Source organism: Caryophanon tenue (assembly GCF_001700315.1).
Lineage (GTDB): Bacteria > Bacillota > Bacilli > Bacillales_A > Planococcaceae > Caryophanon > Caryophanon tenue.
Map to the genome: position 1 here is coordinate 1 of NZ_MASJ01000018.1, position 49,098 is coordinate 49,098.

32 protein-coding genes, 4 pseudogenes, 5 riboswitches and 1 other annotated feature are annotated in these 49,098 nt (G+C 40.0%); of the genes and pseudogenes, 18 read left to right on the forward strand and 18 right to left on the reverse strand.

Annotation, left to right across the window (positions count from 1 at the left end):
- Positions 1–193: 193 nt before the first annotated feature.
- Together A6M13_RS09550 and A6M13_RS09555 are read right to left on the reverse strand one after the other, a co-directional pair.
- Complete coding sequence (locus tag A6M13_RS09550) at positions 194–751, reverse strand: GNAT family N-acetyltransferase (RefSeq protein WP_066545356.1); 558 nt, start codon at positions 749–751, stop codon at positions 194–196.
- Positions 752–952: 201 nt separating this feature from the next.
- The gene (locus A6M13_RS09555) at positions 953–2,758 is read right to left on the reverse strand and encodes a M3 family oligoendopeptidase (RefSeq protein WP_066545358.1); all 1,806 of its coding nucleotides are present in this window, start codon (positions 2,756–2,758) and stop codon (positions 953–955) included.
- A gap of 331 nt (positions 2,759–3,089) precedes the next feature.
- Here A6M13_RS09555 and A6M13_RS09560 point away from each other — a divergent pair, with 331 nt between their 5' ends.
- From A6M13_RS09560 to A6M13_RS09575, 4 genes are all read left to right on the forward strand, one after another.
- A complete protein-coding gene (locus A6M13_RS09560) occupies positions 3,090–3,959 on the forward strand; it encodes a GNAT family N-acetyltransferase (protein WP_066545360.1) in 870 nt (289 codons plus the stop codon).
- 57 nt (positions 3,960–4,016) lie between these two features.
- Positions 4,017–4,517 (forward strand): hypothetical protein, encoded by a 501-nt coding sequence (locus A6M13_RS09565; protein ID WP_066545363.1) that lies wholly within the window; start codon positions 4,017–4,019, stop codon positions 4,515–4,517.
- 982 nt (positions 4,518–5,499) lie between these two features.
- Complete coding sequence (locus tag A6M13_RS09570) at positions 5,500–5,952, forward strand: hypothetical protein (RefSeq protein WP_066545365.1); 453 nt, start codon at positions 5,500–5,502, stop codon at positions 5,950–5,952.
- Positions 5,953–6,086: 134 nt separating this feature from the next.
- Positions 6,087–6,554, forward strand: coding sequence for a GNAT family N-acetyltransferase (locus tag A6M13_RS09575; RefSeq protein ID WP_083998303.1), 468 nt, complete (start codon positions 6,087–6,089; stop codon positions 6,552–6,554).
- Positions 6,555–7,016: 462 nt separating this feature from the next.
- Here A6M13_RS09575 and A6M13_RS16015 read toward each other — a convergent pair.
- From A6M13_RS16015 to A6M13_RS09615, 9 genes and pseudogenes are all read right to left on the reverse strand, one after another.
- Positions 7,017–7,139: pseudogene (locus A6M13_RS16015) on the reverse strand (JAB domain-containing protein); the annotation flags it as partial.
- A gap of 141 nt (positions 7,140–7,280) precedes the next feature.
- On the reverse strand, positions 7,281–8,084 hold the full coding sequence (gene lnu(G) / locus A6M13_RS09580; protein WP_002333496.1) for a lincosamide nucleotidyltransferase Lnu(G): 804 nt from the start codon (positions 8,082–8,084) through the stop codon (positions 7,281–7,283).
- Positions 8,085–8,401: 317 nt separating this feature from the next.
- Positions 8,402–8,779, reverse strand: a complete 378-nt coding sequence (locus A6M13_RS09585; RefSeq protein ID WP_002333497.1) for a DUF6262 family protein — start codon at positions 8,777–8,779, stop codon at positions 8,402–8,404.
- Positions 8,780–10,678 carry a tyrosine-type recombinase/integrase gene (locus tag A6M13_RS09590; protein ID WP_066545370.1) on the reverse strand — a complete coding sequence of 633 codons (1,899 nt, stop codon included), beginning with the start codon at positions 10,676–10,678 and terminating at the stop codon, positions 8,780–8,782.
- Positions 10,675–11,762: pseudogene (locus A6M13_RS16130) on the reverse strand (tyrosine-type recombinase/integrase). Before A6M13_RS16130 ends, A6M13_RS09590 begins: the two are co-directional and overlap by 4 nt.
- A 118-nt stretch (positions 11,763–11,880) precedes the next feature.
- Entirely contained in the window at positions 11,881–12,339 is a 459-nt protein-coding gene (locus A6M13_RS09600) for a JAB domain-containing protein (RefSeq protein ID WP_245669283.1), read from the reverse strand.
- 233 nt (positions 12,340–12,572) lie between these two features.
- Complete coding sequence (locus A6M13_RS09605) at positions 12,573–13,364, reverse strand: SDR family NAD(P)-dependent oxidoreductase (protein ID WP_066545372.1); 792 nt, start codon at positions 13,362–13,364, stop codon at positions 12,573–12,575.
- A gap of 113 nt (positions 13,365–13,477) precedes the next feature.
- Positions 13,478–14,050 carry a TetR/AcrR family transcriptional regulator gene (locus A6M13_RS09610; RefSeq protein WP_066545374.1) on the reverse strand — a complete coding sequence of 191 codons (573 nt, stop codon included), beginning with the start codon at positions 14,048–14,050 and terminating at the stop codon, positions 13,478–13,480.
- A 209-nt stretch (positions 14,051–14,259) separates the two neighbouring features.
- Complete coding sequence (locus A6M13_RS09615) at positions 14,260–14,943, reverse strand: hypothetical protein (RefSeq protein ID WP_066545380.1); 684 nt, start codon at positions 14,941–14,943, stop codon at positions 14,260–14,262.
- A 484-nt stretch (positions 14,944–15,427) separates the two neighbouring features.
- Positions 15,428–15,608: riboswitch (cobalamin riboswitch) on the forward strand.
- A 154-nt stretch (positions 15,609–15,762) separates the two neighbouring features.
- Between A6M13_RS09615 and A6M13_RS09620 the strand changes: the two genes are divergently transcribed.
- From A6M13_RS09620 to A6M13_RS09655, 8 genes are all read left to right on the forward strand, one after another.
- Positions 15,763–17,808 carry a DUF4430 domain-containing protein gene (locus tag A6M13_RS09620; RefSeq protein WP_066545382.1) on the forward strand — a complete coding sequence of 682 codons (2,046 nt, stop codon included), beginning with the start codon at positions 15,763–15,765 and terminating at the stop codon, positions 17,806–17,808.
- 2 nt (positions 17,809–17,810) lie between these two features.
- A complete protein-coding gene (locus A6M13_RS09625) occupies positions 17,811–19,577 on the forward strand; it encodes a prenyltransferase/squalene oxidase repeat-containing protein (RefSeq protein WP_066545384.1) in 1,767 nt (588 codons plus the stop codon).
- Positions 19,574–20,116 (forward strand): DUF4430 domain-containing protein, encoded by a 543-nt coding sequence (locus tag A6M13_RS09630; protein WP_066545386.1) that lies wholly within the window; start codon positions 19,574–19,576, stop codon positions 20,114–20,116. Before A6M13_RS09625 ends, A6M13_RS09630 begins: the two co-directional genes overlap by 4 nt.
- Complete coding sequence (locus A6M13_RS09635; protein WP_066545388.1) at positions 20,113–20,970, forward strand: energy-coupling factor transporter transmembrane component T family protein; 858 nt, start codon at positions 20,113–20,115, stop codon at positions 20,968–20,970. The genes A6M13_RS09630 and A6M13_RS09635 overlap by 4 nt, the downstream gene beginning before the upstream one ends.
- Positions 20,943–22,520: an ABC transporter ATP-binding protein gene (locus A6M13_RS09640; RefSeq protein WP_066545389.1), complete on the forward strand. Its 1,578-nt coding sequence runs from the start codon at positions 20,943–20,945 to the stop codon at positions 22,518–22,520. The genes A6M13_RS09635 and A6M13_RS09640 overlap by 28 nt, the downstream gene beginning before the upstream one ends.
- A 263-nt stretch (positions 22,521–22,783) precedes the next feature.
- Complete coding sequence (locus A6M13_RS09645; protein WP_066545391.1) at positions 22,784–23,695, forward strand: AAA family ATPase; 912 nt, start codon at positions 22,784–22,786, stop codon at positions 23,693–23,695.
- Positions 23,696–23,704: 9 nt separating this feature from the next.
- Positions 23,705–24,595, forward strand: coding sequence for a DUF58 domain-containing protein (locus tag A6M13_RS09650; protein WP_066545393.1), 891 nt, complete (start codon positions 23,705–23,707; stop codon positions 24,593–24,595).
- Positions 24,595–26,553, forward strand: coding sequence for a transglutaminase-like domain-containing protein (locus A6M13_RS09655; RefSeq protein WP_066545394.1), 1,959 nt, complete (start codon positions 24,595–24,597; stop codon positions 26,551–26,553). Before A6M13_RS09650 ends, A6M13_RS09655 begins: the two co-directional genes overlap by 1 nt.
- 34 nt (positions 26,554–26,587) lie before the next feature.
- Here the strand turns inward: A6M13_RS09655 and A6M13_RS09660 are convergent, their stop codons facing one another.
- On the reverse strand, positions 26,588–29,713 hold the full coding sequence (locus A6M13_RS09660; protein WP_066545395.1) for an S-layer homology domain-containing protein: 3,126 nt from the start codon (positions 29,711–29,713) through the stop codon (positions 26,588–26,590).
- A 151-nt stretch (positions 29,714–29,864) separates the two neighbouring features.
- On the reverse strand, positions 29,865–33,050 hold the full coding sequence (locus A6M13_RS09665) for an S-layer homology domain-containing protein (RefSeq protein WP_066545396.1): 3,186 nt from the start codon (positions 33,048–33,050) through the stop codon (positions 29,865–29,867).
- A 225-nt stretch (positions 33,051–33,275) separates the two neighbouring features.
- A riboswitch (cobalamin riboswitch) is annotated at positions 33,276–33,454 on the reverse strand.
- Positions 33,455–33,553: 99 nt separating this feature from the next.
- Positions 33,554–33,744: riboswitch (cobalamin riboswitch) on the forward strand.
- Between the two features lie 238 nt (positions 33,745–33,982).
- Here A6M13_RS09665 and A6M13_RS09670 point away from each other — a divergent pair.
- The 3 genes from A6M13_RS09670 (at position 33,983) to A6M13_RS09680 (ending at position 41,769) form a co-directional block, all read left to right on the forward strand.
- Entirely contained in the window at positions 33,983–34,507 is a 525-nt protein-coding gene (locus A6M13_RS09670; protein WP_141680941.1) for a hypothetical protein, read from the forward strand.
- Between the two features lie 116 nt (positions 34,508–34,623).
- Positions 34,624–34,811, forward strand: a riboswitch (cobalamin riboswitch).
- Between the two features lie 164 nt (positions 34,812–34,975).
- Positions 34,976–39,967 (forward strand): S-layer homology domain-containing protein, encoded by a 4,992-nt coding sequence (locus A6M13_RS09675; RefSeq protein WP_066545399.1) that lies wholly within the window; start codon positions 34,976–34,978, stop codon positions 39,965–39,967.
- A 161-nt stretch (positions 39,968–40,128) separates the two neighbouring features.
- Complete coding sequence (locus tag A6M13_RS09680) at positions 40,129–41,769, forward strand: DUF4430 domain-containing protein (protein ID WP_066545401.1); 1,641 nt, start codon at positions 40,129–40,131, stop codon at positions 41,767–41,769.
- Between the two features lie 367 nt (positions 41,770–42,136).
- On the opposite strand, the gene A6M13_RS09685 is transcribed toward A6M13_RS09680, so the two are convergent.
- The 3 genes and pseudogenes from A6M13_RS09685 to A6M13_RS09695 form a co-directional block, all read right to left on the reverse strand.
- Positions 42,137–44,377 carry an Ig-like domain-containing domain gene (locus tag A6M13_RS09685; RefSeq protein ID WP_066545402.1) on the reverse strand — a complete coding sequence of 747 codons (2,241 nt, stop codon included), beginning with the start codon at positions 44,375–44,377 and terminating at the stop codon, positions 42,137–42,139.
- 163 nt (positions 44,378–44,540) lie between these two features.
- Positions 44,541–44,717, reverse strand: a riboswitch (cobalamin riboswitch).
- 312 nt (positions 44,718–45,029) lie between these two features.
- Positions 45,030–45,680, reverse strand: coding sequence for an HAD hydrolase-like protein (locus A6M13_RS09690; RefSeq protein WP_066545404.1), 651 nt, complete (start codon positions 45,678–45,680; stop codon positions 45,030–45,032).
- Between the two features lie 199 nt (positions 45,681–45,879).
- Positions 45,880–46,279 (reverse strand): annotated as a pseudogene (locus tag A6M13_RS09695) (GNAT family N-acetyltransferase).
- A gap of 318 nt (positions 46,280–46,597) precedes the next feature.
- On the opposite strand from A6M13_RS09695, the gene A6M13_RS09700 reads away from it, so the two are divergent.
- Together A6M13_RS09700 and A6M13_RS09705 are read left to right on the forward strand one after the other, a co-directional pair.
- The gene (locus A6M13_RS09700) at positions 46,598–46,930 is read left to right on the forward strand and encodes an ArsR/SmtB family transcription factor (protein ID WP_066545406.1); all 333 of its coding nucleotides are present in this window, start codon (positions 46,598–46,600) and stop codon (positions 46,928–46,930) included.
- 4 nt (positions 46,931–46,934) lie between these two features.
- On the forward strand, positions 46,935–47,177 hold the full coding sequence (locus tag A6M13_RS09705; RefSeq protein WP_066545408.1) for a hypothetical protein: 243 nt from the start codon (positions 46,935–46,937) through the stop codon (positions 47,175–47,177).
- A 108-nt stretch (positions 47,178–47,285) separates the two neighbouring features.
- Here A6M13_RS09705 and A6M13_RS09710 read toward each other — a convergent pair whose 3' ends face one another.
- Both A6M13_RS09710 and A6M13_RS09715 read right to left on the reverse strand, forming a co-directional pair.
- Complete coding sequence (locus A6M13_RS09710) at positions 47,286–47,519, reverse strand: hypothetical protein (protein ID WP_066545410.1); 234 nt, start codon at positions 47,517–47,519, stop codon at positions 47,286–47,288.
- A 155-nt stretch (positions 47,520–47,674) separates the two neighbouring features.
- Positions 47,675–48,202 carry a GNAT family N-acetyltransferase gene (locus tag A6M13_RS09715; protein ID WP_066545413.1) on the reverse strand — a complete coding sequence of 176 codons (528 nt, stop codon included), beginning with the start codon at positions 48,200–48,202 and terminating at the stop codon, positions 47,675–47,677.
- A 36-nt stretch (positions 48,203–48,238) separates the two neighbouring features.
- Positions 48,239–48,448: a binding site (T-box leader), on the reverse strand.
- 425 nt (positions 48,449–48,873) lie between these two features.
- On the opposite strand from A6M13_RS09715, the pseudogene A6M13_RS16030 reads away from it, so the two are divergent.
- Positions 48,874–49,002 (forward strand): annotated as a pseudogene (locus tag A6M13_RS16030) (Tn3 family transposase); the annotation flags it as partial.
- Positions 49,003–49,098 lie beyond the last annotated feature (96 nt).

Here is a 49,098-nt window from a genome sequence, read left to right on the forward strand (position 1 = left end):
GAAACAGGGACAATCGTTAATTTATTTGTAGGCATAACAATGGCACCTACTTAAAATTGATACCTTTATGGTACCGAAGGTGCCTTCCTGAATATATGCGTTATTTGATTACGGGCTTACGAAAAGGCAGAAACGCTGTTAAATCAACGTTTCTGCCTTTTATGTTCATTCTCAAAATTTGAATTTGGGAACGTTATTTGCATAAGCAATCCTTATCTTGAACATAATCTTCTGCTAAAATAGCTAGGTAATCCATATCTTCATATACATCACCTTTTAAAAATTCTTGTTTGTGTCGTCCTTCCCACACCATTCCAGATTTCTCCATCACTTTTCTTGAGGCTATATTTCTCACCATACAGCGACTATAAATTCTATTTAATTGATGTTCGTGGAAGCCATAATCAATGATTTTTTTACAGGCTTCGGTAGCATAACCTTTGCCCCATTCGGATACGTCAATAAAGTAACCTACTTCAGCATTTTTGTGATTTTTAGAAATCGTAACTAGCCCGCAATTTCCGATATAACGATCACTCTCTTTTAAAAATACAGCAAATTCATAAGCCGTTCCTTGCTCAAAACTTTTTTGTAAATAGGAAATCCAACTATCGACAACTTCACGAGGGTATGGATGCGGAATCATCACCATCGTATTTGCAATTTCTTTATGCTTTACGACTTGATAAATTTCGTCTGCAAATTCAAATTCATAAGGCTTTAAAAGTAATCTTTTTGTTTCTAAAATCATGTTTATTCCTACTTAACATTAAAAAATCCCTAATCGAATAACTCACCATTGATAAGGGAAGTGATGTGACCATCATACAAAATAATTTGCAGACATACTCTTACGTATATTTTTGATCCATATACTACTAACTCTCGATATTAGTAACTTGTATAATCAAAAATCACCCGAAGCGGTGTTGAACGTTCTTTGTATCCAATTTCATCTTTCACTTTCTAAAGCAGTTAATTCAAGAAAATACTTAACATCTCTTACACAAAGTTTCATTCCTTTTTCCCAAAAGGCTTCTTGTGAAATATCTTCATTAAAATGTTTTAAGAGCAGTTCCTCAGTACTCATCTTTCCAGAATCGCGAAGTAACTGTATATACGTATTTTCGAAGTCAGCACCCATTTCTTTTGCTTTTTCAACTAAGCTCAATGCTAATAAATATCCAAATACATAAGGGAAATTATAAAATGGCGCATTTGTAATATAAAAATGCGGTGTCCAAAGCCACGTATACGCAGATACATTATCCATTGATTCTTCATATCCAAATGCAATTGCCTCTAGCATAAGGTCGTTTAAGCGTTCAGTTGAAACAATCCCGTTTTTTCGCTCTTCGTAAAAATTTTGTTCGAAAAGAAACCTACTATGAATGTTCATGAAGTTCATGACGCTTCTTTTCAATTTTTCATCTAATAACGATATTTTCTCGTTTATTGTCACAGCATTTTCGATTGCTGCATCAATCAAAATCATTTCGTTAAACGTAGACGCCGTTTCGGCAATACTTAATGGATATTGCTTATTCAGCCCAGGCAAACCATTCATTGCTGAATTATGAAAAGCATGTCCTAATTCGTGAACAAGGGTCAAAACATTCATAAATGTTCCGTCATATGTCATAAAAACTCTCGATTCTCCTGACATAGGGAAACCAGCACAAAATGCACCTGCAGCCTTTTTCGGGCGATTTTCGGCTTCAATCCAGCCTTCTGTAATGGCCCTTGTGACAAATGCTTCTAGTTGGGGGCCTAATTTACTTACATGTTGTTTTACTAAATCAATTGCCTCGTCATAATCAATCTTTTTCATTTTTGAAGTAAAAGGTGCCCAAAAGTTATAGGATTGCATTTTTTCATCTTGATTCATTTGTGCTTTTCGATTCAAATATTGTACAAAAGGTTGTTTATGTTTCTTTATAACAGACCACATTGCCTCAAATGTGTGCTTATTCATACGATTTTTACGTAAGGGTTCTTGCAAAATATCGTCAATCCCCTGCAAATGATACATTTGTAGGCGAAATCCTGCGACATGATTTAAGATTTTCGCAAAAGCTTCCTTATGTTCCATCCATTTAAGTTCTAACGATTCGTGAGCTATTTTCCGAACCGTTTCATCCGGGTGAGAGCGCAAATTCAAAGCTTGCCCTATTGAATATTTTTGTGAATTACCATCTACGATTAATTCCACTTCCAAATTTCCCATTAACGTTTGATACATCTGCCCCCAAGCATGGTAAGCATCTGTAGATAAGTTAGATAAAATCGCTTTTTCTTTTGCCGAAAGGGGAGATTCAGCTTCATAACGCCATTCCGTTAGTATAAATTTAAATTCCGTTAATATGTCCGCTTCAAGAATTTCTAACCAACTGGGTAATGGCGTAGTAGCTAGTATAGCTTGAAATTTTGTTAACGTATTAGTATATTCGTTGCTCAAGTTAGAAATAGCCCCTTGTATCACACTTGCTTGTTGATCTATTGGATTTTGAGCAAGTAAGCATATGACGAATGAAGTGGCCTCAGATAGCTTTAACTTCATATTTCCAATCTCAATTAGTACGTTTAAAATGTCATCAGCATCTTCTAAATTTAAAATAGTCGTAACATTGAGCTTTTTGTTTACTAATTCTAGCCCTTCTTCAATATCTTGCAAATGTTTATGGAGTTGGATGGAATTGCTGCCATCTTGAAAAATACTATCTAGCTTCCAAACTTGATTATATTTATGTTTATTCAATAATTTTTCTCCCTCTCGTAAGAACGTACATTCTATATTTTATACTATACGAAATATTCTTACTACAAAATCCTGAAACATATTAATTTTTACAAACCGCTATTTGATAAACAAAAAACAATCAAGACAATAAATGTCCAGCTGCTTGATGTAAGGTTTCCATTGGCTTATTTGAAATGTTACGAAACATCGCTTAGGGAACCAATATCATCATTCAGTTCGTTAATGGCTATTTTCCTCTTTCTATATGATGTTTCTTCCTAGGCAATCAGATGGTATATAATAAAACTTGAAAGAATAGCAAGATAATTAGAAGGTAAGGAGATTTAAAATGAAGGCAACTATTGCGAGAAATGAAGGCATCGAAAAGCTTGCTAATTTTTTGGCGACTTGTAATGTTCAGAAATCACAAAATATAGGGTATATCGGTAGCAATGCACAAGAGATTCTCTCAGAATTAAAAGAAGATTTTATTCAACAAAATGGCGAATTACCATTTGCGATTATGAAAGATAAGGCACATCATATAATAGGCGCAATTGGCTTAGATATGGATGGTGATTGTGCAGAAGTGTGGGGACCATTCAGTAAACATAAGGAATTACATATCGAAAACGAACTTTGGCATTTACTCATTCAAAAATTCTCGCATATACGACACTACCAGTTTTTTATTCATGTAGATAATATAAAACAGCAAACATTCGTCGAACAAATTGGCGCAAAAAATACTGGTGAACATCGAATTTTATCCCTTAAAAGGGAACATTTAAATGCTCAAAACGACGAAGGTTTATTGCCATTTGACATGACAGATTTCAATTTTTTCGAACAGTTACATAACCATTCTTTTCCGAATACGTACTATGATGCCAAAACAATAATTTCTCGTATTTCTAAAAATCATCGATTACTTGTTTTAAAAAATAATCATGAATTTATTGGATATGCATATTTCGAAGTGGAACCCGAATTTTGTCATGCAAATTTAGAGTATATTGCCATTCATTTAGATTATCAAAATAAAGGATATGAAACGAAATTATTAAATACAGTCGTTCATCAAATCTTTACATTCTCTGAAATAAACGAGCTTATTCTATGTGTATCGAATCAAAACGCACAAGCAAATCGAGTATATGAAAAAGTTGGGTTTACTAATAAAAGTGAACTATGTAGTTATACATTTTCTTCTAAGTAGATTTTAGATAACATATAGTCTCAAAAGAATCAATAAATTTTAAAATGAGGGATACATATGTCCAATGAAATTATTGAAAAAGTAAAAAGAGGCCTAAAAGGAATCGAAATCGGCTACTTTCATACAGGTCAAGATTTTGAAGAAGAAGCGTACTATGAGTATTTTGGCGATCCAGATAAGGAAACACGTCGATATGCGATTGCTACATTTACAATTTATTTAGGGAATTGGTCGACACTTTGTAGTTTCCCATTTTTGTATAGAGCATCTTATTTAGAAGAGTTCATTAAGGCATTCATAAAACATCATGAGAAAATTGAAGTTGATTTTCCTACTATGTATGAATATATCATTTTATTCTTAAATAAGATTGAAGAAAATAGTAAAGAATATACTCGTTCAACTTTTGACATTGACCAGGAATTATACAAACAGTTGGAAAGAGAAATCTTAGTACCTAAACGTGAATATTTATATAAGCATACAGAAATAAAATATTTTTTAAGAGAAATTAGAGTAGAACCTTTTTTCCTAAATGACTTTTTTGATGAAGAATAGGATTAACTTATACATCGTCATTCGAAATAATGTTCCCAAATGAAACTTAGGGAATGAATAGGGGATTCTTAGGAGGAAAAATATGAATAATTGTCCATTATGTAATCTAGATTTAGAACCAACGCAAACAGTGATTTTAAGGGTGACAAAAATAATAGAAAAACGATTAAATAACACCAAATAATTAAATAATAACGTTCCCAAATTAAAGGTTGGCAATGAACACAAAAGCCATAAACGCTGTTAAGTCAACGTTTATGGCTTTTTTAATGAAGATTGTTTAGACGTGATTTTATACACGATTCTACAGATTTAGTACCCGTAACGTTTAAGTGTATTTTATAGCTGGCTTCGTTCGGCACGTTGTTGCAGACAAACGAGTATATTCTTCGCATTCCTTAAGTACATCATGCTAATTAGACATCTGGACATTTCGTTTATTTGTCGACTTTTCTTTCGTCCTTCATTTTAGCGAATATTTTTAGTGCCCAACAGAAAATATGCAACGGCTTTTATCAACGCAAGACAAGCCAAGTTTTCACATGTTGATGAAGTTAACTGAAAGCACAAAACCTGCACTTCCAACAACTAATTTTACTCATTTCAAATAAAGTTAACTGGTTAACTCGAAATGATAAAAGCGTATTGTAGTTAACTGCAATTAAACAATATAGACACACATACATGAAGCGGCTAAGTTCAGTCGATATTTGAAGCATATAACAAAACAAATTGCAGAAATTAACAGGAACTAGAAAATATATAGATAATTACAATCCGAAACGCATTAACACAAAATGAAAACTGAGCCCAGGTACAATACCTCAACTCAGTTTAGAAAAGCGGCTTAGAGGGGGTCTCGCCAGATTTTTGCGGATTTACAACGATAAGGGAAAATAAAGTTACCAAACAGTGGTTTGGGAATGTTCTTTGCTTATCCATTACGAAATGTATTAGAGTATGATTCAAAGGGGGAATACATATGAATTGGGTTGAAATAAATGAACAATCAGATATTGAGCATTTACTAGAGCATTTTGGTTATTTTCACGATGGCTGTTTAAGAGAAATGTATATGTGGACAGGAACTTATGTGAATGAAGATTTATCTATGGCAGTACCGGGAGAATTAGATACAAATGTAAAGATATTATTTCAACGTCAATTTGCTAATCCATCTGCAATTGAAATCCTTTTTGAAAACGTAACAGGGGTTCATATTATTCCGAGTCCAGAAAATTATGATTCAATCATACGTGATGCAATCATTTTGAAAGTTGAAGATAATTTTTATTGGGCTGATGATTATAATTGGCATCCTAAAGAAAATTCAGACGCTTGTAGCAATTGGATTTCAGCTAAAAGAATGAAATGGCGAGAAGTTAATGATTGGATGGGTAAGAAAAATCGCTATGCAATTAGCGAACCTTATTAATTTCTCATGCAAAATAACGTTCCCAAATGAAACTTTGAGGACTTTATAGGAAAAACTTCCAAATGGTGCTTTAAGAATATTTATTATATAGTCTGTTTAATTTAGAGAACACTTGATTGGAGTTGGTTGTCAAAGTGAAACTATTAGTACCAATGAATGAAGATGAATATAACACATACATAAAAGATAAAACGCAGAGGTATGCTCTCACACTTGAAGAAAACACTTTTGAAGTAATAAACGAATCTGCTTTTCTAAGGGCAAAAAAGGCAATTAGCGGGTATTTGTCCAATGGATTTAACACAAAATATCATGAATTCTATAATGTTATAGAAAATAGAAAAGTCGTAGGATATGTATGGTTAAAAGTAGTTGAAGAAAACAAAAGTGCTTTTTTGTATGAAATATATCTTAAAGAAGATTTTCGTTCAAAAGGAATTGGAAAAAAGGTGATGAAAGAACTTGAATCCCTTTTATTAAATCGAGAAATTGCCTTCTTTAAACTACATGTTTTCGGAAGCAATGAACATGCAATCAATTTATATAATAATTTAGGATTTCATGTTGCAGGTATCAACATGTATAAAGAATTAGTTAAATAATATTTTGTATATAATATGAATTTCAATTTCAAAAAACGTTCCCAAATCAAAGTTTGGGAATGAACATAAAAGACAGGAACGTTGATTTAACAGCGTTTCTGTCTTTTCTATTGGTATGTTATTTATTCTTTATTTTATACACTTTCACTAAAAACCAGCGCCAGTAACAGATTACGTGTATTTTAGATTTGACTGCGTTTATCACGATGTTGCATAAAACCTTGCATATTCTTAACATTATAAATCAGCATTTTCCTGACGGGACCCTATATATGGGATGAGCCACTCAATTATTTAAATGTATTTAATCATCGGCAAATTGAAAAAATGATGCAGACCTATCAACCAATGTTGCTTTTTTGTTGAGCATGACCATGCTTTGGTTAATACGATTGCCAAAAAGATAATAGAAAGTATTATTGAAAAGAGGCGCACATTTTGTACACCTCTTCTTTCCTACATTTACATATAATCCTTTTCCTTAAACGACATGTACCCGTTTTGACTGACAATGAGATAATCTAATACTTCGACGCCGAGTAATACACCCGATTCCTGCAAACGCTTCGTTACTTCAATATCTTCAGCGCTTGGTGTTCATTATTATCAAGAGTAAACTATTAAAAATCCATTAAAATCAATACTTTCACTTTGAGAACATGTATTTAAAGTAAATAACAATTAAAGCCTGTATCTTAGTTATCACTTGAGATACAGGCTTTTTATTTATTCGTTCATATAATTAAACAGTTTGCCTAAAAAATCATCGCTAATGGTTAATTGATACTGTTTTTCAACGAGATTTCGAAGTTCCATAACGAGAAGCAAAGAGTTCTTATAGGCTTCATATAGTTCTAATTCATTTAATCGGGCAGTAGTCTTTTTAAACTTTTCATAGTTTTCAGGACTAATTTCTTTTTCAAGATTCTTTGTCATATTAAACCAATTATCGGCATTTTCTTCCGCAATTCGAATGAGTTGTAGTATATTTTTTTGTAATTGAGATAAAAGTTCCAGTGAACGTGCATTTTCCCCTCTTTTAAGAACATTAATCCCCATTAACCATAGGTTGGAAAAATTATTCAATAAAAAATTTACGTTTTCTTCTGTAAGTCTATTTGGTCCCGGACCTTCCAACTCTGATAAATACAATTCTAGTTGTCCTGTTTCATCATAAATAAACATTGCTTTTGTGTCAGGAATGTAGCCTGATTCTTTGAATGAAGGAATAATATTCATTTCGTTTTCGGAAAGGAAATGAAATTCACCACGTATTAGATTTTCAAAAATTACTACTTCCGTACCGTACTCATTTTGATAGAGTAAAGTGTAGGAAGCGACTTCATTTAGCCATTTTGCTGAATCAAAGGTGGAAATTGTATCATCTTTTAGAAAAACGTAATATTCTATATCAGAGTATTGATCTCCCTCTCCTTTTGTAAAAGAGCCATACATCATACAAGCAGATATTCGTTCATCTGACTGGACAAGTTCCTTAACCCTTGCCATTAGTTCCTTTTGTTTTAACAATTCGATTCCTTCTTTCTTTATTTTGATTCAGGGAGAAATAAAAAATCCTCCCAAATAATGTTGGAAGGATTAGTCATGTCACTTTTTAAGGACTCAAATAAAACTATTTAGCCTTTTTAGCTATTCAGTCTTACATTTATTTAGTATATGGAAAAATGGGCAGACTAATCCTAAGTTTTTAAACTGAAATATACTATTTCATTTGTTAAAAATTAGATTAGTTCTTCATTGTCCACCCATCTCTCCTTTCGATTAATAGTATATTAATTTTAACACTTCAAAGTTCAAAGCACAAGTTGGTGAAACTCATAGATTAACTATTCTCTAATGTACAAATCTCCGTATAATTTTTGGATCTGGTTCCTTAATCTTATATTTTCCTCTTCTAATTCCTTTACTCTTGTTTTTAAGGTTTTAATAAGGACTTCTTCAGAACGGGAGCTTTTCTTGGGTTTTGATATTACATTTTCTGTTTTTTGCTGTTTTCGGAGAGATTCAATCCTTTGCCTAATATCATGTTCCTTATAAAGCCATGATTTAGAAACATTAGCTTCCTTTGCAACTGTGTTAAAATTAATAGTCTTACCTTCAAGCGATAGTTTAGAGATAACCTTGTCTACATTTTCTCTAGTCCGCCTGGACTTTTGCTTTGCCAAACGCACAATTTCCTCTGTATTTCGTACCTGTTTAACCATCTAACTAATCCCCTTCAGGCTGCCAATTATTTGCTCTAGTCGCTCTTTAACACGGTTATTAGTCTCTATTTGCCTTTGCCATTGCTTTTCCTTAGCGACTGCCAATAACTCCTCAGTACGATTTAACTGTTCCTCATGCTGCGATAAAAACTGCTTACTTGTACAAAAATGAGTACAATCTAAACAAGCATTGGCGTGTGGACAAGAACCTGCTATTACTGGTAATCGGCAATAACCATTTGGAAGAACTTGTGCATTAATATTTTTCTTGAACCATTGAAGATCAACATCATCGACTTCATTGTCATTATCTAACTCAATTATATCTCCATTATTAGTTACCAGTTTTTCTTTGAATTTTGTAAATTCAGCTTTAAGGGTTTCATCAAAAATATGAGCATATCTGCTTGTCATTTCAGGACTTTCATGACCCAAAAACTTTTGTACAATATGCTGCGGTACTCCGTTATTAATCATTCTTGTTCCTACTGTATGGCGAAAGGCATGGGCATGGAATCTATAAATCTCGCCTGATTTATCGACTATTTTTTGCTCATAAGCTAATTTGTTTAACTCGTCTCTAAATGTTTCTTGTTTTAATGGCGATCCATCTTTTCTTGGAAAGAGGTATTCACTATCTGGAAACTCCCATGAAACTTTATCTTCCCGAACTTTAATCAATAAAGCTACCTCTTTTGATATTGGAACTATATGCTCCTTTTTCATTTTCCATTGATAATACTTTAAAAAGTAATCTCCATCTTTGTCCTCTAATAGACAACCTTTTTTCAAGGTGCACAATTCGCTTATCCTCATCCCACATTCTTGGACTATCATAGTCATCGTAGCTATATATTCGGGTAATTTATCAAGATGACTGTTCAATTGCTCCAGAACGTATTCATCTATAAAACGAGGTTTTGCTCTCGGTATTTTGGGATAGTCTTCTGGATAGATTAACACCTTGGAAGGAATATCATTCCATTCTAGCCTTAGAAGGGTACTAAATAGTCCTTCCAATATAGAGATCCTCCCATTTATTGTGCTAGGCTTTATCCCCATCATATTTAATTCGCTTAAATATGCTTCAATTTCCATTCTCGTTAATTGGTTTATTCTCTGAACGTGTTTAAAATTCATGTCCAAGAAATTAAAGAACTCTTTAAGTTTTTGGGCGATATCACATACATAGGAAAAGCTATCCGTATTTAATCTCAATTTACAATATCTTTTTACGAGTTGTTTAAAATACGTATTGCGAACCCCTTTAAAGTTAATTACATATTCATATTGTGTCGGATTAACCTTATCATCTGGCAAAGGTAACTTACGTCTATCCCAAATGTCTTTATCCCACTCCTCCCCATCAAAATAAAAGTCCTCATAAAACTCCATAAATTGTTTTAAATTAGTAACATAGTAAGAATTAGCTTCTACAGCTATTTTTTCTTGATTAGCAGTAATCTTATAATTAGTAGTGGTAATTCTAACACCCTGTTCTGTCAAATATGTCCTATATTCCGTCATTGCTTTTTTAATAGGAACTTCAGTAATTGAAGTAATGTTAGGATACTTTAAATCTAAAAAATCTAACATTCTATTAATTACAGTTCCTTTTCTAATCCATACAGTTTTTGCATTCCATATTCCATTATTTAAATGGTAAAAATAAAAATATTTCAATTCTGTTCTTAACCACAGATTTTTAACACGTTCAAAACGAACCCACCGATTTCTTAAAGTAGGGTTCTTACTTAATTCTATGGCAGAAGGATGCGGACATTTCCTTATATCCCAACTATTATTAGCCCAAAATCCCTGCAATTCTTCATTCATTGCAGCTATTTTCTTACTGATCTCACTCTGACTGATAATTTTCCTTTTACTAGAATCATTCATTTCTTATGTTCCTTTCTCTCAAGATATTTATTAAACTCATTTTTCATATCTTGATCTGAAAGATGAACATAGGTATTTAACGTTGTTTGAACATGTGCATGGCCCAACCTCTTTTGAACGTGTGCAACATCCCATCCATCCCTAATTAGCTGCGTTGCATGAGTGTGGCGTAGCATATGCGGCGTAAACTCTATTCTAGTTCTTTTAACTATTCTTCTAACTAGATCAAGAACACTTTGGTACTTTAGTGTTTTTCCAAAATAGCCTTCTTTTAAAGAAATAAAAACATAATCATGCTCCAAGTCCTCACCATACTCATATACCAAATAATCTGTATAAAGTGCCACAAGTTCTTTACTCACATGTATTGTTCTTTCCTTCCTTAATTTAATATAGGCCTCATTAACATTAACGTCTCTGGGTGTTAAATGGATTTGATTGTCCCAAGTGGCAATATCCTCAAGCCTTAGCGATAACACTTCACCGATTCTTAAACCACCCTCATACATAAGCATTAAAATTAATTTATCCCTCTTCGTATGACAAGCATCAATAATTTGCTTAACTTCCTCTGATGTTAGTGTTCTTATCTGCTTCTTTTTAACCCTTAACTTTAAGACATTCTTTTGATATTTACCCTTATTAATATGATGTAAAAACCCCTTAAAATTTCTCCCCTTTGCTTGTTTAAATACATCAATTGACTTAAATTCTCCTAATCTACTTAAATATTCCAGATAACTCATAACAGCATTTAAAATTGTATTCACTGTCGTTTCTTCTCTTATGGCTTCTTTTGACTGGAGATCAATTACATTTGCTGCTGTTGGGTATCTCAACCAACCTACAAAATCTGCTAATTTCTCAAAGTTAATATCATTAAGGGTAAGGTCCCCCTCTGTTCCATAAACTCATATAGCAACTTTAAATGATAGCAGTATGCTTTAATGGTATTTGGTGACTTACCAGTATTATCTAGATATTTTATAAACCTCATTACTGGTTCTATTACCTGATATTCTTCATCTAGCAATAAATACAATGGATATGGCTTATTCTCCACTTTTATCCTTTGAACCTTCACATCCTCCCACCTCTTTAACCACTTTAACTACTATAAATTATAGACCTTGTTAATTTTTATTTAAAGTAAAAACCTCCCTAATATCCCCCTCCTAAACTACTTTAACTACTATTATTCATTATACTATGGATAATAATACTTGTGATGGGTGGTTGTGTGCGACAATGATGGCTACGGCATTTTGTAAAAAGGCTGTTTTAAACACTTCACGTGGTGTCACAAGACTTGCATTCAATAGACCAATTTGGCAACGGTGTAACGACTGAATTTTATTTTTTGTCGATAAACAAGCAACTAAGAAAATTTCGCGGTCATCGTCGCCGATAAACTTCATCGCAATATGAGCAAAGTCTGCTGGGCTACGAACAGGATAGTCTTCTAAGTTCTTGGATAAATATTTCTTTGGCAATTTGCGAAACTTTGCTTTCAACCGTACAATCTCATAGATGCGTTCCTCCTCGTATGTTTGCGATTGCTTGAAGCCACAATCCGAAATCGGAAACACACCCCTACTCAAAATGAATGCCGCGGCATTCGCTTCCATTTGATTTTCAAGTGTATGATCGTTATGCTGCATAATCCCGCCTCTATTTATCATAAAACTGTAGAATGATTTTCGTATGGTTCACTACCGAAAAGGAGCCATTTTAGACCATTAACATTTCATATTTTGCAATATTTTCTTTTTGTTGTTTTATTGTCTTTTCGTGCATCAACTAATATAAAAAAGGACCACTCGTAAAAGTGATCCTTTTTAGGTTAGTTATATAAATATGCGTAAAATGGCTGCATATTGTAACTTAGATAAAGCTATCCGCGTAACATGTTACGGCCACCGTTGACCGGAATAATTTGCCCATTAATAAAGCCTGATGCCTCTGACGCTAAAAATACCATTACAGGTGCCATGTCGCGGTCTACATCACCCATTTCACCTCGGAAAGGTACTTTAAGGCGTTCCGCTTCTAAAAACTTCGCACGCGCTTCGTCTGTTAAACTATTTAAATAGTGGTCATACATCGGTGTTTTCATTGTTGGGTTCACACAGTTTGCACGAATGTCGTATTTTAATGCCCATTCGTATGCAATTGTACGTGTCCATGCATATACGGCACCTTTTGAAGCCGCATATAGAGCACCACCTGCCATACCTGAAGAAGCTGTATCAGAAGAAAAGTTAATAATATTGCCTTCTCCTTCTTGCTCTTTAAAAATACGGCATGCTGCTTGGTTTGTGTATACTGTACCGTTAATATTGACACCAAATTGGAAGTCTAAATCTTCTGGTTTATAGTCCTCAGCTGCCGCTAATTTCTCTACCCCTGCGATATGCGCTAAAACATCTAAACCTCCCATATCTTTGGCCGCTTGCTCGAACACCGTGAATACTTCTTGTTGGTTAGCGATGTTACAGTGGTAATACGTCGCTTTACCTGTCGCATCTGATAAGGCATTTGCCTCTGCCACTGTTTGTTGACCAAGCTCATCATTAATATCTATAACTGCTACTGTTGCACCTTCACGTACATAAGCACGAACCGTACCTGCAGCGATGCCACTTGCGCCACCAGTTACAATAATACGTTTATCCTTTAATTGCATATTTAACACTCCTTGTATATGTCATTACATCTAGTATACGGTGTGTTATATATGAGAAACGATTCCGATTTAATTGTCAGTGTTACGCAAAAGGAAACAATTTAAACGATTTGTTACCTACTTTGTTCATCGTAATTTTGGAAAATAGGCAATGTCCATCGCTCATAGTACGATGCCATCAATTTCGGCGGAACCATCATACCATCTTTCATCCATTTTACAAGTAGCATTGTATGCGAGGAAGCATAAAAATAGGTCATATATTCATGTTCTAAATCAGACAGTTTTAGTGGTTGTAACTTTTTCGAGATGATTTCACTCGAATGTTTTAGTACAAATTCATAGAAAGAATTTTGTCCCGTAAATGCATTAACGCGTTCGTAAAATTTTCGATCTTTGTAGATTTGCTGGTATTGCCACTCTAAAATCATTGCAGATGGTAAGTCCATATTTATATACAATTCCCGTAAATTCTCCATCGGTACGATTATCTCTTTAATTAACATTTGCTCGACGACATCATTTTTATCTTTAAAGTATTTATAAAATGTCTTTCGTGAAACTTGCGTAGCCTCGCAAATTTCAGCAACCGTAAGCTTTGTAAAATCTTTCTCCATGACAAGTTTATGAAAGCAGCGCATAATTTTAAGCGCTGTTTCGTGCAGAACTTGTTCTTTTTCAATCATGATTACACCACGCTTCTTTAGTTAAGTTTATGGATTTATTTATAGTCATTATACTATACATACTATGCGTGTTAGGTGCTTATACTACCCATCATAATCAACAAGACATTCATTGCACGGTATATGATTTTCAACTGATAAAACTACACCTAAAGGACACGAGGACACGTTACGACAGATGAAACTTATTATAATTTAAACGAACCTAATTAATTGGAAATGGTCTTCTTTTCGATGTCTAAGCGATTAATGATATAGGAAATTAATGTATCTAATGGGTTAATAATTGTGTGAGATGTCATCTGTTCAAATTCTTTAGCAGCATCAACCATAGATAATTGAGCGACTGAAATAATGCTATTGTCTTTAACAGCAGTGGCTAAAAAATTAATTATTTTATGGTTATATTCACTTTTTAATCCTTGCATTATTAACTCAAATGCATCGTTAATGGTCATAACATTTACATCTAAAGTTTTTTTGTGATCATTTGTGTATTGATTAAGACGTTCTATTGTTCCGTTAACTGTCGCAGGGTTTGTAAATAAAATGGTTTGTGGATGCTTTATGTTACTAATGTGTTCAAAAAATGGCTCATCAATTTTGATGATAGGAACAGATACCGATACATTTTCTTCTTGTAAAATCGCAATGTAGGTTGTACAAGTAATGAGAATAGCATCGACATTTGATGTTGAAATCCACTCTAATTGTTCATTGACTTTATTTTGAGCATCGACGTTATCCAAATTTTGATCCGATGTTACTCGATACATTAACGCAGGGTCTACAAAATGTAGGCATTCAATATCATATAGTGAAAGTGCTTTTTCAATATATTCAATATTTGAGTAATGGGCGTGGAGACAACCTAGTTTTTTTTCATGATACACAACCTAATCTATATTTTTTGATAATTCTATCATTTCAAAAAGGAATTAACTACAAAGAATTTATCAAAATTTAAGCGACAATCCCCCACCTCAAGCGAAGATAAGTGGAGGTAATTCAAATAGAAAACAGTAAAGCTCACTTATTGTCTGTAACATGTTCATATAGTACGGTTTGATCACATATATCCTTTTCAACTAAAATTAATGTTACATATTTGGGAATCTTGTTACAGGCGGAGGAAATGGCATCATCATGTGAACGCCCCTTCCCTACTTATGGTGTTGCATAAGGAAATGCTGTCGGGAATCGTTACATCATTCGTGCCAATCGACAAAAAATCAGCTTTGTTTGTAATCCACACTAGACTTTTTGTATGCTGTATATCGAGCACCACCAGCTTTTTCAATCGTGAGCAAGCGTGTATAAATTTTTGAAATATGATTGCGAAATGAAATTTATCTGTTATTCTTGAACATAAGTAAATACGTCCAGCAGGAAGAAGATGCCGATTAGGCTTAATAGGGAATTTGGTGTAAATCCAAAACTGTTTCCGCAACTGTAAAGTGCTGATGAAATGAACGATGCCACTGTCGATAGTCGATGGGAAGGGTTCAAAGTAAATTGATGCATAAGTCAGGAGACCTGTCTTTTTCTGATCGTATCCATTCTCTTCGGAATAAAGAGACTATACGGCAAATCGGCATGTCTTTTTATTCATTTTCCATGCTTATTTCCCGCTATTTCTCAGCCGTTGAGAAATAGCGTTTTTTTGTGCGCGCGATTTCATGACGTAAATAATAGGAAAGGTTGAACAAATTATGCACAATTCGCTTCGCTACATAAAATGGCTACTTGCTGTACTGCTCGTATGTTTGCCATTTGTGAGTGTGCAGCCCGTACAACAAAATTTATCGGCAATTGACGCAGCTTCCACGATGACGCTGCAAGGACAGCAAATTGCCAAAGCCGCAGTAACAGATGCACCCCAAACGACAAAAGAGGAGCGAACCGAAAGTACATCACCTGAGCAGGAGAAACAGCGTGAGATTGAACAAACACAAATAGAGCCTGTACGTCATGACGCGGAGCCAAAGCAACAGCAAACGCCAAACAATTCTACGACGATGCAGCAACAGCAAACGCCCAACACCCCTGCGACGACACAACCAACAGCGAATACAGCGAACACGTCCTCACCGATTGCACCACAGGCGACACTACCAAACGATGCACCTATAACGGACGACAGCCCAAATATTATCGTACAAGACGATGCAAAAGACGCAGAGGCATATTTTGAAACGAATGTGTACGATGGGCAAACGGTGACGACTGCTGATTACGTCGTAGCGATTACACATGTTAATGATACGTTGACGGTTCAAGAGACAGTTGTAACGTTAAATGACGTTGTGCTCGCTAACTTCAATGGTGATGTAACGTTTGCAGAAGGCGACAATACGTTACATATTGCCGTAACATATCGCGATGCGCAAGACAATGTAGTACAAGTAGCAGCCACATACAGCATTACATTAAATCTGAGCGATGTCGTCATTAGCACGTCACTAACAAATGATACAACGCTTGATGATACATATCGCTTCTCTGCCAATGCGATGCGCGCAGGAGAAAAAGTGGCGCTCGCTGTGACGATAAACGGTGAAGCATTGATGGCTCGAGCTGGCAATACATATCGTGCCGACTTACAAATTGGCGACAATACAATTGTGCTTCGTGCAGGCGATACCGAGGAAACATATACCGTTACACGCACAGCCGAAGACACAACGATTGTCATTCATACCGATTTAGTGGATCAAAAAGTGAGCGTACCGACATTCGCGTTTACAGCACGCGCCATACAAAACGATGATGATATTCATGTTAGCGTGCAATTTAATGAAGAAACACTCGAAACTGCGAGCTCGTACAATGTGACGCTACAAGCGGGCACGAACAAAATCGTACTGCACGCAACAGACGGCAAGGAAGTTGTAACAGAGCAATATAATATTTTATACGCGGACCCAACGATAACAGAGCAAAAGCCCGTTGATGTGCTTGCACCGACGCTCAAGACCGATTTAGTGGACGGCACACATGTAAAAGGTTTAATCAAAACGATTAACATCTGGGCAACTACGGCAGATGGTACACGTATTCGTGGGAAAGACGTCGCCGTGAAAATTAACGGTGTCGGTGTGCCATTCGTATGGGATGACTCAGAGAAGACAAGCTACAAGCTAACGCTGCAACACGGCGATAACGTCATTGATATTCGTGCGTGGGATGCAGAAGGACGTGTTGTGAAGGAAACGTTTCACGTATCCGCCGAAGACGTAAATGGCGGTGTAATTGGACAGGCAACGATTAGTGTAGAAGGATCGGTACTTGGTATTCCATACTTTATTCCACCGACAAAAGTTGATATTCGTCAAGGAGAGCGTGGTACATATGTACTTGACCAATTGCTACGTCAATACGGCTACACATACCGGTCAACTGGCACGCTTGATTCGAACTTTTATTTAGCGAGCATTCAAAAAGAAAATATGCTTCAAAACGTCCGCATTCCAGATGAGCTATGGACGCTTGTTGAGCAAGCATCGACGCGCGCGAGTAAGGAAGACTACAACCTTCATTCACTTGGAGAGTTTGATTTTGCCAACGGTGCCGGTTGGATGTTTAGCATAAATGGCGATTATCCAAACTATGGCTTCTCGGACGCATATTTCCTTGATGGTGATGTCGTACGTATTCGCTTTACACTGCATTACGGTCGCGATATCGGCGGCTTCGGGGCAAATGGTGTTGGTGAAAATGCGAACGAGACAGGCAGTAACTGGGAAAAGGAATGGTGACAATGAAACGATTCACACTGTATGTAGTATGCGTGTTGCTGCTTATCCCGAGCACAGCACATGCATTCGTCGACGATACGATAGAAGGGATTATTACATGGAAAAAACAACAACAGCAGCTGGATGAGCAAGATGCCCTCTTACAAGCAGCTTCAAGCACGCTCGATTGGTACGCATTCTCGCTTGGACGATTAGGCTATGCGGACGATTTTGATGCGTACATCGCGGTAACTGAAAAATTCATAACGGCGCGATATGAATTACCTGACAAGCTTGACGCAATGAAGGCGACGGAATGGCATCGCCTGTCACTTGCGCTGCTTGCAGTAGGTGCCGACCCGACGAACATCGGTGGCATTCATTTAATTGCAGACGGCACATACAATCGTGCAAAGACAGCATCGCTCGGTACACAAGGCATTAACGGTTGGATTTGGGGATTAATTACGCTCGACAGCATGCGCTACATCGTGCCTAATGATGCGGTGACGACACGCCAACAAATTATCGAAGCGATTTTAGCGGCACAGCTTACAGACGGCGGCTTCTCGTTTTATCACGACCGTGCCGACGTTGACATTACGGCGATGGCACTGCAAGCACTCGCGCCATATGCAAACAGCTTTGAGCAGTTTACATATACACAGCAAGCAACAGGAGACACTGTAACAAAATCAGTGCGCACTGTCGTTGAAGAAGCACTTGCTACATTGAGCACGATGCAATCGGCAAATGGTGACTTCGGCTCGTATGATACGACAAATGCCGAAAGTACAGCACAAGTACTCGTTGCATTAAGTATGCTGCAAATTGATTTGCGCAACGACATGCGCTTTATTAAAAATGGCAATACGGTGCTTGATGGGCTTATGCGCTACAAGCAGCAAGATGGTGGCTTCATTCACGCGGCAACGTACAACCCAGAAAACCCGACGTCGCTACCAGATGAGTCGAATTCGATGGCAAGTGAGCAAGCACTGTATGCGCTCGTTGCATATAAGCGTTATAGCGAACAACTACGCGCTTTATATGATATGCGTGCCCCACTCACTACGGAGGAAAAAGCACAAATTGATGCGCTTGAGGAAGCCATTGAACATGCTAATTTACAAAGCCGCAAAGATGTCGAGGCGCTACTCACAGCGTATGAAGGCATCGCACCAGCAGACACTATGTACATTGAACATTTTGACGATGTACAGCGAGCGGTCGAACAGTTAAGCATAGAATACGACACACCATACTTCACAAAGGAAATGGGCATAACGACAAATGGGGCAGGTACAGTGACACCACTGCTCGCAGGTGGCGCGCAGCAAGAAATTACGAACGATGTAGTAACACAATGGCTCACACGCGACGATTTTGCGACAGCTGATTACCGCGACGCACTTCGTTACTTACGATATGCAAATGAGCATATGCATGATGTCGTACCAAAGCTTGAAGCGGTCATTGCAAATATTGAGGCACTTCAGCGAGACATCGATGCATTGAATGAAGATATTTTACAGCATATTTACCCGATTGCTGAAGTGACGCTACAAGATGAGGAAACGGTGCGTACGATTCAGCAACGATTCCTCGCCTTACCAGAAGCAGAACAGCAACAAATTATTAATTACGATGATTTAATGCAGTTAGACGCACATATGGACAGCTTAGTGCGCGAGCGATGGCTAACATATGCGCTTGTATTAATAGTTACACTTGGTATCGTCATATTTACGTACCGCATCGTTCAACGAAAGCGTAGGCAGCACGCATGAAGAAGGATGCCTTAATCGTCACACTTATTATTTGTGCCTGTATTTTTCTATTTTCAGGCACGAAGTTTCAATCCGTCGATGAATATTATTTAACGAATTTAGATGCAATTACGGCGGATTCACATGTCGTGACACTCGAAATTCGTGCCGATACGGCGACAAAGCATTTAGCGCGCATTGATCAATCGATTCATCCATATATTCCTGCAGATGGTGTGATGCTCGCTAAACAAACGTACGTGCTGCGCGATGGTGATACGGTGTTTGATATTGTCAACCGAGCTGTGCGACATCACCGCTTGCAAATGGAATATGAAGGGGCGGAATTCAATGTATTTAATTCCGTCTACATTCAAGGTATTCAGCATTTATATGAGTTTTCATGTGGGCCATTAAGCGGCTGGATGTACGAGGTCAACGGTGAATTTCCAAATATCGGTGTAAGCCAATACAAGCTACACGATGAGGACACTATTACAGTGCACTATACATGTGACCTCGGACGCGACTTAGGCTATGAATGGGAGGCGGCACGATGAACAGCTTACAGCGATTTCACCCACTATTTTTATTAACGTATTATGCGTTGACGATTGGGCTTGCCAGCTATATGATGCACCCGCTTGTTCTAGCATTTGCACTCGTTATGACTGTGTTGCACGTCGCATTGCTCACGTCGTTTATGCAAGCCATTAAAGATGTACTGTACTACGGTATATACGGCTCGCTGCTTGCCGTCATGTACAGTGCCTTTTCACATAATGGCATCACACCGCTATTTTTTTATAACGACAATGCCATCACAAAGGAGGCAATTGTGTACGGTGCAATGCTTGGCATGTTGCTTGTATTGCTCGTCTTTTGCTGGCAATCCTTGCTGTTGACGATGCAAACAAACCACTTTTTATTTTTGTTCACACGCCTTCATCCGAAAGTAGCGCTCGTGTTCATCATGGTGTTTCGTTTCATTCCATACATTCGCGAGCATTGGCAGCAACACGTGCTCGCTCAAAAAGGTGGGCATTATTTTGAAACGACGAGTCGCTTTGACCGCATGGGGCGTTATGCGACGCTTCAGTTTCATACGTTGATGCAAGCAATCGACAGCGTCATGTGGAAGCCTACTGTGATGAACAGTAAAGGATACGCCAAACAGCGCACACAGTTCCAGCTTTTTCGCTGGCATGTGCGCGATACGGTCATCGTCATCGTGACGCTCGGCGCTGCTGCTATGGCGTTGTATAGTGTGCCGTCCTTTCGCTACTATCCTGCGACGGACAGCTTGACACTACCGCCACATGCATTCATTGCCATCATTATTTTATACGCGCTCCCTGTAGTGCTAGAAGGAAAGGAACAATTGTCATGGTATTATGCGAAATCAAACATGTAACGGTGCGATATGGTGACGACGTGGCACTCCAACATATCGACTTTACGGTCAACGAAGGGCAATTCATTACGGTTGCAGGTATGACCGGAAGTGGAAAGTCGACACTGCTATCCATATTAAAAGGCGATGTATTATCTGCTACAGTGGAAGGATCATGTTTATTTCAAGGCAAGCCGCTACATAATGCGCCGAAGCATGCCATTAGCTACGTTATGCAAAACCCACGAGAACAGCTCGTTATGGAAAAGGTTTGGCAGGAGCTGGCATTTCCACTTGAAAACATGCAAGTGCCGACTGTACAAATGGAGCAACGCATTGCGGAGGTACTCCAGTATTTAGGTATACCGCATTTATTTGATGCGCCGACGCATACGTTATCAGGCGGACAGCAACAGCTTGTGAGCTTAGCCGTTGCGCTCGTGCAGCGTCCTCATCTTTTATTGTTAGATGAGCCGACTGCACAGCTTGATCCACTCGCTGCGACACATTTTTTACAGCTACTGGGCCGCATTCATCGAGAGCTCGGTTTAACGATTGTTATTGTCGAGCATCGCCTAGAAGAGCTACTACCGATGAGTGACCGACTTGTCGTAATTGAACAGAAGCAAATCGCATACAATGGTACACCGCAAGCGGTCGTAAAAGCATTAAAGCAGCATCGATTGCTTCATGCGTGTGGAGCAGCAGCGTTTATGAGCGCACATTGCCCAACGTTGCCATTCGCGCTGAGCGTATTGCAGGCGCGTCAAACATTTCCGCGCATCACCGCAACGTTGAACGCACCAACTGCTCGCATTGGCAACGTGTCGTTACAAGGAAGCGATATTTATTTTCGTTACACACGGCAAGGAGCGGATGTACTGCGTGGGGCAAGCGTCACATTGTTCGAATCACAAGTGCTTGCCATTGTCGGTGGAAATGGAAGCGGTAAATCAACGCTACTACACGTGCTCGCTTCGCTAAAAAAAGCGTATAAAGGGCGTGTAGTCGCTACGAGCAAGCAACGCATCGCCTATTTATCACAGCAGCCGAGCGCATTTTTTAGTAAGCAATCGGTTGCAGAGGAGCTTGCGAGCATTGAAAGTGTGGCGGCGGAAGGCTATAAAATGCGCTACGACTATATATGCGAGCTATTTCAATTACAGCCGATTTTTGCACAGCACCCTGCCTCGCTATCAGGTGGACAGCAGCAGCTCGTCGCCTTTGCGAAAATTTTTTGCCTCGGCGCCGCTATTACGCTACTAGATGAGCCGACAAAAGGGCTTGACCCGCATGCAAAATCGGTTGTTGGACAGGCGATTTTGCAGATGCGGACGCAGCAAATGAGCATTCTCGTCGTCACACACGATGTTGATTTTGCGGCACATTATGCTACGCACTGCGCGATGCTGTTCCAAGGAAAGCTCACCCCAACACAAACGGTACATGATTTCTTTAGCATGAACCGCTTTTACACGACTTCTGCGCGGCGCATTGCGTACGGTAGCATCGACGGGGTTATTACGAATGAGGAGTTATTGGAGACGTACCGTGGTCAGTATGTAGATTAATAAGTAGGTAGCGATTTGCTTCACGCGGAGTCACTTTTCTGTGGCTTAGGGTGAACAAGATGCTTGTTCTAAAGGTGGTACCACATGGACGTGTCGATTCCCACTTCCTCAAGCCTTTTCGTCACGCACAGCTAGCTAAATTACGATTCCATTTACATTAAGCGATGAAAATTGTATAACAATCCCCCACTATATAAACATTCGTCATGACATATTCACATGTGTGACGAGCTTAAAACATGAATTCACAAGGAGTATTCACTATGCATAACGAAAGCAAAATCATTTTACAACAACTACAGCGCGTCATTCACGGCAAAGAGGACATACTCGAAGCGGTATGGCTTACCTTTTTAGCAGGTGGGCATGTGCTACTAGAAGATTTACCCGGTGTCGGGAAAACGACTCTTGCGAAAGCAATGAGCGCGGTGCTCGCACTCGATGGGCAACGCGTTCAGCTTACCCCCGATACAGTAGCATCAGACATTACAGGCTTCATGCTATACAATCAGCACGAGCATCGCTTCACATTAAAAAAGGGCATCATTATGACAAACATCTTGCTTGCTGATGAGCTAAACCGTACGTCGTCGCGCACACAGGCAGCACTGCTTGAGGCAATGCAAGAAAAGCAGGTGACGATTGACGATACGTCATACGCGCTACCGACACCATTTCACGTCATTGCGACACAAAACCCGAGCGGCTCAATTGGTACACAGCCTATTCCGCTTGCACAGCTTGATCGCTTTATGACGAAGCTATCGATCGGCTATCCGTCAAAGGAGGCACAAATTCAAATGCTGAAGCGTCGTGAAGAAATCGTTGAGCCTATTGCATCAAAAGAACAGCTGCTTGCATGGCAGGAGCACGTAACGCACATTCATATGGACGATGCGCTTTATGCGTACGTAACCGATTTAGTCGAGGCGAGCCGAAACGACACAGCGATTGAGGTCGGCATTAGTCCCCGTGGCGCGCTTGCACTTTGCCAATATGCCCGCGCTCGTGCCTTTTATTACGGCAGAGCATTCGTGCTACCAGAGGACGTAATGGAAAGCTTCATGAACGTTTGCGCACACCGCATCGTGACACGCACGCAACTGCCACATGACGTTTTACAAACATTGCTTGCACGCGTACCATCACCTGACGAAATGACATTGAGAAAGTAGGCGATGGCTATGCGTAAGCTATTGTTATGTTTCACTACCATAATGGCGCTTGCCATTGCGTTATTTCACGATGCATCATACAGTTATGTGCCCTTCCTGCTACTTGTGGCGCTCTGGAGTTACATTGCTATATGGTACCTGTTATTAAAGCGTGTACAAACCGACGTCTATGTCGCAGATGAAGTGGTATGGATTACGGTACAGATGCCCGCGTTTATGCGCCTGTTTGTGACATTTTCATGTAACGTAAAGCATGTATTAAGCGAGGAAGCCATCGCATTACATACGACACAGCATATTGCATCTCCTACCGAAACGTTCACGTTGCCATTACCGACGACTTATTGCGGTACTGTTCATGTGCACGACGGCATGCTGACGCTCAAGGACACACTTGGCATCGTTTCTGTAAAGCATGCCGTTGAACTAGCGCCTACGATAATTTGGCCAGCAAGCACAAACCAAACAGTGGAAGCTAGTACAACGGCAATGTACACGCTACTGGGCTCAGATGGCGGTGCACGTGAAAAAGTAACACCATACCGTCCTGGTGACCCACTGAAGCACATTCATTGGCCCATTTCTGCTAAGCTGCAAACACTCGTCGTACAGCAACATGCCTTTATGGAAACACAGCAGCAATCTTTTGCGCTGTATTTTAACGACGTACAAACGTTATCGCAATACGATGCGTTTATGCGCCTTTGCTATCACCTTGTATCATCACCAGAATGCCAGCATATTACGATCTGGAAAGACGATTGGCAAACATATGACGTTACAGAGCCGCAACAGATTACAGCATTATTTACGTATTTATTAAATGTACCATTGTCCCAGCTGTACGCACCATCGTTACCTGCTATGAAAGCGATACGCTATGAAGGAGGTCATGCGTAATGCGTTTACTGATTGCAACCGCTACATGTTATTTTCTCGCCAGCTTATTGAGCGCAAATGTAAGCGCGTATGCTTTGCTGCCGATTGCGTTGTACGTCTTCACAAGCAAGTTCAGGTACGGAGCCTTGCTGACGATTAGTGCGTACATTTTATTTTTAACCGTGCGCGCTACCGCATTATTTGATAGTATGCGCGCTTTATTCAATGAAGGCATTCTCGCCGCAGCTAAATGGGGCTATATGTTACCGCTACAGCAAACCGAACATGATGCGACCCTTGCTGTCAGCTTGCTCCTGCTCATCTGCTTCATGCGTTGCACAAAAAAGCATCTAATCGCACTGCTCATGACGGTGACGCTACTTCCAGCGGTACTTCAACTCGATTATCCAATTATCGCGTATACTGCTGTTGTTACCGCATGTATCGTCGCTTATAGCAAGCTACATGCCAACACGTATGTGACAAGTGCGGCATTAACTGCCATGCTATTACTGCTCGCATGCAGTATCCTTCCGCAGCTATCGGTGTTTCAATCTATTGGCAACGTACTTGAGCAACGAAAAGCATACATTATCGACGGACAGCATCATGATGCAATACTCACAAACGGTGACTTTTCGCACATCGATCCGTTTGAGCGAAACGGTGTTGCGGCGTTTACCCTAACGATGAATACACCGCGTCCGATGTATTTAAAAAGCTATGTCGGCACTACATATGACAACGGTTGGGTGCATTATGCAGAGGACGCATTGCCTTACGAAGCCATTGACGCGAAGCTTGCAACGACACAATTTGCTCACACACAATTTGCCGCTGCTGCTGAATCTGCTACGGAAACGCTCGTCATTGAGCCAATGAATATTTCACAAAAGCAGCTGCTCATACCGTATGAGCTTGTCACGTTGCCTGAAAACGCTCATGCAAACGAATCAACCGTCACATTGCGCGGGACCGATTCCTATTCATATCGCATTAGTAGTACCGCGTACAATACATATCGTACCGTTGCCTCGAAGCTATATACGAACGCATCAAGCGATTATTTACAACGCGAAGCATTGCATAACTATCGCAGCTACGCACAATATACGGAACTCCCGCAAGATGTGCGCACGTTGCTTGCTAATCACGTTGAGCTGTCGCCACACACATCGTATGAGGAAACAATTGCGTTCGTGCAGCGCAGCATGTCGCTGTTAGCGTACAATGAAAGCGCCTCGCTTCGTAATGAGGACGTACTCTCGTATATGCTTGAGCAATCGAAGGAAGGCTACTCTGTGCATTATGCTACACTTGCGACTCTCTTGTTCCGTGCTGTCGGTGTACCTGCACGCTATGTGGAAGGCTATATCATTACAAACGACGACGCAAGCAGCAGTACGATGACGATCACGAGCGATAACCGCCATGCATGGACGGAAATTTACATCGATTACATCGGGTGGATGCCCGTCGAAGTAACACCGAACTACGCAGTGAAAATGCCTGCACTTACTGACACGACATACGAACAGCTATCAGCACCGCAAACATCGACTGCCCCATTGCCTGACGTCGCACCGAACGTGTCACATGTAAAGCCACCGACGTTTGAGGAGCAGCCGACAACAGAAGTCGAGGATAAGGGAACTTATTGGTCATGGCTCCTGTTCTTACTGCTCATTCCGCTTGCAGTCATAGCAATACGCTTGTACAAACATTACCGCCGCATTGACGTTCGTTTCATGAAGCTTATTTCACGCTATAATAAGCAAATGAAAACGAGCTTGCCGACACACCGCGTCATTGCAGCGATAAACAGTGCCGAAGCAAATGAGCTATACGCGCTGTACAATGCGCATCAATACAACAACGGCTTGTCGAACGAGCAGCTATCGCGTATTCGTGCCGTGCAAACAATCGTCGCGAAGCAGTTACGCACACAACTGAAAATGGAAAAACGAGCGCACCGTTAAATCGGTCGCTCGTTTTTTTGCGGCTGTGAAATGGTTATGACATCATCTCCACATATGCTAATGTACGTCGTAAAATTTTCGCCATTTGCGCACGTGTTAAATGCCCTTTTGCGTCAAATTTATTTCTATCCTTGCCTTCCATAATACCGAGCGTATGCAGCGTGCTTACTGCTTCGGCGAATTGTGGCTGAATGGTTTCATTATCCGTATATGAAAGCATTGTCGTCGTGTCTACATCTTTGTCAATATATTGTAGCAGACGGAACATAAACGCTGCGGCATGCTCACGTGTTAACGGTGCCCCTGGGTTGAAGCTACGGTTCGCATTCGTAATGCCAGCTTCGTATAATGCTTGAATATGCGTTTCATACCATTTACCTTTGACATCGTCGTATACCGTTTCCCCCATCGCTTGCAGATTCAATGCGCGTGCCATCATTGCGCCAAATTGTGCGCGTGTAATGAAAGTTGTCGGTGCATACGTCGTCTCGCTTGTGCCGTTCACTACGTAGCGATTCGCTAAAAATTCGATGTCGTCTTGTGCGCCGATACCTTGAATGTCTGCAAATGTGCGGTTCGGTGTGATGTATTGATATTCCGCGTTGTCATTGATGTAAATTGTGACGTCATTGCCATCTATTGTGTGTGGCACGGCTACATATTGACCGTCCATATCACGGACATACACACCTTGTGTCGTGTGCTGTGCTTTAAATGTCGCCTCAACGTAATCGTTTTGTAATACGATATCGCGCTCAATGCCGTTTTCAAGCACTTCAAAAAGCTGTATATGTACGTCCGTGTCGGTTACGCGCGTGTCAATTGCTAATGCCGAATGGCGCTGTAAATCGTCCAGCAATGCAGCGGGTAACGTTAACGTGACGTCCATTCCTTCTATTATAATTGATGTCTTTGCCTGCTGTAGCAGTGCGCTCGATAATACCGCCTGCTCCTCTTGCACCGTGACAATAAGCGTCTCTTCTTGTGCTGTAATTGCGGTCACGTTCGTTGATTGTGCAATTGCTTCGTCCATCTCAGCTGGCTCGTCTACTGCGCTATTATCGCCTTGCTGTAACTTTGTCAGCACATCGATGTTCGTAATCGCTTGCTGTTGTTCCTTCGTTAAATTATCGTACGCTTGCTGAAGCATCGTAATCGTTTCCGCTGCTGGCGCTTCCGGTAAAGACGCAATTTCGTCTATTAATAGGCGTACATCGATGTCCATTGACGTTATTTTCGCTTCAATTTCAGCTAGCTTCGTCTCATTCGTGACATGTGCGCGCTGTGCTGTCGTTAATGCGTCGTAGCTCGCACGAATGGCAGCTACCTCCGCCTTGTGTGCGTATGTAATGCTCGCTACTGCTGGCAACGCTGCAATGCGCGCTTGCACGTTCGCTACAGCATCATCAACGGGCTGTTCTTGTAATACTTCCATTGTCACGACTGCTTTAATGAGCTTCATATAGTTTGTCACGAGTAGCTGTTGCTGCGTTGTCAATGTGTTAAATGCCGTTTCAATCGCTTGAACGAGCGCTGCATGCTCTAATGTTAGCTTCGTCGGTAACGATTCAATTAACGTATTGACAATTTTTACAGCTTGATCGCTCATTGGTTTTTTTAAAGCATCTAGCTGTAGCTGTAATGCCTGTAAAATTGAAGCATTCGTCACGAGTGCTTGATCCGCGACGGCTAATGCTTCGTATGCGCTTTTTGCAGCCTGTAGTTTCACCTCGTCTGCAAGTGTCATCGTTGTTGGCAATGCCGCAATTTGCGCAATAACGTCCGTTATAGCATTTTTTTCAGTTTGCTTTAATATAGCAAGTGCCTCTAGCTTTTTGGTTAAGTCAGCTGCATTCGTTACGTCCTTCTGCTGTGCGACTGTGAGCTGGTCAAATGCCGCCTTCACTTGCTGAAGTGTCAGCTCATCCGCTAACGTAATCGTTGCAGGTAAGGCTGTAATGTCAGCTATAACGCTTGCTACTGCCTGTGTGTCCTTTTTTAGCTCGGCAATTTTCGTCGTTAGTTCACTTAATCGCTGTACATTCGTTACGGCTTGCTGCTGCTCCTTCGTTAAAAGAGCGTACGCATTTTGTGCCTCCTTTAATGTCAGCTCGTCATGTACAGTAATTGTTTCTGTACTCGGCAAGGCGGCAATTTGTGCCTCCATCTTTGCTACACCGTCTTGAAGCTGTGCAATTTTGTGCTCCGCTGAGGTTAATATGCTTAGCTCATCTCGCCAAATCCATTGTTGCATCGTAAAGTCAAGCGCCTCATAGCTTGCTCGTATTTGTGCAACTAATGCGGCATCTGTTAGTTTAATATTTGAAGGCAATGCTTTAATCGCATCGTTTACATGCTGTGCGACTTCTGGCATTGTCACCTCTACTTCCTCTGCCACACGCGTTGTACCACCGAGTGCTTCAAGTGCTGCGTCCACCTCTGCTTGCGTGCTTTCCATATTTGTCAACACGTCGTATGCTTTATCATAATGTGCCTTATTATTGCCTGCTGTTAAAAATGCCGCTTTGTCTGCTGCGCTCATGCTATTAATTTCAGCGACGCGCCACGTTAAATTATCCTTTTGAGCCGTGTTGATGACTGAGGATGTGCCCCAAATTTCATTGTTCGCATTTAAATCCGCACCTAGGCCAAAAATCGTAAACTGCCAGCGCATAACTTGTGAATCCTTTAACGTCCACCCTGCCGCACCAACGCCTGGAAATGCATTATTGACCGCATACATCCAACCTGAATGCTTAAAAAAGTCAAACTCGCCAAGCCACTCGTCGTTTTCTAGGCTGAATTCACTGCCCTCTTCCTCAACGGCATTTAATATGTATGCTGGTACGTTGTATGTGTCTTGGTAGCCATCATCAAGCACATGTGCTAAATAAAAATCTTTTGTAATTTGCCCCGTCATGTGAAATGGCGTATCCTCATGCGGATATCTTTGCTTTAGTAAATCGGTAATGACAACGGAAGCTTGTGTATTACGTGGCACCGTTACTAAAATCGGTTCAATAATATAGCCTTGCCCTAGCGTAAATTTTTCCATCGATACAGCAATTGTCATCATATCGTCTTGTGCATTTACATTCATTGGGACAATGAGCGTCCAAATAAGTAAAAGTGATGTGATGATTGCGAGTATACGTTGCATATGCTGTTCCTCCTTACCTATAAAAAGGTTGCCTGAAAACAATTCAAGCAACCTTTTCGTCGTTCATGTTCGCCTTTATAGCTCGCATGCCTAACACTCGGCCGCGAATACGACATTGCCTTTTACGTTCTATTCCATATAAAATGCTTCTTTACATTAGCTCTGCAATGGCTAATGTGTTACGTAAAATTTGTGCTAGCTCGGCACGCGTCACTTGACGGCTCGGTGCAAAGTAGCCGTTCTCTCCTTCAATAATACCTAAGTTCACAAGTGCGCTCACGTCAGCTCGTGCTGTCGGTGCAATGGAGTTGATGTCGCGGAACGTTACGGCTGTTTCATATGTTTTCGTATCAATGCCGATGTAACGTAGCGTCCGTGCCATCATTAAGCTCACTTGCTGACGCGTTAAGTTGTTGTTTGGCGCAAATGTCGTCGGTGATGTCCCTTGAATAATGCCAGCTTCATATAACGCTTGTACGTCAGCTGCATACCATTTGCCCTTCGTATCGTTAAATACCGAATCGCTCGCCTTTGCCTGTAAGCCTAATGCACGTACAACCATCGCCGCAAAATGCGCACGTGATAAGTTGTGATGCGGATTAAACTTCCCTGCATCTCCTTTAATGACGTGACGATTCGCTAAATACGTAATTGCTGCTGTTTGTGGCACACCTTTTATATCGCTAAAGCTCACTGCTTCATTTGTGAACTTGAACGTACCGCCTGTCTTCACATGAAGTGTAACTGACTTTGCATCTCCGTAATGCGCGGTCGCCACATCTTCCATACCATTTACACGTAATAAAACGTATGTATGCAGGCGTTTGCCATCAACGAAAAATGCATACGGAATAGATAACTGTATATACTCACGGTCAAGCTGAATCGCTGTTTGTCCACCTTGATTGTTTAAGACGTATAACTTTACATCAAATAAACCTGTGTCATAGTTGTACTGTGTTACTTCCAGGTGAAGTGCCTTCGCATTTTTTACGCCTTGTAACTGCTTTAGTACAGCCGTTGCATCAACCGCCAGTTTCACACCGCGTGCGTCGGACACTTGAAGCGTCGTTAAATTATACGTACGAAGCGTTTCAAGCACATCCATCGGCAGCTGCACAAGGAAATTACCTGCGCTTTTATTTGATTCCACAACGAGCGTTTTACCTGTAATTTTCATTTTGTCGTATGACTGATTATTAATTTCTCCCTGTAGCTCTTCTTCCTCTAACGCTGCCTTTTGTAGCTCCGCTAGCTTTTGTTCAAGTGCCGCGAGTTTCGATTCATTTGTAACGTCTTTTTTCGCTGTTGCCGTTAATGCTTCGTAGTATACACGTGCCTTTTTCACTGCAAGCGTATCGGCAATTTTTAATGCTTCTACTGCTGGTAATGCGTTAATCATCGCGATGACGTCTTTACTTGAGCGGTCTTCTCCTACTGCCTCAATACTCGTTTCATGCTCGACCTTCTCTTCTTCCACAACAATCGCGATTTTGGCTTCTAGTAGTGATAACGCGTTGGCGTTTGTAATTTGTAAGCGCTGCTGTGGTGTTAACGCATTGTACGAGCGACGTGCATTGTGAATCGCCTCCTCATAGTCTGCAGTTAACGGTGTGACCGCTGCAAGTGCATCAATCGTTTGCATTAAATTCGTCACCTGTAGCTCATCGTCGTATTTTGCGAGCACCTCACTAATTTTTACTTCTACCGTTACGAGTTTACTAATGTTCGTTACTTTTTCTTTTTCTGCTGCGGTTAATTTATCGTACGTCGCGCGGGCACGTGTAATTGCTGGTGCGTCCGTACGGGTTACATTTTGCGGTGCAGGTAACTGCTCAATTAACGTGACTACTTTTTGAACAGCCTCCTCATTGGCCTGTGCACTTGCCGTCTCATCTTGTGCGTAGAGCGTAATCGCATGCTCTGGCATTATGAGCTTTTCCCCTGGTAAATATTTCGAGCCGCTTCCATCTGCCTTCGTATTCCATGAGTGAACGTTAGCCTCCCATGGTAAGCCAACGATGGCGTACGGTGATGCTTGTGCTGTCGTTGTGGCGCCGATGTTATTGCCATCATACGTAATCGTGTAACTCGCTGCGTGTTGTTGCTTGTACTTGCCATTACGCATATCGTTCATATCGTATAGCGGTGTTTCACCTTTTTTAAAGCGGTCATATGCGAGCAAACCATACATCGCCTGATCTGTTGCCATTGCGTTAACGCTTGTACCAGCACCGCCACCACCGTCATAGCCTGATGTCACATGCTTAAAGCCGCCAACCGCGACGCTTGAGCCGCTATTTGGAGCCCAAAACGTTAGTAACGCATTGATTACGTTATTCGAATATACGCCGTCATGTGTAGCGCCAGCGGTTACAAAGCTAACGGTTTTCCCAATATGCTTCAGTGAAATCGATGAAGCAAGTGGGTCAAAGCCGAGCGCCGTTAACGCTACAATAACTTGTACCGTACTTTCTGAGTTCACCGTACCGAAGCTACCGAAGCCACCATTTGCAAGCTGCATGTTTTTCATCGCTAACACACCGCGCTCCACTGCTTTGACGAACTGTTCATACGACGTTTTCGCGCCTGTTTTCGCATAAAGCGCCTCGTCTTTATAATACGGTGCAAGTGCTTGTAATGCCATGCCAGTTATATCTGCGTCTGGCTTTTTGCCACTGAGCGTCCAGCCGCCAACGGTACCGTCCACTTGCACGATCTCACCTTTTAAAATGTAGTCAATCATTTTTCCAATCGTATTGACATCATCATTTGTTGCATCCGCATACAGCGCATAGCCACGCGTATTTAGCGCAATGATTTCCCAAATCGGTCCGTTAATACCTTGACGATAGGAGAAGCGATGCGAGCTTGATAATTTTTCGATAAAATCATAGCCTGCAACGTTTTTGGCGTCGTAATCAAGCACAGACAATGCAAGCATGACACGCGACCATTCTGTTGATTTATTAAAATCAAGCACACCTTTATTCGCCGCAACGTACTGTTCAACGCGCTTTAAATAATCGCTATAATACGTTTTCGGAATGTAGTTTACATAGTCATAGCCTGTATATTGTCCTCTAGCTAAGTTCATGACGCTCCATTCGCCAAATGTCGAACCAACTGTTGGCGCTGGAACCGTTTCAAGTATGTAACGTCCTGCTGCGTTAATGTAAAATCCAACAGGCGGCTTTTGATCTTCCCAAAAGCGAGCGTCGAGCGTCTCATAGCCTGTATCTGCACTGTATGCCACTGCATGAGCTGCGGACGTTGGTAATAGCAGCATACATAACAGAGCGATGATGAACATGCCATATTGCTGTTGTTTTCTCATTGCCTCATCTCTTTTCTTGTTAGTTTTCACATCTGTTGATTCGACTGTGACTTCACGTAGCTTGCCAATTCAATTAGGTACGGAAAAACCGCGATGCTGCTTTATAAAGTTTAGTCATCAACAGACGTGATTAATTTTTGAAACAAAAAAAATGCCACCTCTTCTGTAAGAGATCGCATAGCAAAATATGGCATGTCTCATACATTCTCCTAACTTCCGAAGAGATTTGTGTGATGAATGTAGATAGGTATCCTGACTCGTACTTCGTTTTACTATGAGCCCTTCCCGTTTTGTTCAAACAGTGGTTATGCTCAGTTCATCCATACTTACAGTTGCGGAAACAGTTTTGGAGTTACACCAAATTCCCTATTAAGCTTTTCAGCGTCTACATCTTTAGCATTCTATTAATTTCTCAGCTAGTATAACATGCTTGTGTTGGCATTTGAATACATTTATTCGTCGTAGAAATATTGACTTGACAGTTGTGCTATCATGAAAAAAACGGAAAAAACATATGAAATCGGTACAAATAATGTATTTGTTTAAAAGGGAAACTAGTGTGAATCTAGTGCTGTCCCGCAACTGTAATTGATTGAGCGCCTCTATTACCACTGTTTCGTTTCATCGTGAAATGGGAAGGAGAGGTTGTTTGTATATCAAAAGCCAGGAGACCTGCCATTTCATTCATTTATTGAACAGACCCTACGCGGATAGGAATGCTGTTGCGAGCTCGTCTTTTTTGTCGTGCTCACTTTGCATTGAATTCCTGTTCATGTCTAAAGGTCAATACTTTTAGGATGTGCAACTATTTCATGACAACTCTTTCTACTGTATGGAGCGACGAGCAATTACAAGAATCGCTGCATGCATTACACACTCATAACCTTTCAAAACCCGAAGCACTACAGCTTTTTTTCGAAGTAGCAAAGGCGATGAGGCAACAGAGCGAGAGCGACTCCACAAAGGAACTACAGCACCTTTGGCTCAAGCTCCATCGAAAATATAAATTCAAATTTAAAGAATATGAAAAGCTTGCCTTGCCCACGTCGATTTATACAATGTTATTTAATGAGCACGGGCATGGGTTTCAGACAGTGATGCGCTTTTACGTTGAGCGCAACTTAATAGAATTGCAGCGAGATTTATTTGCATTTGGCTTAGCGACATTGTTACGCGGAGAATGTTTTCAAAACTTATCACTCTATTTTTGTAATTGCTTAATCTGTGAGGAATGGACGACGAGCTTTCAAACAGAAGCCGTACACAACTACTTTATACAGCATGACCAGCGAAAGGTTACGGAGCTTTATGTCAGCTACTGCACTTACCGTGAGCATAAAAATGCGCATAATGCCACCGTGCTGTACAAGTTGCTCAAATCATTCAATCCGCATTACCGATTAGAAGCAAAGGCAACTCCTCAATTATTTAAGCAGTTACATCAGCAAAAGCAGTAACTACAAACACGTTCTATGAAGAAGTATCGCAAAAGCTCGTGTATTATGTTGATTTTTTGTTTTTTTGAAAAAAATGATTTTTCTATTAGTTTATTGTGGTAGAATAGCCCTAAGTGAATAACAAGCAGGAAAAAGGTTTCGAAAATTTCGAATTAAAAGGGAAATCGGTGCAAATCCGATGCTGTTTCCGCAACTGTAACGTGCTGATGAAATGAGAACGATGCCACTGTCGATATCGATGGGAAGGCTCTCAAAGTAAATTGACGCATAAAGCCAGGAGACCTACCTTTTTCTGATCGTATTAACCCTCTTCGGAATAAAGAGTGTATATGGCAAACCATCATAATGAACGGCATTTTTGTGCCTATTTATATTTGCTAATATCCACCATTCCCTTTTTGGGTATGGTGTTTTTTTATTTCTTTAGGGCTTTCACTAAACATGCAATATATTTTAGGAGGAAGAACAGTGAAGAAACGAAATGTATGGAGAAGTTTTTCAACAGCCTCGATTATGGCAGTAGCTGTCACAGCAGCGAGCGCACCAACAGCGAGCGCAGAAGAAACAGTCGCAACAGCAGATTATTTGGAAACATATTATCAGGAATTTAGCTTCATTACAAATGACGGCACACCGGTAACCGTTACATATGATGCAGAAACAAATACATATATCGGTAACGTCCCATTAAATACAACAGCGGTAACGTTTAATTTACCGTTAAAGGACGGTTATACGAGCACAACATCAGCAACGTATAAATTAACCTTCACAACGACAGCTGTATCGTATTATTCAGAAAACGTAAAAGGTCGCAATATCGAAATTAAAGATGCGGATAAAAATGTCGTAGCGAACTTCCGCGTTGAGCTAACTCGTCCAGCTGAGCCACAAACAGTCGAAACGAGCAGTGAGTTACTATCATCATCTATTACGTTTTACAATGGACGTAACGCTTCTGTATCGAATCCAAGATTTTACGTCGAAGAAGAAGGTGAGTTAAAGGTTGTTTCAACAAACAATCAATTGAAAGATGAAAACATCGAAAAATACGACCATTTTATTGTGAAACCGTTATTAGAAACGAATACGCAAAACATCGAAACGATTACATTAGCACCTGTAGCGAAATACTTTGATGCAAATAATCCAGATGGCGCACAATATACGTACCGCGTAAATGGTGAGATTGTCGATTCATTAACGAAAATTCCACATACGGGCTATGAATATGAGCCTGGTAAGCTTGGAACGAAAATTGAAGTGACAGTAACACCAGGAAAAACAGCACCTGAAGGCTCAAAAGCGAAAACATACACATTCATCGTGCCAAAAGAAAAGAGTACAGAAACAACTCTAACAGGTTTTACAATTGGTTCAGCAAACAACCACCAATTTTTAGCAGCAATCGGTGAAGGAAAGCTAACGCAAAAAACAGAGGCAGCAAAAACAGGTTTCAATAAAGGTGTAAGCGAATATGAAACGATTATGAACTATAATGTCGATAATATTTTAGTGAAAACGACAGCAGAAGGACCATATACAACATTCGTTTACAACATAAATGGTGAGGAAGTTCGGACAACGGACAAACAAAAAATTGTTCCGTTAAAGGTCGGAAAAAACATTGTTACCGTACAAGCGGTGCCTGAAAATGGCGACGCAACGAACTCACCTGTCTACACGTTACATGCTGAGCGTAAAGAAAACTACAATATCGCATCGATTAAATCCGATGAAATTCGCATCTCTGGTAAGCTACGCCCAACATTAACAACGCTTGCAGGCATTATCGAGGAAGGTATTGAGAAGTACACAATCGACTTAGCAGCAGAGGACGCAACAAAAACGATTACGATTCAACAAAACGGCGCTGTAATTGCAGAAGGAAAAGGCTCCGTAAAGGCGACGCTTGATGCATCAAACATTCTCATCGAAGGCACGAAAAACATTTCACAAAACCCTGTGACGATTGTGATTAGTGACGAAAATGATTCGATTACATACACACTCGATACGTGGAAGCGTAATCCTGATGCACCGAGCCGTACGTACGCTGTATTACCGGCACCCGGTCAGTTCGTTAACGAGCATGCCCAAACAGTAACAGGCTCACTCGGTAGCTTCGGCTGGGGCGATGGCTGGGATACAGCACTGTATTCAACATCAGCAAGCCTTTCAGATGAAGCGAGCGGAAAACCAGGCTTATCACTTGGTGGCTTCGGTGGCTTCGTCACGTATCAATTTGACAATCCTGTAAAAAATGACCCCGCTCACCCGTACGGCGCAGACTTTATCGTCAACGGTAACGGCTTCTCAGGTAACGAAGAGCCAGGTGGTGTCATGGTCGCACAAGATAAAGACAAAGATGGCAAGCCAGACAAAGACGCAGACGGCAACGAAATTTGGTACGAACTGGCAGGTAGTGAACATTACGAGGACACGACACTGTGGGACTACTCGATTACGTACAAAAATATAATCGAAAACTTTACACCAAACTTTGCACAAAATGTACCATGGGTAGATAGTTTAGGGCGCACTGGTGAAATTTTAGCGAATGGCTACCACTCACAAATTTACTTCCCAATGCCAGAAAATTATCAATTTGAAGGCAATGCAGCAAACGATATGATGGGTGACGAAATTACGTTTAACGGCACGAATATTCAAACGTTAAAATCATCATTTGGCTACGCAGACGTATCGCCGAACAACAAAGGCATTACAACAGCAGAAAACCCATACACGCATAAGCATGGTGGCGGCGGCTTCATGGATATCGCATGGGCAGTCGATAAGGACGGCAAGCCTGTTCAATTAGATGAAGTAAGCTTTGTCAAAATTTACACGAATCAACAAACAGATGGCGGCGCGGTTGGTGAAAAATCACCTGAAATTTTAGGCATGTTACGTGTAAACGACCCTGAAAAATCAGATGGTAAAACAGCGACACCGATAATTACAGTGAACGACGCAGCGATAACACTTGGCACAGAGGATGACTTCACACCCGTTGTTGTAGAATCATTACAAAATGTGAAAATCGACGTAGCAAGCGGCGCAGACAACATTTTCATTAACAACCAAAAAGTCGCAACACGTACGTACGAAGTGGCACCAGAAAAGGGCATCGTGCGCGTTATTACACAAACTGGCGACTTACAACCAACGATTCATACGTTAAAGCTTGTGGAAAAAGCAGTGCAGGACACAATTGATGCGATTGCTGCGTTACCAGCAGAGCTAACACTTGAACACGTAGAAGCGGTTACAGTAGCACAAGCCCAATACGACGCATTAACAGAGGCTCAACAAGCACTGATTACGAATAAAGACGTACTCGCTGCAGCACAAGCAACAGTTGTGGCACTTGAAGCAGAAAAAGCAACAAACGAAGCCGCAGCAAAAGCAGTAGAAGAAGCGATTAACGCTTTACCAGAAACACTTACACTTGAGCATGCAGCAGCGGTTGAAGCGGCATCTGTTCAATACGAACAATTAACAGATCGTCAAAAAGAACTTGTGCCAAATACAGCCGTATTAAATCATGCGAACGAAACGATTGCCGCGCTACAAGCAGAAAAAACTGCAAATGAAGCTGCCGCAAAAGCGGTAGAAGACATGATTACAGCTTTACCAGAAACGATTACGCTTGCAGCAGAAGACGATGTACAAGCCGCCTTTATTGCATATGAACTATTAACAGACGTGCAAAAAGCGCTTGTTCCGAATCAAAACGTGTTAGACAATGCGAAACAAAGTATTGCCGATTTACAAACTGAAGCAGACAAGCAAGCGGCGATTCAAAAAGAAAATGAAGCCTTTGCAAAAGCCGTGGAAGAAGCGATTAACGCTTTACCAGAAACACTAACACTTGAACATGCTGTAGCGGTTCAAGAAACGACATCGAAATACAATTCATTAACAGAAACACAACAGGCACTTGTTCCGAATCAAGACGTGTTAAACAAAGCGCAAGAAACGATTCAAGCACTGCAAGCAGAAAAGGAAGCGGACGAGGCTGCTGCAAAGGCTGTCGCTAATGAGATTACAGCTTTACCTGCCCTGCTTACGTTAAACGCAAAAGACGCCGTACAAAATGTAAAAGCGAAGTTTGATTTGTTAACAGCAGCACAACAGGCGCTTGTTTCAAATAAAGAAGTGTTAGATAAAGCACTACAAGCAATCGCGTACTTACAAGCAGAAGCAGATCAGCAAGCGGCAATTGAAAAAGAAAATGAAGCTGCCGCAAAAGCGGTGCAAGAAGCGATTAACGCTTTACCAGAAACACTTACACTTGCGCATGCAGAAACGGTGCAAGACGTAGCGACGAAATATGATAGCTTAACAGAAGTACAGCAAGCATTAGTCACGAATAAAGACGTGCTAGACGCAGCGAAAAAGGAAATTGCTCGCTTACAACAACAAAGCTCAAACTCAGGTGGCGGTTCGTATTATCCAACACAGCCTTCTCAGCCAACAACACCTGAAGTAACTGAACCTGAAGTTCCAGAAGTAACAACACCTGAAACGACAGAGCCTGAAGCGCCTGAGGAAACAACACCTGAGCAGCAAGAACAAACTTGGGTTGTTACAGAAGGCAATATGTCATTCTCATCAGTAGAAAACATTGTACTGACATTCACACATGCAGTTCCAGGTACAGTAGCAAACTTACACGTAGTAGAGGATCATGTACAATTAACATTCGCAAAAGATGATGAAGCCGTAATCTTATCTGATTATGTCGAAGTTGTGATTCCACAAGACGTGCTATCACCAAAAGAAGGCGTGCTCGTACAGCGTTTAGCGGACGGTAGTGTTGTTGCTGTACCACATCACATTGGTGACAACGGTGAGTTTGTTGCACAGCTACGTTCATCAGGCGAGGTGTTTGTCCAAAACAACAAAAAAACGTTTAGCGATATCTCACAGGACGGTCATAAAGCATACATCGAGGCATTAGCAGAGCGCTTAATTGTCAATGGAACGACAGCAAATACGTTCTCACCGAAAGCAACGATGACACGCGGACAATTCGCGGCGATGCTTCAACGTTCATTAGCGCTACCAAAAACATCGGCATCAACGTTTAAAGATACAGTAGACAACCAGTTTGCGTACGAGCTTCAAACGCTAGTCGACATCGGTGTTTTAAAAGGAGACGGTGACCTATTACGCCCGAAAGACAACATTACACGTAAGCATGCGGCATTAATGATTGCTCGTTTACTGGAGCATTTACAGCTAGAGCTTCCAAACGTATCGGCAGACGATGTCACATTTACAGATAAAGCTTCGATTACACCAGATGCATTAGAAGCAGTTGCATTAATGCAAAAGCTCAATATTTTCAGCGGTAAAGAGGACGGACGCTTTGACCCGAATGCATCACTAACGCGCTCACAAATGGCAAAAGTGCTGTACCAAACATTAACATATGCAAAAATGATGTAATACATGTGCTATGCGAAAAATTTATTTTTCGCATAGCTTTTTCTGTAAATATATGAAGGACTATGTATGTTGATTCGCCACAGCGTATTTTGCGGCTAAGAACACTAAACTTTCTTCTATTAAAATGGAGAATCAACACATGTAATAAAGGAGGAAACACATTGAAGAAAATTACACTATGTATCGCATTTATCATAAGCATGCTCTTCCAGCTACCCGCATTCGCTACACAAGAGGACATGTCACTTTACGTAAGCGTACAAAACGATATGACAACACGCTCACAGCATATGACGTTTGATGTCATTGCGACAATCGACGACAAAAAGGCAGCGGATAAAGCGGTGATTGTGACGAATAATGGCAAAAATGTCCCGATCAACTGGAGTGACCCTGCAAAAACGAGCTACACCGTCACACTTGAAGCGGGAATAAACGAATTAGTCGTTACAGTACAAAACGGTGAACATACGATGCAAGAAACGAGCTACATCGACTACGAACCAGCCGCAATTGGCGAAATTATTGGGCATTATGTGCTTAGCATGGACGTAGCAGTAGCAGGATTAGGTCATTTAGTTGAACCGAAAATTTTACCGATTATTAATGGTGAAAATGCGGCACATCATGTCGTACGCGCACTGACTGAAGAAAACTTTGCCTTCTATAATACAGGTGATTTAAACAACAATTTTTATTTAGGTACTGTATTTGGTGGCAATTTACAAGAAAAACAGGAATATGCGTTCCCAGAGGCAATTGTGGAAGCAGCTATCGAGCATGAATTCGAGCTACGCTATGATTTTGAGGTGGAAAAAGGGCTTGGTGAGTTTGTATTTAGCGGCGGCTCTGGTTGGATGTATGCTGTGAATAACGTCTTCCCGAACGTCGGCTTTGCAGATTATTACCTGCAAGATGGTGACGTCATGCGCATTCAATTCACGCTCAATTTAGGACGTGACCTTGGCGGCGGTGATCCAACGATGGGTATCGGTGACAACTTTTTTAATGTCGTAACGAAGGACGTATTAACAGCTGAAGTGGCGCGCATTAATAGCTCCGATATGTCTACAGTGCTCCTAGCACATCACGAACTTAAAGCAGCATATGAACAGGCTTATGATGTGCTGCTAGATGTAAACCCAATGCAGCACGACATCGATGCTGCGACAAGCGCGCTACAACACGCATATATCAAAACATTACAGCACTTCATCGACAATGATGAGCATCGACAGTACGTCCAGCATGAAATACAACAGCTAGATGTCACGTTACGTGAACAGTTGACGTCTTTACCACGTTTACATGACGAATCACAGCGTTTTGAGGAAAACATGGCACAGCTACCAGAAACGATTACGAAAGCAAACTTTCTGCAAGTGCAACAGCTACGTCAGCAGTATGACACGATGCACATAATGGCGCGCGACTTTGTTTATGAAAGTACTATACAACGTCTACAAGCAGCAGAGGCTCAGCTTCTGGACGACACGGTAAATAGTAAGCCCTATACAATTTTCCCTGCGATGACCATTACAAATCGTCAGCACCCGTTTACGATTACGTTTACGAATGACGTACATACAGAACAGCTAGCAAATCGTTTCATCGTTCGCACGAGCACATATGATATCGTACCGACTGTCGCGACAATTATAGATAATACCGTTACAATACGTCCGTTATACACGAGCTATCGTAAAGGCATGACGTATATACTTTCGATTACACAGCAAGTACACAATACGCAGCAGCAGCAATTAATCGAGCCAGTCCAAATGACATTTATCGTGAAATAAAAACACAAGAAATCGAATGCGTTTAACATGAAAAGCGCATGACCAACATCATCAGAAAGCAGAAAAGAGATTAAGACAAAACAAAGTGTTAGGAGAAATGACCAGATTTCTCCTAACACTTTTCTGCTTTCATCGTCGTAAATTTTCGAGCAGGCAATTCTTTCGGTACGGAGGCAAACACGAAGTTTGTCACACGATGTGGCGTTCTTGGCAGATGCTCCCCTGTAGTCTCTCGCGCGTACTGTTCTGCTAGAAGTCCGCTCTTCATTTAACAACGACGTATCAACTATTTATCATCGAACATCGTTGGGATTGATCTGAATTATCCTTCTGTCCCAGCTTTATTTGTTATGTCTAAAATTTTTTCTTACTTTAATTCGAATGTCATTTTCACTGGGCTCACAAGTGTTTTTGTTTCATCAGCCGTTTGAATACCTTTTTCTACATACACTGTGTACGTTTGACCAGCTTCATATGGCTGTGCTGTCGCGATGTTAACAGACGCTTCATCCTCGCCAACGGTTGCTGTCGTTGGCACGATATTACCAGCTGCATCTTTTACGTAAATTTTCGTGTCGCTTACCGATGCAGGTGAAATTTTCTCTGTATACGATACCGTAAATGTGTGTAGCGCGTCTGAAATTTCATACGGCGCAAGCTCCGTATATGTTTGCGCATATAACTTTGTATTATGCGCCGGTGCTAATAATAATGTGTAAGGCGTATACAGTGTGCCTGTACCATCCTCATTCGTCGTCCATAACGAACTATTTTCGTCTTCTAACACGAGTACTTCATACGGTGAAAAGATTTGTGTAGCGCGCTCTACCCCATCTACAATATAATTCATCGTCTGCTTTGCCGACTCCATTTCCTTATACTCGCCATTCGTCATATCTGTCATATCATACAAACGGTTTTGCTGCTTTAAAAAACGGTCATATGCAATTAAGCCATAAATCGCTTGGTCTGTTGCCATACCATTTACAGATGTACCAGCACCACCGCCACCATCATAGCCGAACGTTACGTGCTTAAAGCCACCTACTTCTGGTCGTGAGCCGCTACCCATCGCCCAAAACGTTAATAATGCATCAATCATGTTGTTTGTCGTTACACCATCTATTTCTCCGCCATCAGTTAAAAAATCAACTGTGACATCAAGCGTCGGCAAATGAATGCTTGGCGCTAATGGGTCAATTCCTAATGCGGTTAAACCAACAATTACTTGTACAGTACTTTCGGCATTTGGTGTGCCTAAACTATAAAAGCCACCGTTTTCCTTTTGATCTTGTGCCATCGCAACAACTGCACGCTCCACTGCCTTTTTAAAGTCTATATACTTTTGCGCAAATTCAGCGGATGATGTGTCCCACAATTCATTCGTTGCGACATTTACCGTTGTTTTGTAGGCATCTTTAAACTTTTCTTCATTTAAATAAAATGGTGCTAATCCTTGTACCGCCATCATGGTAATGTCTGGGTCCGCGTTTTTACCGCTTAATGCCCATCCACCTAGACGACCTTCTTGCACAACAACCTTTTCTGTCGTGCCATCCTCTTTCGTTACTTCCTCTGTTACATCATTTGCTTTAATTTCCTTACCTAAAATGTAATCAATCATTTTGCCCTTCGTATTAATGTCACCTGCTGCAACTTTAACACCACGCTCTGTTAGTTGCTCCTCTGTGTACATATCATAGCCCGCTGTTTCAAGCGCGATTAAAATCCAAATCGGGCCGTTAATACCTTGGCGGTAAGAAAATTTATATGATGTAGATAATCTTTCCACAAAGTCATACGGTTTGGCAAGTTTGTAAAGTGCTTTGTCCATCGCAATATTTGTTACGGTATGTGTCGCGACTACTTTGCCGTAGCTTTCTTCCTTTAGCGTTGACGAAACTGCTTCGCCTGCTTCATTCGTCACAGCACCTGTTTCACGGTCAATAGTATACGTGCCTGGTAAAAGCTTCGCAAAGCCTGTTGCGTCCCTTCCTGCGGCATTCACATACTTAAACTCAAAGCCAAGCTGCTCATCTAGCGTAAATGTGTTGCCATCTAGCTTTGCTAATGCATGGTTTAACGAGTTGCTCGTATCAATTTGCTCCTCGCCTTTATACACCGTCACGTTTTTCGCCTTTAAATAGTCGCCTGGCTCACCGACAGCGCGAATGTCCATACCAAGTGATGACATCGCTAACGTGACACGCGACCATTCCGTTGACTTGTTACGGTCTAAGTCGCCACCTTTTGCGATAATATAATTTAAAATACGTTCCTTATATTCCTCAAAATATGTCTCGGGTATGTAGTTTATATAATCTGCGCCTGTGTACATGCCGCGTAGTAAATCCATTGCTGACCAATCACCCGCAGATGTACCGAACTGTGGTGCGGTTACCGTTTCGAGTAAATAGCGATTCCCCGCATTGATGTAAAAACCAAGGTCAGGCTTTTTATCTTCCCAAAAGCGTAGAGGTAGCGTGTCCTCTCCCATCGTTTTCGTTTCAGGATCGTATGCAATGGCGTTTGCCTGCATCGGTGTGAGCGTAAAAATGGTCATCATAATTACCAGTAATACGCGCAGCAAATGTCGTGCTTTTTTCATCGTTCCTCACTCCTTTTTATTGATCGATAAATAACGCTACTGTATTTGGAACAACATATAAAAAACCGCTATTTCTAAAAAGAAATAGCGGAGAACGAGCACGTCAAATATTGTAAGAAACAATGAGTGAGCTGCTGTACATTCTCCTTAGTTCCGAAGAGAGTAGATACAATCAATGATGACAGGTCTCCTGGCTCATACTTTGATTTACTTTGAACCCTTCCCGCTTTTCGCAGTGGTTATGTTCATTTCAGCAGTATTTACAGTTGCGGACACAGCTTCGGCATTTCACCGAATTCCCTATTAAGCTTTTGTAAGCATCAACATTGTGCAATATGTATTCATCTACCATTACAATAGCATACTTATGTAAAAATACAATGACTTGAAATTTAGAAAAATTCAGCAACTGACAATAAATAAGAGTTCTACATCAATTTTTAGCGAATTTAAAGAGAATGAAACAAACTATCATACGACATTAACCTAAAAAAGAAATGGCAAAACGGTCTAGCTCGTTTATGCCAATTCTTCTACTTTACAAACATACTTTCTATTCGTCTTCTACTAAACAATAGCAATATACAAGTGTATAAACGAATGTCACACTTTTTATCATTGAGGAACTTTATTTAAGTAGATTATGTATGTTTTAGACACTTTCAATAATAGCTAAAATATCAGCAAATTGGTTCACGACATACTCTGCTTTTTCTAACTCTTTTTCTTGAGCAAAATCAAAACGAACGCCAATTGAGAGTAAATCATTATCAAGAGCTGCTTGAATGTCTGAGGAACGATCACCTACAACAAAACCATTTAGAATATCATTTTCCTTTAGAACAGTTGCTACTAATTCAGATTTATTGCCTGAAGTAATTAAATCAATGCTGTAAATACCTTTTATCCATTTTGTTAGATTATAAGTCTCTGCAATGGCTTGTAAGTAATCATTTTGCCCATTACTCGCTATAAACAACGGCTGCGTTTGTGCCAGTTTCGTTAACGTACTTTTTACGCCTTCATATAAAGCACCCTTACCCATTTTTATTTGTTCAATCAGTGCTAATTGAAAAAGTAGATTACTCTGTTCACGTATTTGTGGCGAATGTTCGGGGCATAACGTTTCCCAAACAACAGGTAAAGGGACACCCATAATGTCTCGGTATTTTTCAATCGGTGTAGTACCCGTCCATTGTCCCTTTTGTCGTAATTGCTCGAAAGTCGCTTCGAGTGCTGGTTCTAAAATTAAGTTCGTTTGAAATAAAGTACCATCCATATCAAAAATTACAGCTGAATTCATTTGAGTAGTGCTCCTTTGAAAGGTTTTTTAATCTTCTCTATAACAACGTATATTCTGTCATTGTGTTCCTAAAAGATTTAAAAACAAACCAAAAGCGCTGTTTGGACACAAAAAAAGCTGAGAAAATGAATGTCTAGCTGCTTGATTTAAGGTTCCTAACGAGTTATTTGGGAACGTTTTTTGAATTTAATTGTATTATTTAGATTGTTTTTTTCAATTCTAATTCATCGTTTAGTGGTATTCCATCATTGCCTATCGAAGGGATTGATGCTTTTATTTTTCGAGCTTCATTTACAGCATCAGGAATAATAGAGGTAATCCTGTAGCCTCTTTTTTGATAAAATCTTAAAGCATTTAGATTATCATTCGTAGTTACTAAACTTACTATATTTATTTATTTGTTTTTGCTTCGCTACATTTTCGACCTTTTCAATTAGAGCTGTACCAATACCTTTCCCTTCTAAGATACTATCTAATGAAATGATTTCAATCTCATTACCTTTGATAACATATGTAATTAGACCAACAATCTGGTCATTTTCTTCAAAAATAAAACCATCTAAGTTTTCACACCTATAGATACCTGATGAAATAACCATTTCAGAACTTCCCCAATGTTCATTGAAAAATGATATTACTTTAACTTTATTTTCGCTATTTATATGTTTTATCAAGTAAATCCACTCGTTTCTGCTAAATTCGTTTACTCAATAAATATACATAATTTAACTAATTTTATCAAAAGCAACATGTCCCCGAAGCGCTATTTGGTAAGCAAAAAGCAGCTGCACGTTGAACGGCAACCCATTTGTTAGACACTTATTGGCTACCTAACTTTGATTTGGGAACGTTTATTTGAATGTCTATGTATTTACTTATATTGACAAATTAAATCACCTGTAATAAAATACTTACATATGAAACATATTAATAATGGAGACGAGTTACTTTTGTTTTTGGAAGCTTTATCGAATCCTCATCGATTAAGAATTATTAGCATTTTGTCTAATGGTAAACAATACGTTAGTCAACTTGCTAGAGAGCTTGGTATGAGCAGACCACTTTTATATTTACATTTACAGAAGCTTGAAGATGCGAATCTTGTTTCAAGCGATATGGAGTTATTAGAGAGTGGTAAAGCTGCGAAATACTATATGCTAAATTCCTTTGATTTGCAGCTTAATGAGGAACTTATTTCGAAGTTAGAACCAACACTTACTCTAAAAAAAAATAAAAAGATGGAGGATTAAATCAATGTCTAATGGTGCTACAAGTGTAAATATAGGAGATGTAGTGGCAACAATCGTTATGTTAGGATTTATGGTAATTCCAATTATTTTAGTAGTTTTATTTTATAGAGCGTACAAGAAAAATGTGAAGCGTGCAGAGGAACGATTAAAAGTTGAAAAACAACAAACATTTAATTTACAAAAACAAGTAGACGAACTAAATGAACGAGTAAGAAAAATTGAAAAATTATTAAAAGAAGTAGATTAATAGTCAAGAAAAGCCTTTATCCAGAAATTATTGGATAAAGGCTTTTAATGTCCCCAAAGTGTCATTTGGGAACCTTTTTTGTATTTGGATTGTATAAAATAACGGAATTTAATCACTAAATTCTTTAAAAAGGATTTCTAATTCACGTGCATCATACATATCTTTATCACTTATAAATTTTTCAATTTCAACAGTTCCATCGTCCAAAAATTCAATCTCCCAGCGCTGACCTGGAACAACAACTTCAACCATAAGGGCTTCACTTCTAATTTTATCTAATTTATAAAAAATTTTATTTTCCTCTAACTTATTTAGAAAAGTGTTAAATTCTTTTAAATCCATAAAGTAAATTCCCCCTTTCACAATAAATCAAGTGTAACAAACATTCCCAAAGCGCTGTTTGGTAAACAAAAAACAGAATGTCGCATCTACTCTTAAAAAGCTCCCTAAGTATCATTTAGGAACATTTTTTATATAAACTGTATAGTTAATACATATTACATTTCTAACTTTTTTAATACATCATTTACAGACCCCCATACATAAATTGATTCATCTAAAATTTTGCCACCTATTTTTATCTGTATGTTTCTGACAAACTTCGCTCCCAAGTACTCATAAAAATAGCGGGTATTATTATCTGCTAAAACATCTACATAAACCTTGTCATAACCTTTATTTTTATAATGTTCAAATAGAGTTTTTATTAATAGATTACCGATTCCTCTTCCTTGGTATGCTTCTAGTAAATATAATGAAGTTAAATCGATAGAATTTAGTTCGAGATTATTCGCTCTTCTGCTTGTATCTGCAAAACCGATAATTTGACCTTCTTCATTTTCAACGACAAACACAATATTTTCAGTACGCATTATGTTGTTCTCCCAGCTATTCTTACGTTCAGAGTAATCTAACTTATTTAGAAATTCAGTAGGAATAATTCCTTCGTAAGTTGTACGCCAAGTATCAACATGAACTTTTGCAATTCCTTGTGCATCCTTAATATTCGCCTTTCTAATTATCATAAAATCCCTCCTAAAAATAGAAAAACTTCATCTCAGTAAAGAAACGAAGTTTAATTCGTGGTACCACTCTAATTGGTTAATTGAATAACTAACCCACTTATACTATAACGGTAGCTGCCGTTTATGCTTACTTGAGTTCAGCATAAATATTCCTGGATGAGTTCAGGAATTTATTGACTGTTTTGCATCAACCAACAGCTCTCTTCACAATAGATATTCCTTACTACTTCCAGTCAAAGTTTTCAATATTTGTTTAAATATTAGATTATTCCATTCAAGTTGTAAATAATATGGCTCACAATGCGCTGTTTGGTAACTTTAGTTTCCCTTACCGTGGTAAATCCACATTAACCTAGCGACATCCACAATAGCTTGACTTTATTTATGTTTAAAATCATTCCCATTCATTCCCCAGTTGACATTATGGATAAAAAAAGCACTTAAAAAATCGATTCAATACAGCTGAAACGTCCTGTAAGCTTATGTTATAAAGAATCTAGAAAGGACATTTTGTTATGCATTCATTACAATAACCAAAATAGGAGTGACCAAAATCGATAGTCGTATTGTCAAAACCCAAGAAAAATTATTTGATGCTTATTTACGTTTACTTGAACATAAAGCGCCTGAGCAAATATTTGTCCAGGAGGTGACAATTGCAGCACAAATATATCATGGTCAAACTAGGATCGTATGCAAAACAAAGTAATTTGGCCACAGCATTGCGAGAAATCGGACGGATAGAAAAAATAATTTTCATTTTAAATACTATTTTAGATGAGGCACTACGAAGGGAAATTTAAAAGAGGTTGAACAAATGTGAGGTAATGAATGTGCTAGCACGTGCGAGTTTCGTAAGCCCGAATTATAAAAAATAGCGCACCTGTACGGTACGC

What these genes read in the sequence shown, in the direction of transcription:
- A6M13_RS09690 (WP_066545404.1), bottom strand. Translation starts at nt 45,680, where the DNA reads ATGAATTCAGCTGTAATTTTTGATATGGATGGTACTTTATTTCAAACG.
- A6M13_RS09550 (WP_066545356.1), bottom strand. Translation starts at nt 751, where the DNA reads ATGATTTTAGAAACAAAAAGATTACTTTTAAAGCCTTATGAATTTGAA.
- A6M13_RS09705 (WP_066545408.1), top strand. Translation starts at nt 46,935, where the DNA reads ATGTCTAATGGTGCTACAAGTGTAAATATAGGAGATGTAGTGGCAACA.
- A6M13_RS09715 (WP_066545413.1), bottom strand. Translation starts at nt 48,202, where the DNA reads ATGATAATTAGAAAGGCGAATATTAAGGATGCACAAGGAATTGCAAAA.
- A6M13_RS09700 (WP_066545406.1), top strand. Translation starts at nt 46,598, where the DNA reads ATGAAACATATTAATAATGGAGACGAGTTACTTTTGTTTTTGGAAGCT.
- A6M13_RS09620 (WP_066545382.1), top strand. Translation starts at nt 15,763, where the DNA reads ATGCACAATTCGCTTCGCTACATAAAATGGCTACTTGCTGTACTGCTC.
- A6M13_RS09630 (WP_066545386.1), top strand. Translation starts at nt 19,574, where the DNA reads ATGAAGAAGGATGCCTTAATCGTCACACTTATTATTTGTGCCTGTATT.
- A6M13_RS09565 (WP_066545363.1), top strand. Translation starts at nt 4,017, where the DNA reads ATGTCCAATGAAATTATTGAAAAAGTAAAAAGAGGCCTAAAAGGAATC.
- A6M13_RS09685 (WP_066545402.1), bottom strand. Translation starts at nt 44,377, where the DNA reads ATGAAAAAAGCACGACATTTGCTGCGCGTATTACTGGTAATTATGATG.
- A6M13_RS09650 (WP_066545393.1), top strand. Translation starts at nt 23,705, where the DNA reads ATGCGTAAGCTATTGTTATGTTTCACTACCATAATGGCGCTTGCCATT.
- A6M13_RS09660 (WP_066545395.1), bottom strand. Translation starts at nt 29,713, where the DNA reads ATGCAACGTATACTCGCAATCATCACATCACTTTTACTTATTTGGACG.
- A6M13_RS09645 (WP_066545391.1), top strand. Translation starts at nt 22,784, where the DNA reads ATGCATAACGAAAGCAAAATCATTTTACAACAACTACAGCGCGTCATT.
- A6M13_RS09670 (WP_141680941.1), top strand. Translation starts at nt 33,983, where the DNA reads ATGAGGCAACAGAGCGAGAGCGACTCCACAAAGGAACTACAGCACCTT.
- A6M13_RS09640 (WP_066545389.1), top strand. Translation starts at nt 20,943, where the DNA reads ATGGTATTATGCGAAATCAAACATGTAACGGTGCGATATGGTGACGAC.
- A6M13_RS09655 (WP_066545394.1), top strand. Translation starts at nt 24,595, where the DNA reads ATGCGTTTACTGATTGCAACCGCTACATGTTATTTTCTCGCCAGCTTA.
- A6M13_RS09610 (WP_066545374.1), bottom strand. Translation starts at nt 14,050, where the DNA reads ATGATTGAAAAAGAACAAGTTCTGCACGAAACAGCGCTTAAAATTATG.
- A6M13_RS09570 (WP_066545365.1), top strand. Translation starts at nt 5,500, where the DNA reads ATGAATTGGGTTGAAATAAATGAACAATCAGATATTGAGCATTTACTA.
- A6M13_RS09710 (WP_066545410.1), bottom strand. Translation starts at nt 47,519, where the DNA reads ATGGATTTAAAAGAATTTAACACTTTTCTAAATAAGTTAGAGGAAAAT.
- A6M13_RS09635 (WP_066545388.1), top strand. Translation starts at nt 20,113, where the DNA reads ATGAACAGCTTACAGCGATTTCACCCACTATTTTTATTAACGTATTAT.
- A6M13_RS09600 (WP_245669283.1), bottom strand. Translation starts at nt 12,339, where the DNA reads ATGCAGCATAACGATCATACACTTGAAAATCAAATGGAAGCGAATGCC.
- A6M13_RS09560 (WP_066545360.1), top strand. Translation starts at nt 3,090, where the DNA reads ATGAAGGCAACTATTGCGAGAAATGAAGGCATCGAAAAGCTTGCTAAT.
- A6M13_RS09665 (WP_066545396.1), bottom strand. Translation starts at nt 33,050, where the DNA reads ATGAGAAAACAACAGCAATATGGCATGTTCATCATCGCTCTGTTATGT.
- A6M13_RS09625 (WP_066545384.1), top strand. Translation starts at nt 17,811, where the DNA reads ATGAAACGATTCACACTGTATGTAGTATGCGTGTTGCTGCTTATCCCG.
- A6M13_RS09605 (WP_066545372.1), bottom strand. Translation starts at nt 13,364, where the DNA reads ATGCAATTAAAGGATAAACGTATTATTGTAACTGGTGGCGCAAGTGGC.
- A6M13_RS09585 (WP_002333497.1), bottom strand. Translation starts at nt 8,779, where the DNA reads ATGGTTAAACAGGTACGAAATACAGAGGAAATTGTGCGTTTGGCAAAG.
- A6M13_RS09590 (WP_066545370.1), bottom strand. Translation starts at nt 10,678, where the DNA reads ATGAATGATTCTAGTAAAAGGAAAATTATCAGTCAGAGTGAGATCAGT.